This is a genomic window from uncultured Roseibium sp., from assembly GCF_963675095.2.
In the GTDB taxonomy this organism is placed as follows: Bacteria; Pseudomonadota; Alphaproteobacteria; order Rhizobiales; family Stappiaceae; genus Roseibium.
In genome coordinates this window covers 1-56,011 of the sequence record NZ_CAXXSJ010000002.1, presented here as the reverse complement: position 1 = coordinate 56,011, position 56,011 = coordinate 1, and the positions used below count along the sequence as shown (strand labels likewise).

Sequence of the window (56,011 nt, the reverse complement as noted above, 5' to 3'; positions counted from 1 at the left end):
CTCTCGCCGCGTCCTGCGTTACGACAGTCGTAGGCTGGGCCGCGGCAGGGCAGTTGCCCTTTCCGCCGCAGCCCGAATTTTTGACGCTACTGCAATTCCACGGTCACTTGCTTGATCGTGCCTGTGAATGCAAATGGCGCCTGCTCCCTGTAGACAGGAGTAACCGTTGCACCGAGGTCCATTCCAATATCCAGCGTCTCGGTTGCCGAGTAGCGGGAAGGAACGACCTTCTCGACATCACCGCTTGCAACCTCGGTCCCGTCCACAAGGATCCTCGCCGTGCCGCCCGTAACCTCATTCCCGGGCTCGAAAGGAAGTTGTTCATAGACCATCGTCACCGTATGCTCACCTGGCCCCACCGGTGTCTCGCCCGCGACCCGGTAGAGGTCCTTGCCGAAGAAGTTGAACTCATACACCGGAACCCCGTTCTCGAGATACAACGTGTATCCGGACGACGACCCGCCGTTCGCGATGAGTACACCACTTGCGCCTCCTTGAGGCACCTCGATCTCGGCAATGATCGTATGAGAGCGTTGATAGGCCGGAGCCGCGCTGCCTTCCGGTATGCGTGTCGTCCCCGGCGCGTAGGTGAACACGGTTCGGCCGCGGGTCACTGACGGACGTTCGGGGTTCCTGGCACGCTCGGAGAAGCGGTCGTCTAGCGGGTAGACTTGGAACTTTTTGGCCTCTTCGTCGAACATCGCCTGAAGCTCGGCGAGCTTCTCGGGGTTCTCGGCGGCGACGTCGTGTGCCTGCGAGAAATCTTCCTCGATGTTGTAGAGCTCCCAGGTGCTGTCGTCGAAACCGACCGAGCCGGTCAGCACCCAGGGCGCACCGTGGAACGACGCGGCGACCCAGCCGTCATGATAGAGCGCGCGATGCCCTCCGGTCTCGAAATACTGCGTGTGCCGTGTCCCGGGGGCCTCGGCATCAGCAAAGCTGTACCCCATGCTCACGCCTGCCATGGGCGTCTGCTTGGTGCCGTTGACCACTTCGGGCTCGGGAATGCCGGCGGCTTCGAGGATCGTCGGGGCAATGTCCACGACGTGATGGAATTGTGTCCGGATGCCCCCGCTGTCGGTGATCTTCGCCGGCCAGCTGATGACCATACCATTTCGGGTTCCACCGAAATGCGAGGGCACGCGCTTCATCCACTGGAACGGCGACGAACCCGCCCACGCCCAGCCGACAGGGTAGTGATTTTCATGCAGCGGGCCGCCGATCTCGTCAATCACGGGCAGCTGCGCCCTCGACCGTGTCCGGAATGCCGTTCTGGGTCATCATGTTGTTCAGCGTACCGGCGACGCTGCCCTCGGCGCTGGGGCCGTTGTCGCCTGCCACCAGGATGATCAGCGTATTGTCGGCCCCGGGCAACGCTTGGACCTTGTCGACAAGGCGTCCGATTTCATGATCTGTCTGGCCCAGGAATCCGGCAAACACTTCCTGGTGTCTACTGAAGAGCCGTTGCGCGTCTGCGTCGAGCGTGTCCCAGGCCTCGATTTCTTCCGGTCGCGACGTGAGGTCGGTGTTTTCGGGAACGACCCCGAGCTCCTTCTGCCGGGCGAGCGTCTCTTCGCGGACCTTGTCCCAGCCCTGATCGAACTGGCCCGAGAATTTGTCGATCCATTCTTCGCTGACGTGCAGCGGAGCATGAACTGCGCCCGGTGCGAAATACATGAAATAGGGCTTGTCCGGCGCAATGGATTGCTGGCGATCAAGCCATGCGATCGCGTCATCCACCAGATCGACGTTGAGGTTGTAGCCTTCCTTCGGGCCGATCTCCGGTTCCACTGGGATCGTGTTCCGAAAGAGCTGCGGGTCCCATTGGCTGGTCTCGCCGCCCTGGAAGCCGTACCAGTATTCAAACCCCAGCCCGGTCGGCCAGCGATCGAAGGGCCCCATCGGAGAGGTTTCCCAATCGGGCGTGTTATGCCATTTTCCGAACGCGGCGGTCGAGTAACCATGATCCTTGAGGATCTCTGCGATTGTGGCTGTCGAGCGAGGCCAGATGCTGTTGTAGCCCGGATAACCGGTGGACAGCTCGGTAATCGTACCAAAGCCACTTTGGTGGTGGTTGCGCCCGGTCAGCAGAGCCGCCCGCGTCGGCGAGCAAATTGCGGTGGTGTGAAACCGCGTGAAACGCAGGCCATCTTCTGCGAGGGCATCCATGGCCGGGGTCGGAACCGGCCCACCGAATGTGCCGGGCTGCCCGAAGCCGAGGTCGTCGATTAGGATGACCGAAACGTTGGGTGCCCCTTCAGGCGGCGTTACGGGCTGCGGGTAATCCTGTGTCGAGCCTTCAAAGGTTTCCGTAATGACCCCTTCGAAAGGTGCTGGTGGCAGTGGCAACACAGTGCCGTCCCGCGGAGTATCTTGTGCGCTGGCCGCTGATGCTGAAGTGATGAACAGGAGGACAGCACCTCCTTGAATTGCACGCCTGACATGAAATGGCTGGGTCATAGTCGTCCCTCAGCAATCATCAGAACCAAATTCTGACGCTAGGGTAACATACAATCCATGCGTGCGAAATTGCGTTTTTAGTCAGCACTCCTTGGAGCAGAACTGTGCTCGTCGGACTGGGCAGTATTGTGGGAGACTACCAGAAAAGAGGCACACTGGCTCAATTCCGCGCGCCGTCCGTCGCTGTGGTGCAGTTGCAGCGAACGGCAGAAAGGTCCGCATTGCCGCCATACGCGGCGAATGGGTCACCTCAAAAGCTCCGCCGCAAGCGGTCATTGGCATTCGTCCATTTATGAATACACACCCTAGTTTCCGTATTTAGCCGCGATATTTCTACTATTGCGATCGCGCTCGGCTCTGGCCTGCTTGAAGAAGCTGTGGTTGGTCAGGCGACGAAGCTCCCGCCGGTCGAAGGCGCGCTGCTTGTCTTCGCATGTCTTCTTCCCTTCGCGGACGATCCGGCCAATCTCCCGATTGAGGAACTGGCAGACCTTCGGCCGGACCTTTTTCACCTCGCGTTCCATCTGCCGCGCGCAGGACAGGTAGATTTTCCGGTGCACGCCTTCATGGCGTCGGATGAATTGCTGCAGGCTTTTCCAGCGGCGTTTCGTCTTCCGGTCGAAGGAACTTTCCTGCGTTGCACGCGGCAGGGTCAGGGTGAAACCCACCCTCATCCGAAAGCGGTCGACCCGACAGGAGTTCTGATCCTTTTTCGTCTTGAAATCATAAGAATATCTTGCCCGGATATTGGCAATCGCCGGGCCATTGTCGCCCCGGAAGGGGCGATCGCGCATATAGGCGGCAACGTCCCGGGCACTTTTGCCGTGGACCCGATACTCACGTTCAATCGTTTTGTAAATGATTTCGGCGCGAGCGATATTAACAGTGCCGACAACAAGCACCGCAGCAGCCGTAATCGGAGCTGTTATACGCCACCCCATCTGAAAGCCTGAAGCCGATATCAACGTGCGGTGGTCATCCTCGCACGGAATTCCGGCTTTCGCAAAAAATTGCCGTTATGGCAACTCAGGCAGCCAGCGGATAGGCTTCCTCAACCAGATAGGGTCCACCACCGACGCTCGCCTTGGCGGAAAACAAAACGAACCGTCCGGCGACAAAGGGTGGCGCCTGGAAGTTCCCCCGTTCAGACAGCCACTTGGCGACGTCCTCGTTGGACGAGGTTCGGCAGCGGGCAATGGTGACGTGAGGCATGTATTTACGCCGCTCCGGCGGCAGGTTGAGCCGCTGGATGATGCGTTCCTGTTCGGCCTGAAGCTCGTTGAGCTCCGGCGTCGGCTCCACCCGGGCCCAAACCGCATGCGGCTTGCCGTTGCCGAAGGATCCGAGGCCGGTCAGCCGGATCTCCACCGGCTTTCGCCGGACACGGTCGAGCGCATCGGCAATCTCGTCGGCGGTCCGGTCGTCGATATCGCCGATAAATCTCAAGGTGATGTGATAGTTTTCAGGATCAATCCAGCGCGCGCCCCGAAGACCGCCCCGGAGCATGGAAAGCATGAGACCTGTCTGTGACGGGATCTCGAGACCTGTAAACAATCGCGGCATGGGGCACCCCTCCGCTGACGCTGATGGGTCCATGAGGAATCAACTTTGCCGCCAGTGCAAGGAGAAATCGTAAGCCCTTGGAATATAGGAACGGTTCACTTCTAGGTGGCAACCGGCATCAGCCTATATCGGTCACGAACCGGCGCAAAACGGCAAAGTGATTCTATGTCGCAAAACTGTCAAAAACCAACAGAAACAAGGGCTTGACACAGACGACCGGAACCGTGATACGGCCGCCGGAAGCACAAGGTTCCGGCGGCCCGGCGCTCAGGGCGCCGTGTTGCCGCGCACCTGGTGGATCGCATTGATCCGCGCTTCCAGGTCTTCCGTGATCTTGATGTCCACCGCAGCAATATCGGTCTCCAGCTGATCCATGCGGGTCGCGCCGATGATCACCGAAGTCATGAAGCTGCGGCTGAGCGCAAAGGCGATCGCCATCTGGGCGACATCCAGTTCGGCTTCTTTCGCCAGGGCCAGATAATCTTCAATCGCCTCTGCCGTTCCAGGCTTTTCATAGCGCTGCAAGCGGTTGAAAAGGGTCTTGCGCGTACCGTGCGGCAGGGCGCCATTCTGGTATTTCCCGGTCAGATACCCTTGCGCCAGGGCCGAATAGGCAAGCAGACCCACATTCTCGCGCAGAGCGATTTCGGCCAGATTGATCTCGAAGGTCCGATTGACGAGCGAATAGGCGTTCTGGATCGAAACGACCCGCGGCAGCCCCATGGCTTCGGCCGCCTTCACGAAACTCATTGTGCCCCAGGCACTTTCATTCGACAGGCCGATGTGGCGCACCTTGCCTGCCTTCACGAGACCGTCGAGCGCTTCCAGCGTGACCTCGATCGGCGTCTCGTCCTCCACCGGGGCCGGGTCGACCCACTGGGTCGGGTTGGAACCGAAGCCCGACACTTCCCGGTCCGGCCAGTGCAGCTGATAAAGGTCGATGTAGTCGGTCTGCAGGTTGCGCAAGCTCTGGTCGACAGCCTCCTCGATCTGGACCTTGGTCAGCCGGCCTTCGGACCCGTCCTTGCGGAACCAGGTGTTGGCCGTCCGTCCGACCACCTTCGACGCGACGATGATCTTGTCCCGGTTGCCTCGGCTTTTGAGCCATGTGCCGATGATCCGTTCGGTCCGGCCCTGGGTCTCCTTGATCGGCGCGATCGGATAGAGCTCCGCGGTGTCGAAGAAATTGATACCGCGATCGACGGCGAAATCCATCTGCGCGTGGCCTTCGGCTTCGGTGTTCTGTTCGCCGAAGGTCATGGTTCCCAGGCAAATGGAGCTGACATTCAAATCGGTGCGGCCAAGACGGCGGTAATCCATCTGAGAAATCCTCAAACTGTTCGTTTGAATTTTGGTTTGGAAGAAACGCCGGCGGTCAGGAGGAACCGGCCCTTTCGATCAGGTCTTCGACCGCAGGTAACATATTCTGGACGATGATGGAAACGCCCTCGCCGGTCGGATGCATACCGTCGGCCAGATTGAGCTCCGGCTTCATGGCAACCCCCTCCAGAAAGAACGGATAGTGCAGCGCCCCGTGGATGCGCGACACGTCGGCGAAGATCGGATCGAAGCTGGACGCGTAATCGTCTCCCAGATTTCGGGGTGCCAGCATGCCCGCGACAAGGACTTCAACGTTCCGGTCAGTCAGCCGGCTGACGATCTCGCTCAGGTTTTCGCGGGTCTTTTCCGGCGGCAAACCACGCAGGGCGTCATTGGCCCCGAGTTCGACGATCACGGCCTTCGCATCCGGCCCGACCGACCAGTCGAGCCTTGCCAGCCCGTCGGCGGTCGTATCCCCGGAAACCCCGGCATTGACCACTTCGACGTCGTGCCCCCGCTTCTCAAGGGCCGCCTGCAGCTGCGAGGGAAAGGCCTCGTTGGAGGGCAGAAGATAACCGGCCGACAGGCTATCGCCCAGGACGACCAGCTTCAGCGGCTCGGCCGAAACCGCGGTACCGCAACCAAGTACCAGAACCGCTGCGGCGATAAATTGATACATTTTTGACCACATAAGAAGGCTAGCCTACTCCATGCTTGCGCCCCATATGAGCAGACGTCGCGTCCGTAGGGGCGTCGTGAAACCAGTGTGGGCCGAGGCTCGGTCCGAACCCTTATATAGGACTGAAGATGACGAACGGACCAGTGATCGCCCTGAAAGATGTTCATCTTGCCCTCGGCGAAGGCGCTGGCCGGGTTCATATCCTGAAAGGGATCGATCTGGATATTCAGGCGGGAACCTCCGTCGGGCTGGTCGGCCCGTCCGGATCCGGAAAATCCACTTTGCTGATGGTCATGGCCGGGCTGGAACGGGCCGATACGGGCTCGGTGAAGGTGGCCGGCTCCGAGCTCGGCCCCCTGTCGGAAGACCAGCTGGCGCAGTTTCGCGGACGCAATGTCGGCATCATCTTCCAGTCGTTTCACCTCGTACCGAACATGACGGCACTGGAAAACGTCGCCGTCCCGCTGGAGCTTGCCGGCGACGGGCAGGCCTTCGACAAGGCCCGCCAGGAACTCGACGCGGTCGGCCTCGGCCATCGCCTTCATCATTATCCCGCTCAGATGTCCGGTGGTGAGCAGCAAAGGGTGGCCGTCGCCCGCGCCCTCGTCGTCCGGCCGGAAATCCTGATTGCGGACGAGCCGACGGGGAATCTGGACGATGCGACCGGAGCCCAGATCGTCGACCTGATGTTTTCCGCCCAGAAGGAACGGAAAACGACGCTCGTTCTCGTGACTCACGACCCCGCACTGGCGGAACGGTGTGACCGCGTCATCCGGGTGCGCTCGGGAGAGGTTGACGAAACCGCGCGCCAATCGGTTTCAGCCGGCATCGGGGCCGGCGCATGAGCGGCTTCGTGGCCAGTCCGTCGGGAAGCGGTTTGCGTCTGGCGATCCGCTTCGCCCTGCGCGAACTGCGCGGCGGATTGAGAGGATTTCATATCTTCATCGCCTGTATCGCGCTCGGCGTCGCGGCCATCGCAGGGGTGACCTCAGTCTCCCGCGCGCTGACGGAGGGTATTTCCGCTGAAGGCCAGTCCATTCTCGGCGGCGACCTTTCTTTCTCGCTCATTCACCGCCAGGCGGATGAAGCAGAGCGCTCCTATCTGGATGCCCTCGGCAAGGTGTCGAGCGTCGCCACCCTGCGCGCCATGACACGGCTTCCCGACGGCAGCGATCAGGCGCTTGTCGAACTGAAAGCGGTCGACGGCAGTTATCCGCTCTATGGCCGGATGCAGCTGCAGGACGGCCAGGAGCTTGGCGAGGCCCTGTCGCGCAAGAACGGTATCTGGGGAGCGGTCGCCGATCTTTCCCTGCTTGCCCGGCTGAACATCTCGGTCGGAGACGTCCTCGACCTGGGCCGGACCAGGATCAAGATCAATGCCGTAATCGACAACGAGCCGGACAAGCTGGCGGGCGGCCTGGAATTCGGGCCCCGGCTGATGATTTCCGAGGCGGCGATTGCCGACACGAAATTGGTGCAGCCGGGAAGCCTGGTCCGCTGGCACTACCGTGTCCGGCTGCCGAGCGATCCCTCCGATGCGACCCTGGAACGTGTGATCGCGTCCGCCGAAGCCGACATGCCCAAATCCGGCTGGCGGATCCGTTCGCGGGCCAATGCGGCGCCGGGCCTTCAACGCAACATCGACCAGTTCGCCCAGTTCCTGACCTTGGTCGGATTGACGGCACTTGTCGTCGGCGGGGTCGGGGTCGCCAATGCCATCCGTGCCTATCTGGAAACCAAACGCAACGTGATCGCCAGCTTCAAGTGCCTGGGCGCAACCGGCGGCTTCGCCTTCCAGGTCTATCTGGTGCAGATGCTCATTCTCGCGATGATCGGGATCGCGATCGGTCTCGTCATCGGCGCGATCATCCCGTTCGCGGCAGGCGCGGCGCTTGCCGGCGTCCTGCCCGTCGAGCTGGTGACATCGATCTACCCCATGGAACTGGGCCTCGGCCTCGTCTACGGGCTCCTGACCGCACTCGCCTTCGCGCTCTGGCCGCTCGGGCGCGCCCATGACGTGCCGCCCAGAGCCCTCTTCCGCGACATCGTCTCGGGCAAGGCCCGGCTACCGCGCAAGCGCTATCTGTTTGCGACCGCCGCAACCGTCCTGCTGCTGGCGGTGATCGCCATCGCCCTTGCCCATGACAAGCGGATCGCGACCATCTACATCAGCGCCTCCGCTGGTGCCTTCATTCTGCTGGTACTCGTAGCCAGGGGCATCATGGCCATCGCCAAACGCCTGCCGTCGGTCCGCTCCACCGAACTCAGGCTGGCGATTGCCAACATCCACCGGCCCGGCGCCCTGACGCCGTCGGTGGTCCTGTCCCTCGGCCTGGGTCTCAGCCTGCTGGTTGCCCTTGCCCTGATCGACGGCAACCTGCGCAGGGAACTGACCGCGACCATCGCCGACCAGGCGCCGAGTTTCTTCTTTATCGACATCCAGGGTTCCGAGCGCGACGCCTTCCAGGCCCTGCTGGAACGCGAAACAAAGGACGCCGACTTGCAGAGCGTTCCCATGTTGCGCGGCAGGCTGGTCGCCCTGAAGGGCGTTCCGGTCGACCAGATCGAGGCCCCGCCCTCGGCTGCATGGATCCTGCGCGGCGACCGTGGCATCACTTATGAAGCCCAGCCGCCGAATAATTCAAAACTCGTCGAAGGCGATTGGTGGCCGGAGAATTATTCCGGAAAGCCACTCGTCTCCTTCGAGGCCCAGGCCGCCCGTGACCTCGGCATGACCATTGGCGACGAGGTCACCGTCAATGTGCTCGGCCGGGAAATCACCGCCGAGATCGCCAATCTTCGAGAAGTCGAATGGCAGTCGCTTGCCATCAATTTCGTCATGGTGTTCTCCCCCAACACCTTTGCCGGCGCGCCCCACGCCTTCCTCATGACCCTCGGCTGGGACAAGGAAGTAGGCACGGATGAAGAACTCGGGCTGCTGCATTCCGTGGCCAATGCCTTCCCGACCGTGACCGCCATCCGGGTCAAGGACGCCATTTCCCAGGTCAACGACCTCGTCGCTCAACTCGCCTGGGCCATTCGCGGCGCTTCCTCCGTCACCCTGATCGCCAGCGTTCTCGTGCTTGCCGGCGCACTGGCCGCCGGGCACCGCAACCGGATCTACGACGCCGTCATCCTCAAAACGCTGGGCGCCACGCGAACCCGGCTGATGATCGCCTACGGCCTGGAATACGCCCTGCTCGGCCTTGCCACCGCCGTCTTTGCTCTGATCGCCGGCGGGCTGGCCGCCTGGTTCGTGATATCGGAGATCATGAACGGCAGTTTCACGCTTCTGCCCGTCACCGCAGTAAGCGCAGCCCTGATCGCCCTGGCCCTGACCGTGGGCTTCGGCCTGATCGGCACATGGAAAGTGCTCGGGGAAAAACCGGCTCCGGTTTTGCGTAATCTGTAATCAGCTTGAGACAAGCTGCGGAGTACAGTTATCCTGTCGTCTCGAAAAACGACGATCAAACGGGATGGAAGCTGGACACCGATGTTTAAAAAGACCTTGAGCACAATCGCCGCCGGGGCGGCTATTATTGCCGCCACCGCAATCACAACGCCGGTTTACGCGGAATCCCCGTTCCATACCGGCGTCTGGCAGCTGAACACACCGGAAGGCTCGAAGGGACTGGTCGTCAGCGACTGGCTGGTGTTCGAAGACGGCCTGCCCAAGCGCTGGCTTTACCGCAGGGCTGGCACCAACGATGCCAACCAGTTCGATTTCTTCACCCGGACCATGGGTACCTCCGAATACGCGCCCTATGGCATCCGGGTCTATCGCACCGGCGAAAACGAGATGAAATACACCATCGCGGAAAAGGACAAGGAACCGATCGAGGTGAGCGCCGTCCGCCTTTCGATCCCGAATTTCAAGAATTCCTGCCTGTCCGTCGAGAACAAGGGCGAGCGCCTGTTCGGCACCTGGAACGGCACGTCTGCCTCTAACCTGAAAAAACTGCGCCTGACGAAGACCGGCCTGACCATCGACGGCAAAACCATGAAGGTGACCATCGAGCCGGTTCGCACCGGCCGCCTGGGCATCGTCCAGGATGGAAAAGCATTGGCGTTTCTGACCGACGCGGGCGGTGATTACGCGGTTCTGCAATGGTTCAACGACGGCATCACGCCGGACCACATGCGCGACCCGAAACGGGAAATTCTGGCCTTCAAGGGAGAGGAAGTCGTCCGGACCCCGGGCGGCACGTGCGACGGTCAGATCAAATCTCGCCTCGGGGCCATGAAGAAATAATCGGGATTATGAAAAAATAAGACATCAGGAAACCGGAAATTAAGGCAAACATTGCCAAAATTTCATAATTGCTGTCTTGTCCTGACATCAGGCTTTTCCCATATAGGAAGGGAAAACCGCCGACGGGCCGAAATCCGCGGTAAACTGTAATTGAGAGGATTTTCGAATGTCGACCTTCGACCGGAACACTCAGGCTTCTTATTCGGTGGCCGGCGCTCGTGCCGAAGCTGGCATCGATGAAGGCCTGCGCGCCTACATGCTGGGCGTCTACAACTACATGACCTTCGGCCTGGCCCTGACCGGGCTTTTCGCCCTTGGGACTGTTTACTTCGCTGTTGACCAGAGCGGCGGCGGTCTGGCTCTGACCCAGTTCGGCATGGCCCTTTACGGCAGCCCGCTGAAATGGCTCGTCATGCTTGCGCCGCTCGGCTTCGTCATGTTCCTGTCCTTCCGCATCCAGTCGATGAGCGCATCGACGGCACGGACGACTTTCCTGGTCTACGCTGCGATCATGGGCATTTCCCTGTCCTCGATCTTCCTGGTTTACACCGGCGGGTCGATCGCTCGCGTGTTCTTCATCACGGCTGCTGCCTTCGGTGCGCTGAGCCTCTTCGGCTACACCACCAAGAAGGACCTGTCGGGCTGGGGTTCGTTCCTGTTCATGGGCCTGATCGGCATCGTGATCGCGTCTCTGGTGAACATCTTCCTGGCCTCCAGCGCCCTGCAGTTCGCCGTTTCCGTGATCGGCGTTCTGGTCTTCGCCGGCCTGACCGCCTACGACACCCAGCAGATCAAGGAAATGTACTACGAAGGCGACGGCCACGAGGTCGCCACCAAGAAGTCGGTCATGGGCGCCCTTCGCCTCTACCTCGACTTCATCAACATGTTCCTGATGCTGCTGCAGCTGTTCGGCAACCGCAACTAAGCGGCCCGCATCCAGACAAACGAAAGCCCGGCCATCGTGCCGGGCTTTTTTGTATCGTTGCTCATCAATGGCGGCAGGGCTGCATACGAAGCCCTGTCTACCGACGTCAGGCGTCGACCAGCCTCAGGTGCTTTTTCTTTTCCAGAACCTTCAGAACCTGTGCAAGGTCATGGCCGCGTTTCAGGATCATGCCGCCGGTGGCAATCACGGAATAAGCGCCCTGCTTGCGAGCGAGCTTCGGATCCTTTTCGATCCGGTAAAGCGGCATTTCAGAGCTGCGGCGAAAAACGGAGAAGACGGCACGGTCTTTCAGAAGATCCATCGCATAGTCGCGCCATTCGCCATCCGCGACCATACGGCCGTAGAGCCGCAGGATCGTATCGAGTTCCCGCCGATTGAAGGAGACGACCGGCTTGGCCGGAGCCTGGGAGGTCTGAGCATTCGGGGAATGCGCGGCAACCGGCCCCTGACCGGATCCGCGCAACGACGCGCTGTCTTCGGTTTCGTTCATTCCGCCTCCTGTTCTCCACCAAGGACACCGGCATCGGCCTTGAGGCAAGGATGAGGCCGGCGCGCCTTCGATCCAACGTCATGCATTTGTCATGATGCCCCCCCCGTCAAAGGCTTGGCAAGCCCGCTATTTCCGCAAGTTTGCCCGCGACATTCTGTCAAGGGTTTCAAATTCGAACATATCCAGTTCAAAAATCACGTTTTTGCCGCATTCCAGCCCTTGGCAAGCCATTTTGGCCCACCATATTTCCTTCATACCCTGATGGGTCGAACGACTTGGGTCTCGGAACGCATTAGCCCCCCAGCCCCCCGATATCCGGGTTTGTTCGAACCAGAGTTTCAGTATCAAACATCAGGGCAACTGAAGGGCCGGCCATCAGCCGGCCCTTTTCATATTCGGGTCCGCGCACTTCATAACCGGCCCGCAACAGGGCATTTTCAGACTTCCCCAAACTGCCCTGTATAGTATCCTGTCTTCATGACAACCGCGCTCATAGACCTGCGTCCGGCGACGCCGGAGGATTCTGACGCTCTGGCCGAGATACACAGCACGGCCTGGCTCGGGGCCTATCGCGGCCTGCTGAACGGTGTCGAACTCCAAAGGCTCGTCTCCCGGCGGACCGCGCCCTGGTGGCGCGCGGCCCTGTCCCGCGGCGTGCAGATCAAACTGCTGCAGGTCGCAGACGAGCCCGCGGGATATGCCACCTTCGGCACCTGCCGCATCCGGGACCTCGCCAGCGAAGGCGAGATCTACGAACTCTATCTGAAACCGGAATACCAGGGCCTCGGCTTCGGCCGCAGCCTGTTCAGTTCGGTCAGGGCGGAGTTGGCCGCCCGCAACCTGTCCGGCCTTGCCGTGCAGGTCCTCAGCGACAACGACCCGGCCTGCACCTTCTACAAGGCCATGGGCGGCCGGCTCACCGCCAAGTCGTGGTACCGCAGCGCCGGCAAACGCATGGGCTTGTCGGTCTATACCTGGCCGGCGCTGACATAAGCCCGCTTGGTCCGGAGCTTCAGTTGAAGTTTCCCGGCCGACCGATGATCACCGGCGCCTGGCTGCAGTCGAAACCGTTGGCGAGTTCGTCGGCAGCCTGCCGCGCCAGGACGTTGGCATTCGCGTTAACCTGCGCATCGACCCGCGCCACCTGACAGGTGGCACCCGGCGCGATCTGGGTAACGACCAGGATATTGCCCTTTTTGCCCCCGCTGCCCTCGTCCGGGAACCAGCGCAGGATGGTGGCAAAAGGCCGGCCGCCGCGCAGGCGCCATTCGAGCGTGTCGTTGATCGTGTTGAAATTGGGCAGGGTCTGATGGGCGGCCGTTTCGTTTTCCGCATCCGCTCCGAAAGAGACGAACATGCGCAGATCGCCTTCGCTGACATAGACCGGAATACCGGCATAGCCCGGACAGTCCGCGGTGCCGCCATCGATACCCTCCTGCTCCTCGCCCGTCGGCTGCCGCCACTGGCAGGCGTCCAGATCGAGCTTGGTATAGGCGCTGGTGATGTCGGCGGCGCCTGAAACGGCGGGTAAAGCCAGAAAAAGCGCAGCAGCGAGAACCAGTCTGGAAAAAATCATGTCCACCTCATCGCGGCAAATCCGCCTGAAATCGAAAGCCCGGGCGCCATCCGGGATTCATCATATCGTTGCAATGCAACAAATAGGGGCTTGCGCTTGCCCGGTCAGACTGCAATAGACCCATCAACAGCGAACAGGAGTCAAGCAGCATGCGTATCGATGCGGTGCCGATCGGCAAGAACCCGCCCGAAGACATCAACGTGATCGTAGAGGTCTCCGTCGGCGGCGAGCCGATCAAATACGAAATGGACAAGGAAGCCGGCGCCATGTACGTCGACCGTTTCCTCTACACCCCCATGCGCTATCCCGGAAACTACGGCTTCGTGCCGCACACCCTGTGCGGCGACGGCGATCCGATCGACGTCGTGGTGGTCAACCAGCGCCCGGTCGTTCCGGGCGCCATCATGAACTGCCGGCCGATCGGCGTTCTGATCATGGAAGACGAATCCGGCCAGGACGAAAAGATCATTGCCGTTCCGAGCCACAAGCTGACCAAGCGCTATGACAAGGTTCACAGCGTTGATGATCTGCCGGAAATCACGATCAGCCAGGTCAAACATTTCTTCGAGCACTACAAGGATCTGGAACCGGGCAAGTGGGTCAAGGTCAAGACCGTCGAGAGCGCCGAAACGGCAAAGCGCATGATCGTGGAATCGATCGAGCGCGCCAACAAGCAGGCTGCCGAATAACAGGCAGCGGCCCTTCGCAGGTCTAGGAAAATTATCGGGGCCGCGGCAGATCCTCAGCGATCGGCCGCGGCCTCGATGCGTTCCATATCCTCATCCGACAGGCCGAAATGATGGCCGATCTCATGGACGAGGACATGTGAAATGATATCGCCAAGGCTGTCGTCGCCGCCGGCCCAATAATCGAGGATCGGCCGGCGGAACAGCCAGATCCGGTTCGGCCGCTGCCCGGTCCGCAAGTCGCCGCCGCCCTGGGCGAGGCCAATGCCCTCGAACAATCCGAGAAGTCCGTAGAAATCGTCCACGCCGACGCTGTCCAGCATGTCCTCGCTGGCCCAGTCCTCGACAGTGATGACCAGATCCTGGCACCGCTCACGGAATTCATCCGGGAGCGCTTCGAACGCGTCTGCCGCGATCTGCTGAAAAACCTTCAGGCCGGGAGGCTGACGGAGATACCAGTTGTCCGGGCTCTTCATCGTCCGGGCATTTTCCAGGCCTTCCTTCACCCAGTCCTCCATAAGCCTCTCCTGATACCGGCCCGCACCGGATCCGGCATCGGGCGCCTATAGGAGATAGGTCGTGACCAGGTGAATGACGAGGCCTATGGCAAACAGAAGTCCCGCCGTTCGGCCGATCCGCTTGCCCCAGACCTCGATCCGGTCGTTCTCGTCGGCATCGGCACCGGCCATGTGGTCCTGCGCCCGCTTCGCCATGCGGGCGAGCGTGGAGCCGGTGATCGTCTCGCTCTCGGCCTCCGCGCGGTCGATAGCCCTGAGCGCCTCTTCCCGCTTCGCTTCCTGCCGGTCCCGATGACTGGTCACGCTTGGCTCTCCCTGACGACCCCTTTCAGCGAGATTGCCCCGATCAGCGCCAGAAGCGCAAGACCGGCGGATGCCACGGCATTCCAACCGGCAAAGGAGAGCCCCAGGATGCGCAACGCCGCCTCGGTGCAGCTGACCAGCCGGTATCCGTCCAGATCCCCCAGCAGCGACGCCGCCGATGTGGGCGCGCCGCCGGTGCCCCCGCAATCGGTCGGCCCGATCCAGAAGTCCCACTCGGCCCCGGCCTGATAGACCCCGAGGCCGGAGCCATAGGCAAAGACCATGACGGTCAGAAGCATGACAAGAGCGGCCAGTCTATGACGCCCCGCGGACCCGAGAACCAGGGCCAGTGCCGTCAGTGGCAGCCCCACATAATAAGGCACGCGCTGCTCAAGACAGAGCTCGCACGGATCATAGCCGCCGATGAGCTGGAACCCCCAGGCCGTTGCAATCACGGCCAGTCCGCCCAGAAGAAGCACGATCATGGCGGCTTTGGCGGTCGTCTTACTCGTCATTATCCTATTCACCCATCCTGAAGCAGCTCGCCTGAAGCAATTTGCCTAAAGCAGTTTAATTGCCGCGAAACCGCCGACCAGCAACACAACAAATACGGTGAACATGAGGCCGAGCCGCTTTTCGATGAAATCTCGGATCGGCGGCCCGAAGAAGTAAAGCAGCGCGGAGACGACGAAAAATCGGATCCCGCGCGACACCACGCTCGCCAGCATGAAGATCGGCAGGCTCAATCCGGTGACACCGCTCGCGATGGTAATCACCTTGTAAGGAAACGGCGTCAGGCCCGCGAAAAAGACGAACCACCAGCCCCACTCGTTAAAGAGCCTTTTGAACTCGTCGAACTTGTCGAGATACCCATAGAAGGACAGGATCGGCTCCGCAATCTCGTGAAACAGGACCGAGCCGATGAAATAGCCGAGCAGGCCGCCGACCACCGAGGTAACGGTGCACAGAAAGGCCAGATACCAGGCCTTTTCCCGCTTTGCGATCACCATCGGGATCAGCAGGATGTCCGGCGGAAGCGGAAAAACCGAGCTTTCTATGAAGGAAACGGTTCCAAGTGCGACATTCGCTCGCGGACCCGCCGCAAGGGACAGGGTCCAGTCGTAAAGGCGTCTCAACATTCCCATTACCTCAGCCCGCAATTCCCGCAATCGCTACGCCCTGCGTCGGTTGCTGGCGGGCCGGATGCGCATGGAAAACGCCTAGAGCCAGATAAGGTCCCGGTCAAGCTGCTTTCGGCTCAGCGGAATACCCGGCCTCATGGCGCTTCGCGGATTCAATCGCGGGCCGACCGATTTCAGCTGCCTGACATTACCAGTAATGCGTGAAACCGACACCGGACATTCATGACACATCGACTACATTTGTGGGATGCCATAGGCTGGCGTGATCAGACCTACACGTGAATGACTATCCGGCAATCAAAAGCGGGCAAGCGCTATCGGCGCGCCGGACCGTGAAGCGCCGGGAACTGCGGAAACGATGCAAGACCTTGTCGTCAACAACCTCGTCCTGCTGTCAGCGGCGGCCATTATCGTGCTTGGCATCCTGTCGAGCATTGCCGCCGTGCGTTTTGGCGCACCCCTGCTTCTGGTCTTTCTCGGCATCGGTATGCTGCTCGGCGAGGACGGACCGGTCGGACTGAGTTTCGACAGTTACATTATCGCCTATCTGATCGGTTCCGCCGCACTGGCGGTCATCCTGTTCGACGGCGGCATGCGCACCCGCCTGTCCACGATCCGGTCCGTTGCCGCACCCGCCCTGGCGCTTTCCACGGTCGGCGTGCTCGTCACGGCCTTTCTCACCGGCGTGTTTGCCCACTATGTCATCGGCTTCGGCTGGATCGTCAGTTTCCTGCTCGGCTCCATTGTCGCCTCCACCGATGCCGCCGCCGTATTCTTCCTCCTGAAGGCCGGAGGACTCAAACTCCGGGGCAGGGTCGGGCCGGTGCTGGAAACGGAATCCGCCACCAACGACCCCATGGCCCTGTTCCTCACGCTGGCCCTGCTGGAATTCGCCCTGGTGAGCGCGGCCCCCAATGCGGCCAATCCCCTTGCCGGAACCCTGGTTCTGTTTTTCCAGCAGTTTGCGCTCGGGGCCCTGATCGGAACCGCCGGAGGATTCACTCTGGTCTGGATCCTGTCCCGAATGCCGTTGGCGGGAGGGCTGCTACCCCTCTTCGTTCTTGCGGCCGCCATCGTGATCTTCACCGTTTCCGCGTTGCTCAACGCCAGCGGGTTCCTGGCCGTCTACCTGGCAGGCCTCGTCCTCGGCAACCGGCCGGTCCGGGCCTTTCCTTCATTGCTGAGCTTCATGGACAGTTCCACATGGATGGCCCAGCTGGTCATGTTCGTTATGCTCGGATTGCTGGTGACGCCCAGCAAGATGGCCGACTACGCCTTCACCGCGATCCTGGTCGCCGTGTTTCTGATGCTGGTGGCCCGGCCGCTTGGCGTGTTGGCCTCGCTGGCGCCGTTCCGCTTCACAAAAGCGGAAACCATTTACGTGTCATGGGTCGGCTTGCGCGGCGCGGTATCCATTTTTCTGGCGACCCTGCCGGTGCTGGCACATCTGCCGGGCGCCCAGCTGTTTTTCAACCTGGCGTTCGTCGTTGTCCTGGTTTCACTGATTGCACAGGGAGCGTCCCTGGGCTGGACCGCGCGGCTCCTGAAACTGGCCTTGCCGGATACGGCACCCGCCGTGAAGCGGTTCGAGATCGATCTGCCGGGGCAGCAGCAACTGGAACTGGTCGCCTATCCGGTCGAGGAAGGGTGTTCCTTTTTGTCGGCATCGTATACGCCCGTCTGGCTCAAGCCGGTCTTCGTCGTCAGGGGCGATGAGGTTGTGTCGACGGAACAGGCCGGCCCTCTGACACCCGGGGACTACGGCTACTTCCTGGTCCCGCCCAAAGAAATCGCACGCCTCGATGCGCTGTTCGACGCATCCGCCGCACCCATGAAGACCGCCGACTTCCAGGGCTTCGCGTTCGACAGCACCATCACCCTCGGCCTGCTTGCGGAAGAGTACAAGTTCGACCTGCCCGACCGATACCGGGAAATGACCATAGGTCAGGCCTTCGCGGAGAGATTCGGCGATGTCCTTCGTGTCGGCGATCGGCTTGAACTGGACAGCCTCGATCTGGTCGCGGTGGACCTCGACGGCGACACCGTTTCCCGGGCCATTCTCGAATTGCCGGAAGAACCGGAATGGCCGGATCGTGCCAAGGTTCACCTGGCCAGAATTGCCGCCTTGCTTCGGATGAATAAAGCGCTCAAGCAGCCCGAAGGGCGGTAGCGCATAAATCCCGCGCTCAAGCAGGCCAAAGGCCGTTAGCGCAAGAAATTATAAAGATGGTGCCCCCCGCCGGAATCGAACCGGCACTTCCGAAGAAACGGGATTTTGAATCCCGCGCGTCTACCAGTTCCGCCAGAGGGGCAACTGACACCGAGTTGCGTCTCTATCATGCCCTTGAGGTTTTGCGCAAGAACGACGGCACCGGTTCGCACGGTGTTTCTTGGCCCGACATCGCGCCCCGACCGGGCGGCCTCACAGCTGCCGGAACGCCTCTTGGTGAGGATCTGTTTACCCCGTCTGCCGAATGTCGCCGGCGAAAGCGGAAAAACACCCCGTCCGAACTGGTCGTAAGGTCGCCTTCAACCATTGCGTGCCAGGTTCGCGCGATTGATCACGACCGAATTTTTCAGGGGGAAATACGATGGGAACTGTGCATTCGGGAGGCCCCGACCTTAAGGCGGTCGCCAAGAACCTGGGTTTTACGGCCCCGGTCCAGGATGTCGATCAGAGCGACGCGCCGGGACTTTTCACCCAGTCCGTCCTCGACGTGACGAAGCTGAAACCGCGCCCGATCCGGCCGGAATGGATTCTGGAAGGCCAGCCGGAAGCACGGTGCGCCAGCCTGTCCATGAGCACGCGCGGCTGGGGCAGCACCGACCACTGGTCCTGCACAGCGGGCAAGTTCCGCTGGCATTATGGCTGGGACGAGGCGGTGTTGTTTCTGGAAGGGGAAGTCAAGATCACCGACGAGAGCGGCAAGGTCTATCTGGGCCAGCCCGGCGTCAGCCTGTTCTTTCCGGCGGGCACATCGGCGGTCTGGGAAGTGCCCAGCTATATCCGGAAAATCGCCTTCAACCAGCGTCCGGTGCCTCTTCTCCCCCATCTGGCCTGCCGCGTCGTCGACAAGCTAAGGGGCATCACCGGACGGTTCGCCGCAAAAGCAAACGGCCTCTGATAGCGGCCCTGCGACAAAGGCGCAAATTGTGCGCTTCATCTGGACAGCGAATTTGCGCTTGAGTAAGTAGATCTCATGAGCAAATCGCCCAAGGAAATCGAGCTGAAGCTCGAAGTGTCACCGGACGTTCTCGATCAGTTGAAAAGCGGCGGAGCCTTGCAGCGCTTCGCCGGCAGCCGAGCCGTGACCAAACCATTGCTGTCGATCTATTTCGACACCCCCGACCAGGCGCTGCGCAAGGCGAAGATCTCGCTGCGCGTGCGCAAGGTCGGGCGGTCCTGGGTGCAGACCGCGAAGCTTGGAACCGGCGTCATCGGCGGCCTTTCCAGTGCCGTGGAAGCGGAACACCCGGTGAAGGGTCGGGAGATCGATTTTTCCGTGATCGAAGACGCAGGCGTTCTGAAGACCCTCACCGATATCATCGGTGACAAGCCGCTCGGCGAGTGCTTTGAAACCGATATCCGCCGCACCACCCGCCTGCTGACCTCCAGGGAAGACGGCAGCGAGATCGAGGTTGCCTTCGACCTGGGCGAGGTCAAGGCCGGCGGCCGGACCCAAACCCTGGCCGAGGTCGAATTCGAACTGAAAACCGGTTCCAGCGTCCGCCTTCTGGAAGCAGCGCGCGAAGTTGTCGGCGCGGCGCCGTTCCGCCTGTCGCCTTATTCCAAGGCCGAGCGCGGCTTTCGTCTTGCAGACGGCACCGAGGAAACCGGCATCCGGCCGAAAGGTGCTAAGGATGTTGCCTTGCCACCGGAAGAGACCGTCGAGCTGGCCTTCCGGGAAATCCTGCGCTCCTGCCTGACGCAGATCGCCGACAACCGGGTTGCGATCCTTCAAAGCGACGATCCGGAAGGCCCGCACCAGTTCCGCATCGGCCTGCGCCGGCTGCGCAGCGCCTTCCGCCTGTTCAAGCCGGTCCTCAATCCGCTGACCTTCAAGAACCTCGACGCCCAGGCCCGCATCCTGGCAACGGAAGCCGGCAAGGTCCGCGATCTCGATGTGCTGACGGACGAAATCGTGTCGCCGCTGGCAAAGGTCACCCCGGAAGGCATCGGCCTCGAACCGCTGCTGGCGCATCTGGGCACCATCCGCGAGGAAAGCCGCACCGCCCTGCATACCCACCTGAGAGAACCGGACGTCAACGGCTTCCTGTTCGATCTGGCCGCCTATACGGAAGGCCGAGGCTGGCTCGACATCGACAATTTCGATCAGACGGCCCGGCTTGCCCAGACGATCCGCGTCTATTCGCGCAAAGCGCTCGACAAGCAATGGAAGAAGGTGTCCAGCTACGGCTCCAGGATCGACGAGCTGACGATCCCCGAACGCCATGAAATGCGCAAGGCGCTGAAAAAGCTGCGCTATGGCGTCGAATTCTTCGGCAGCCTTTATCCGAAGTCGGATCTGAAACCCTTCCTGAAGCGCATGAAGCGGCTGCAGGACATTTTCGGCTACCTGAACGACGTCGCCATGGCGGAAAAGCTCACCGCCCTGCCCGATATCAACGGCAAGTCCTCACGGCAGGTTCTGCTCGCGATCGGCTTCGTCATCGGCTGGCACGAGGCGCAATCTTCCGGCACCTGGCCCCACGCCAAGGGCTACTGGCAGGACACGAAAAAGGTGCCGAAGTTCTGGCTCTGAAACCAATCGGGATTCAGCTTTCGACGACAAGCTGAATCCGGTCCGCCGCCATGCGGGTTCGTGTGTATTGCATGGGCTTTCCGTCCGCATCGAGGTTCAGGCTTTCCACGACCAGGACCGGCTGGCCGGAGGCAACGCCCAGGACGGCGACGTCCTGCGGGTCGACCAGTTCCGCCGTAACCCGGCTTTCCTTGCGCCGGTAGTCCGAAACGCCCGCCTTGGCCAGCGCCTTGGTGACCGATCCGGATTCCGCATAGTCGGCGACGAGGTTCGGAAACCGGCTCTGCTCGAACCAGCTGGTGCCGACCATCACCGGTATTCCGTCGGCCACCCGCAGGGTTTCGATCCGGATGAGCAAGGTCCCCACCGAAACCTTCAGCCAGTTCGCCAGAAGCGCATCGGCTTCCTCCGTTCCGGAGCCGATCAGACGCCCGCTCGGCGCCTTGTCCTGGCCGGACACGATTTCCGAAAACCGCGTGCGTGACGTGATCGGATAGCTGATCGGAGCGGCGGCCACAAACGTGCCCCGGCCCTGGTCGGCGCGCAGCACGCCTTCCGCCGTCAGGGCGGCAATGGCCCGGCGCACCGTATGGCGATTGACGCCGAAGCGGGCGGCAATCTCCGATTCCGGCGGCAAGCGGCTGCCTTTTTCGAAGGCGCCGCTGGCGATTTCAGCCTTCAGCCATTCCATGATCTGGCGCCAGATGGCGATGCCCGCGCCCCGATCAAGTGTCGTCCGTATTGTCATCTGTCCGTCATCAAAGGTCTGTACTTCAGAATCAATCGAAAAATTCGTCTATACAAATAGACAAATTCGTTCTAACAAACAACCCGAATGATACAGGCGCCCCTCCTTGAACAAAGGCGACCCCATGGCCGACACACCCGCTTCCCCCTCCGCATCCAATCAGCCGCCCGGTCTCGACCGCAAGGCGGTCATGTCCGTCCTCGCTTCAGCCTCGGCGGAAGATCTCGAGACGGTCTATGCCAGCCTCGGCACGCCGCCCGCCTTCGAGATGGTCCGCCAGCCGGAAACCGGTCTCGTCATGGTCCGAGGCCGCATGGGCGGCACCGGCAGCCCGTTCAACCTCGGCGAAGTCACGGTCACGCGCTGCGTGGTCCGGCTTGAGAGCGGCGAGGCCGGCAGCTCCTATTGCCTCGGCCGGCACAAGCAGAAGGCGTTGCAGGCAGCCGTCATCGACGCCCTGTGGCAGCGCCCGGACGACCGGGAACGGATCGAGACGGAGATCGTCGCCCCGCTGGCTGAAATCCGCACAAAGGCCGATGAGGACCTGAAGGCGGAGACCGCGGCCACCAAAGTCGACTTTTTCACCATGGTGCGGGGAGACAACTGATGACCGCTCTCAATCGGGCCCCCGATCCGCAGAAGACCGCAGCACCCCTGGCTGCCGGCTTCGCCGATCCGGTTCACGATGCCCAGCGCTGTTTCCGGACGATCATGAACGCCATGGCCCGTCCGGGCACCCTCCAGGCACTTCAAACCGGCGGCCTGAAACCGCCCGCGCCGCTCTCACCCGTCGCTGCCGCCATCGCCCTGACCCTGTTCGACTACGACACGCCGGTCTGGCTCGATACACCGTTCGTCCGTTCCGACGCGGTGAAGACCTTCCTGCGCTTCCACACCGGCGCGCCCATCGTGAGCGAGCCGGTCGAGGCCGGTTTCGCGCTGATCGCGGACCCGGCCCATCTGAGCAGCCTGGGCAAGTTCAATCAGGGCACGCTGGAATACCCGGACCGTTCGACCACCCTCATCCTGACCGGTCAGACCCTCACCAACGAAGGTCCCGTCCATCTTTCCGGCCCGGGCATCGAAACGGAAACGGCGTTTTCCGCAGGCCCCGTTTCCCCCGCCTTCTGGGATCAGGTGAAGACCAACAACACCCAGTTCCCGCGCGGGGTCGACCTGATTTTCGCCGGATCGGCGGACATCGCGGCCCTGCCCCGGTCTACCACCATCACCATTCGGGAGGCCTGAGCCATGTATGTTGCAGTCAAGGGCGGTGAGAAGGCGATCCGCAACGCGCACCAGCTTCTGGCCAATCGCCGCCGGGGCGACACCAGCGTTCCCGCCCTCACCCTGGACCAGATCGCCGAACAGCTGGCGATTTCCGTCGCCCGGGTCATGGGCGAAGGCTCGCTTTATGACGAGCAGCTCGCAGCCCTTGCCATCAAGCAGGCGCGCGGCGATCTGATCGAGGCAGCCTTCCTGATCCGCGCCTACCGCACCACCCTGCCCCGCTTCGGCTACAGCCAGCCGATCGACACCGGCAAAATGCTGGTCGAGCGCCGCATCTCGGCAACCTACAAGGATCTGCCGGGCGGCCAGCTTCTGGGCCCCACCTTCGATTACAGCCATCGTCTGCTGGACTTCGCCCTTGCAGCGGAGGCCGAGGGCGAGATCGAAGCGCCCGTGCGCCGGGAACCGGCAGACGAAGCCATGCCGCGCGTGACCGATCTTCTGGACGAGGAAGGCCTGATGGAGGCCGATCCGGTTTCCAGCGAAGGCTCACCGGTCGGCGACCTCACCCGCGAACCGCTGTCCTTCCCGGCCGACCGGGACCTGCGCCTGCAGAACCTGGCCCGCGGCGACGAGGGTTTCCTCCTCAGCCTCGCCTATTCCTCCCAACGCGGCTACGGCCGCACCCACCCCTTTACCGGCGAGATCCGCTACGGCGCCGTCGAAGTGGAGTTTTTCGCCGAAGAACTGGGCTTCGCCGTCAGCCTCGGCACCATCAAGGTGACCGAGTGCCAGATGGTCAACCAGTTTCAGGGAACGGCCAAATCCTCGCCGAAATTCACCCGTGGCTACGGCCTCGTCTTCGGTCAGGTGGAACGCAAGGCCATGGCCATGTCGATGGTCGACCGGGCCCTGCGCTGGGAAGAGCTCGGCGAGGAGCAGGTCGCGCCCGTCCAGGACACGGAATTCGTCATGTCCCACTCCGACAACATTCAGGCGACCGGCTTCGTGGAGCACCTGAAGCTTCCCCACTATGTCGATTTCCAGGCCGAACTCGAGCTCGTCCGCCGCATGCGGGACGAGTGGTTCGCCGCCCGCGAGGCAGAGGAAAAATCCTCCCGGACCCAGAAGGAGGCCGCGGAATGACCGCCCAGCCGAAACCCCTCGACGAAGGCGAATACAACTTCGCCTATCTCGACGAACAGACCAAGCGCATGATCCGCCGGGCCATCCTGAAGGGCATTGCCGTGCCCGGCTATCAGGTGCCGTTTGCCTCCCGCGAAATGCCCATGCCCTACGGCTGGGGCACCGGTGGGGTTCAGGTGACCGCCGCGATTCTCGGTGCCGACGACTGCCTGAAGGTGATCGACCAGGGCTCCGACGACACCACCAACGCGGTCGCCATCCGCGGCTTCTTCGAAAAGACGGCAAGGGTCGAGACGACCTTCGAGACCTCGAAGGCGTCGATCATCCAGACCCGCCACCGGATCCCGGAAAAGGACCTGCGCGAGGACCAGGTCATCGTCTTCCAGGTGCCGATTCCGGAACCTTTGCGCTTTCTGGAGCCCCGGGAGACGGAAACCCGGAAGATGCATGCGCTGGAGGAATACGGCCTCATGCATGTGAAACTTTACGAGGACATCGCCAAGAACGGCCACATCGCCACCACCTACGCCTATCCGGTGCTGGTCAATGGCCGCTATGTGATGGACCCCTCGCCGACGCCGAAATTCGACAATCCGAAGATCGACAGGATGGCCGCCCTCCAGCTCTACGGCGCCGGACGCGAGAAGCGGATCTACGCGATCCCGCCCTACACCGACGTCAAGAGCCTCGATTTCGAAGACTATCCCTTCGAGGTCCAGAAGTTCGACAAGCCCTGCGGGCTGTGCGGCGCGGAGAACGTCTATCTCGACGAGGTCATCCTCGACGACAAGGGTGGGCGCATGTTCGTCTGCTCCGACAGCGACTATTGCGAGGAACGCCGGGAGGCCGGACATCTGGGGCCCATGGCGGCCGATCCGAACGCCATGACCCTTGCCGGCGGCGCGTCCGCCGACCACACCGAGGAGCCGGCCCGATGACCGATTTTTTCAATGACGACCCGCTCCTTCAGGTCAATGGCGTCACCCGCTACTACGGCGACCGCATCGGCTGCCGGAACGTGTCCTTCCAGCTCTGGCCCGGCGAAGTTCTCGCCATCGTCGGCGAGAGCGGATCCGGTAAGACAACCCTGCTCAACTGCCTGTCGACCCGCCTTGCCCCGACCGCCGGCGCCATCGAGTACCGCATGCGCGACGGCGCCATGCGCAATCTCTATCAGCTCGGCGAGGCCGAACGCCGCCTGCTGATGCGCACCGACTGGGGCTTCGTTCATCAGAACGCCGCCGACGGCCTGCGCATGACGGTCTCCGCCGGCGCCAATGTCGGCGAACGGCTGATGGCGGTCGGCGACCGTCACTACGGCCATATCCGCGAAACCGCGACCGACTGGCTCGGCCGGGTGGAAATCGAATCCGACCGGATCGACGACGACCCCCGGTCCTTCTCCGGCGGTATGCGCCAGAGGCTGCAGATCGCGCGCAACCTGGTCACCCATCCCCGCCTGGTGTTCATGGACGAACCGACCGGCGGCCTCGATGTCTCCGTCCAGGCCCGGCTTCTGGATCTGCTCAGGCGTCTTGTGGCCGATCTGGGCCTCTCCGTGATCATCGTCACCCACGACCTGGCCGTCGCCCGGTTGCTGTCGCACCGGATCATGGTCATGCGCCACGGCGAAGTCATCGAAACCGGGCTGACCGACCAGGTGCTCGACGACCCGCGCGAGCCGTATACCCAGCTACTCGTTTCCTCCATTCTCCAGGTCTGAGGCCGAACCATGCCAGTGCGTCTTTATCTCAGCAATGTCGGCAAGTCCTTCACCATGCACCTGCAGGGCGGCACGACCATTCCGGTCGTCTCCGGCGTCGACTTCTCCGTCGATGCGGGCGAATGCGTGGTCCTCGGCGGCCCGTCGGGGGCCGGCAAGAGTTCGATCCTGAAGATGATCTACGGCAATTACCGTTGCGACCAGGGCCAGATCCTGGTCACCGTGGCCGATGAGATCGTCAACGTGGCGGATGCCGAACCGCGCAAGGTTCTGCAGTTGCGCAAGGACGTAATCGGCTACGTCAGCCAATTCCTGCGGGTGATCCCGCGCGTTCCCGCAGTCGAGGTCGTTGCCGAACCGCTGATCCTGCAGGGCGCGGACGAGGGAAAGGCGCTTGCCAAGGCACGCGATCTCCTGACCCGTCTCAATGTGCCGGAACGGCTCTGGGGTCTGCCGCCGGCAACCTTCTCCGGCGGCGAACAGCAGCGCGTCAACATCGCCCGGGGGTTCATCGCCCATTATCCGCTGCTGCTGCTCGATGAGCCGACCGCCTCACTCGATGCGGCCAATCGGGCCGTGGTCGTCGAGCTGGTGGCGGAGAAAAAGCAGGACGGCGTTGCCATGGTCGGCATCCTGCACGACCAGGACGTGCGCGATAAGATTTCCGACCGGATCGTCGACGTCACCAGCTTCCGGGCGGAGGCGGCCTGATCCTACAAATGAACTCAGGGGATAGCGTCACAGGATCGACATACAATAAAACTACGCGAAGAGTTCGCTCGCGGTCCTGCGACCCATCCCCACCCGGTGACCTGAAGATCTGACATGCGCTATGCGGTTTACTACGCGGCTCCGGCCGACGACCTACTGATGGACCTGGGCGGTACCTGGCTCGGACGCGATCCGTTTTCGGGCAAGGACCTGACCCAGCCGGCCGTCGGCGGTCTTGAGGCCGAGGTCGTCCATTCCCTGACCACCGACCCGCGCCGTTACGGATTTCACGGCACGCTGAAAGCTCCGTTTTCGCTGAAAGCCGATGCCGGTGAAGCGGAGCTCGTTGAGGCTTGCGAGAAGTTCGCCGCGCAAGTCGCTCCCTTTGCCCTGAAGGAACTGTCGGTCAACCGGCTGGGCAAGTTCCTGGCGCTGACGCCAACCGTGCCGGAACCGGAACTCACCGCCTTCGCCGGCCTGTGCGTCCGGGCGTTCGAACCTTTGCGCGCGCCTTTGTCCGACGCCGACATCGAGCGCCGCCGCAAGAGCGGCCTGACGCCGAAGCAGGACGGTTATCTGACCGGTTGGGGCTATCCTTACATCTTCGACGAATTCCGCTTCCACATGACCTTGAGCAACAAGCTCGAAGACGAAACGCAAGCAGCAACCCTGAAAAGTGCCGCCGAAGCGTGGTTCAAGGACGTCACCGGCACGCCTCGGCAGATTGCCACGTTCGGTCTCTTTACCGAGGCCGAGCGCGGCGTGCCCTTCACCATCAAGAAAATCTTTCATCTGACCGGCGACGCACTCCCCACGGCAGCGTCTGCCCTTGAGGAAATCCAATGAGCGCCGAGCCGACCGTTTTCAAGAACGCCCGTCTGATCCTGCCCGACAGCGTGATCGACGGCAGCCTGACCTGTGCCGGCGGCAGGATCGCCGATATCGACGGCGCGACATCCGTCGCCGGACATGATTGCGAAGGCGACTACCTTCTGCCGGGTCTGATCGAACTGCACACCGATCACCTGGAGGTTCACTACGCGCCGCGTCCGAAGGTGCGCTGGAACCCGGTCTCCGCCGTCCAGGCCCATGACGCCCAGATCGCCTGCGCCGGCATCACCACCGTGTTCGATGCACTCCGCGTCGGCATGGATGAGGATGCGGACCTACGCGCGCCCGACATGCGCCAGCTCGCAGACGCCATCGAGCAGGGCCAGGACGAAAACCGCCTGCGCGCGGATCACTTCATCCACCTGCGCTGCGAGGTCTCCGCTCCCGACGTTCTCGAAGCCTACGGGTTCTTCGAAACCGACAGCCGCGTGCGCCTGATTTCGCTGATGGATCATACCCCGGGTCAGCGCCAGTTCGTGTCGCTGGATGCCTACAAGATCTACTATCAGGGCAAGAAGGGCTTTTCCGACGCGGAAATGGAGGCCTTTATCAAGTCCCGTCAGGCACGCGCCGGAGACATTGCCCCGAACAACCGCAAGGCCATTGCGGCCGACGCGCATGCGCGCGGCATTTCCATCGCCAGCCACGACGATGCGACCGCCGAACATGTCGATGAGGCCGTCGACCTGGGCACCCGCATTGCCGAATTCCCGACCACGATCGAAGCGGCACGCGCGTCCCGGCAGGCAGGCATGAGCGTGCTGATGGGGGCACCGAACGTGGTGCGTGGCGGCTCGCACTCGGGCAACATCTCTGCCCGGGAACTGGCCGAGGCCGGCTGCCTCGACGTGCTGTCCTCCGACTATGTGCCCGTCTCTCTGATCCAGGCCGCGTTCCAGCTGGCGGATGAGGTCGACAGCATCAGCCTACCTGAGGCGGTTGCGACCGTGACCTCGACCCCGGCCAAGGCAATCGGCCTCGATGATCGAGGCACCCTGGAAACGGCTAAGCGCGCCGATCTGGTTCAGGTCAAGCTCGTCGGCAATGTCCCGATCGTGCGCGGTGTCTGGCGCGAAGGCCGCCGGGTTGCGTAATCAGAGAAAACGGGACTTTGGACGGGAATGACCGGAACAGCAGCACAAACCGATAGCGACAGGAAGCTCGGACCAGGGCAGATGGTTCTGGTCGTCGGGCCAAGCGGTGCCGGCAAAGACACGCTTCTGAATGCGCTTAAGGAGCGTCTGGCCGATGATCCCCGCTTCCGCTTCGCCACGCGGCAGATCACCCGTCCGGCGGACGGCGCCACCGAAACCCATATTCCGATCTCCGAGGCCGACTACGACGAAGCCGTGGCCGCTGGCCGTTTCGCGCTCGCCTGGCGCGCCCATGGCCTCGGCTACATCCTGCCGCCGGAACTGGACGACGTTATCAAGGCAGGCGGCACGGTCATCGCCAACGGCTCCCGCCACGCGCTTCCTGACGCGCTTGAGAAATACCAAAATCCTCTGGTCCTGCTGATCACCGCGCCGAAGGCCGTTCTGGCCGATAGGCTTGCGGCCCGCGGCCGCGAAAGCCGCGAGGAGATCGAACGGCGCCTAGACCGGACGCAATTCGAGATGCCGGAGATTCCGAACCTGGTCTCCATCGAAAACACGGGCACGATCGAAGAAGCGCTGGACAAAATACTCAAAAAATTAACGTAAGTTCGCAACGCTTTACAAACCAAGTTGCTTAATCCGAAATTGAACAGACTGTGCCAAAGTCCCTCAGAATACATTTGTATTTGGGGGCAATTACGATGTTTCAGGCAGCCGATACTGTTCTTTCGAATTACTTCACATTCTCGGGTCGAGCGAACCGGGCCGAATACTGGTGGTGGATGCTTTTTGTTTTTCTCACCTCCCTTGTCATGGTCTTTGTCGATGCTTTGCTGATCGCCCCGTTCTTCGGACAAAGCGCATTGACGCTGAAAGGCCCAAGCCCGGCCAGCCTGGTCACCAGCCTTCTGCTGTTCTTCCCGAACATCACGGTCTCCGTGCGCCGGCTGCATGACATCGACAAATCGGGCTGGTGGTCCTTTATCGTGCTCATACCGTTGATCGGTTCGCTGATTTACCTTTACTGGACGCTGAAAGGCGGAACGCAAGGCACGAATTCCTACGGCCCGGCGCCCTATTGAGGGCTGGGCCTATTCCTTCTTTTTCTTGCCGAAGGACCCCAGCAGACCGGAGGGCAGCCCGAAGCCTTCCTCGACCGCCTTCAGCACGTCCTGATCGTTGACGTCGCCTTCGATGACTTTCTGAATGTCGATCTGGGTCTTGCCCCCGGTCGCCCGCTTGATCGCCTCGTTGGCGACGTCCGCCAGCGCTTCATCGGGTTTCTTGTCCTTCAGCGCGTTAAACAGATCGCCGCCCATGCTCTGTAGCTGTTTGTAGGCGGCCTCCGGGTTTTCCAGGATTCCGGCGATATCCGGATAGATCCGGGGATTGTCCCAAGGACCTTTGGCAATCACAGGCACACCCAGACCGGCCAGTTTCTTGTCCGCGCCCTTTGCGCGCGGCGCCGGCGCCTGGCCTTCCAGGGTCGGCACGATCTTCGGTTCCACGCGCCAGTCGAGGGTACGTTCCGGCATGTTTGTCGATCCGCCACCGCTCACCCGGACCAGCGGCCCGATGAGCGAGAAATCATCCGTGACGGCAACGCCGTTTGTGATCCTGAAATTCGCCGACATGGAGCTGAAATCGGTCTTTTCTTCCGAACCTTCCGCCCAGCCGAGTAGTGTTTTGACAGAAAGACCGCGCACGATCTGCGGAATGTTGATGCCTCGAAGGGAGCCGTCGGCGAATTCGACCCGCGCCGTACCGTTGAGATTTTCCACCAGCTGGCGCTCGGAGCCTCCGACGGCCGCAAGGTCCATGTCCATGAAGGCCCGTCCATGCAGCCAGCGTGTATCCGCCGCGTCGCGCAGGAACGGATGAGCATCGAGATTTTCAAGGTGGAACGAAGCCTTGACGCCTGCCGCCGTTCCGGCACCGTTCAGGGTTAGATTGCCGGACGCACTGCCTCCATAAAGGCTGAGCTTCTGCAGATCCGCCGTGAGAACACCGTCCTGGATCTTCGTCTTGAGCACGCTGTTTCCGATCTGGAGCGCGTCCCAGACGATTTCATTGCTCGTCACCGAAAAATCGGCGTTGACTGCCTTGAGACCGGAAAAATCGATCGGAGCCGTACTCCAGCCTCCCCCGGTGCCGGACGATCCGCCATTGCCGCCACCATTTCCGCCAGTATTACCGGAAGCGTTCCCGCCGCCAGAATGCGATGATCCGCCCCCGCCTCCGGAACTGCCGCCCAGATAGGGATCAAGAACCAGCGTACCGAGATTGAGGTTCGCGGTGACCGTTGGCGTCTTACCGAAAGTCACGCGCCCGTTCGCCTTGCCGGAGGTCTTGTCCAGAACGAAGCTCGTTTCCTCGAAACCGATCGCATTTTCCTGAGCCGAGAACAGTCCGGAGACCTTGAACGTCTTTAGTCCGCTGCCCGCCGAAACCGGCTGACCGACCCAGGCGAGCAGGGAACGCAGGTCCGCGGTTTCCAGGGACAATGCCCCTTCCAGACCGCCCCTGCTCTGGATTCGGCCGTCGAAACCGGCGGAAAAGCGCTGTCCCTTGATCTGCGCGGTAACCGGCGCGGCAATGCCGGCCAGAAGCGGCGCGGGCGTCGCCTTGCCGGTGACCGTAAAGCCTTCGCCGCGCCAGGACATGCCGCCGTTCAGGGCGAGCGGGCCGTCCAGCCCGTCGATGTTGAGGGACAGGGAAATGTCCTTGATCGTATCCGCCGACGGGTCGCCGCCGGCGACCGAGGCGAGACCGAGACCGGACACCTCGCCAGACTCGAGATTGGCATTCCCCTTGAGGTTCAAGGTGGCGAGCAATTCGGGCGCCTCCCCTCCGCTCGCGGTAAACGCCAGATCCGCCTTCAGATTGCCGGAAGCGGCCAGATCCTGGCCGGCAAGGGCGAGCAGATCCGCAAGCGACCCCTTGTCGAGCATCACGCGTCCGGAAAGCGCCGGGACTTGGCCCGCCAGATCCGCATCGAAGGATCCGCCGAGGCCGAAACTGCCCACCGTCGCCTTAAGATCGTTCAGGGCGACCGTCGTCTCGTTGCCCGCAAGATGTCCCTCCACGGAAAAACTGCCCGGGTCCTTGGGAAGCGGGTTTCCGAACAGGGCGGCCAACTGGCTGACCGACGGCCCTGACGCCGAAATCGTTACATCTGCCTGTGCAGGGTTGAGGCCTGCCTTGCCGGTGACCGCGAAAGACGCATCGCCGCTGGAAACCGTCAGGGAAACCGGCACTTCCTCGCCGCCGACAAACGACAGCGGCGCGGAAATGGAACCGGCGACGGCCACCGGATTGTCCTGCCAGTCAAACCGGCCTTCCAGATCGACATCGCCTTCAAGATCCGGGGCGGAAACAGTCAGGTCGAGCGCCTTGAGTTCCACCTTTTCGCCGGTCTGACGGTTCGAATAGACCACATTGCCCTGGGTGATCGCGAACCGGTCGACCCCGATCTTGCGGATGAAACCGGCTTCGCGGGCAGCGGCCGGTTCATTACTTTCAGGAGCGGACGGTGCAGGCGTTTCAGCCGTTTGTCCGGAGGACGTATCTGGACTTTCCGTTTCCTCGAACCGGCGGCGCGGCTGCCAGCTGGTCGTGCCGGAGGGACCGATTTCCAGGAAGATGTCGGGTTTCGTGAGCTCAATCCCGGTCAACCGGATCTCTCCGCCGAACAGGCCTTCCCAAGCCAGGCCGAAATTGACGGCTTCAGCCTTGGCGAATTCGATCCCGTCCGCGCCCGCCTCGCCGGACAGGCCGACGTTTTCCGCCGTCAGCGAAAACCCGGGCAGCAGCGACAGGCTGACCGGGCCGTCGAGCCTGAGACGCCAGCCGAGCTGATCTTCCACCACCGAGACGACCTGCTGCTTGATCGCGTCCTTGGGCAGGAAGAAAGGCACTGCCAGCACGATCGTTACCAGCAGGAAGAAGAATGCTCCAAGTCCGATCAGTAGCCGCCGCATGCCGCCTTTCCCCATCACGATTCGAGGCTAATGTGGTGAATTTGAAATGCGCCTCATTTCAACGACAGAGGCCGAAGCGTATTTCAGATTCTAAAACCACAATAGAAACAAATATTTGCCAGTCACCCTTTGAATCTGATGTTCGTACAGACCAGACTGAGAAATGAGACGAACGCCAGATTCGGGTGCCTACCTTATGACAAGCCCGCAATAAGTGTGAGGCCTCATTTTGGCAAGAACGCGACGGGAAGCTTGCCCGGGCCTGTTCAGCCCCGGGCTGAAGTCCTTAAAGAGCCACCATGTGATTGTCCCAGGAAATGCCCGGCGGCCGAGCGAGAACTTCCGGAAGCGATTGCGGATCCTCGACACAACGCAGCCCGCCCGTGCCGTCGGAAATGAGGAAACCGGAGGCATCCAGCGGCGCCAGACCGCATCCGTCGACGACCTGGTCGGCCCCGAGAAAGGCGCCTGTATCCGCCGCCCAGAACAAGACCTGCCCGCCGCGTGGCGCGGATGTCGCAATCACATCACCGGACGCATTGGCGACGACGGAACCGATGTAGCTCTGCAGGCCTGAGGCAAGGGTCGGCGGGATCTCGGACAGTTTCGGACCCGCATCCCGGGTCATATGCGCCACCAGAGGCGGCGTCAGGCTCTTGTCACCCTCGAACTGGCCGCCGACCCAGACCTTGCCCTGCGCGTCCATGGCCATGTGGCGCAGGGACAGCTGATGCAGGTCCTGGGCCAGGCTGTGCTTGGCGAGCACGTCTCCGCTTTCCCGGTCCAGAAAGACGACCGACGGCTGCATCGTGTCGATGTTGAGCTTCTCGCGCGGGCGCGACGGATGGGTTTCGATCCCGCCGTTGGCGACGACAAGAACCTTGCCACCTTCCGCAAGCAGAACATCGTGCGGGCCGATCCCGCCCGTCTCGATCTCGCCGATCCGCCGGACTTCCCGTCCGCTGACGTCATAAACGCCCAGGACACCGCGCACGGCGTCGTAGTCGTTCTCCACCGCATAGACCAGCCGGCCATCCGGAGAAAAACAACCGTGGCCGTAGAAATGCCGGCCCTCGATGGAGGTGAGCACCTGCGGCTCTGTCCGCTCGAACGGATCGATCAGCAGGGCAAAGGTGCCCGGACGCCGGGCAAAGGCTATGAAACGGCGTCCGTCCGGAGAAACCGCGATCCCGTGGCCGCGGCCCGGCAGGGCAACGCGCGCAAGCTCCTGGCCGGCATCGTCGATGATGGCAATGCCGTAGCTGCCATCGGCTTCCCGTCGCGCACTGGCAAAGAGCGGATAGTCGAGCGCATTTTCCTCGATCAATCCCGCGCCGCCGGCAAAGGCGGAAAAATTGCCGGCGCAGAGCGCCGCGATCCCGCCAAGGCCCGCCAGCAGTGCACGCCGGCTGATTGCGGTGCGATTAGTCGCCATCCAGCGCATTGAAACCTCCTGATAAGGAAAGGGCACCGGCAAGCTCTCCCGCCATCGTATCCCGCAGGCTGTTGATGGTCAGGGTCAGGACCTTGAGCCGGTCGTAGTTGCCGCCGTCCTGAAGGGATTGGCGGATTGGCGGGGTGATATCCGCCAGAAGGGTCTGGGCATTGGCGAACTCGAAATAGATCGAATCCGGGATCCAGGCAAAATCCTCGCTCAAGAGCGGTTCGAACTCCGCCGCCCGCAAGGCATCTTCAATTCCCTTGAGTTCCGATGCCAAATAGACAAGTCCGTTTCCGGAGCGGGAAAAGGGAACCCGGTGCGCTTTCGCGCTTTCCGGTCCCTTGCCGAGCGCCGGCAGAACATCCTGGTCCTTGACTATGATCAGACCCGTGACAAGCGCATTGAAGATCACCTCGATCGCATCCTTGCTGGTCCGCACGTGATCGTTCTTTTCACCCGGCATCAGCAGTTCCGAGCTGTAACCGTCCGGATCGTCCCAAGCCGCGGCCACTTCATCCGCGACCTGTGCCGCATTGACGGCAATCGCCCTTGTGTAACCACAGATGAAATCGCGCATCTCGCCCGGATCGCCGAGAACCACCTGACCATCCTCGTCGAACGCGATCAACTGCAGGGCCGTTAGCCCCTGGACCGCAACGCTCTTGTCCTTGAGGGTCGAGGCGTCGATAGCCGTACTGTCCGTGTCGGCAAGGATCTTGCGGATCTGCCTTTGGGCGATCCCCCGCGGATCGGGCATGAACGCCAGACGGTTCAGCCGATCATCCTCGAGCAGAGGACCGTAGCGGAGAAAGGAGATCTTCGCGAAAGTGGTGACCACGTCACCATAGTGCTGCGCGAATGCCGCCTTGGTCTCGGCCGTCGTTTCCCTGCAGACCGCATCGATGGCAGGCGCAAGATCATCGGCTGCCCGGGCAAACCCGTCGGCTGCCGGGCGGATATAGCCTTCGATGCTTTTCTTGATGTTGACGGAAAAGTCCTGCGCCGCCGCCGGTCCGGCCATGAGGCACACACAGGCGGCGTAGATCAGATAACGCATTAAAGCGACTCCAGGAAACGAATGAGGGCTGCCCGGTCGTCCGGATCAAGCTCGACGACCTGATCGCGGGCCGGCTGGGCCTCGCCACCATGCCATAACACGGCTTCAAGCAAATTGCGCGCGCGCCCGTCATGCAGGAAACGCGTGTGATCGTTGACGGTTTCCGTCAGGCCGATCCCCCACAAGGGCGGTGTCCGCCATTCGCTGCCGGAGGCATCGCCGACGGGACGATGGTCGGAAAGGCCTTCACCCATATCGTGCAGCAGCATGTCGGAATAGGGCCAGATCAGCTGGAACCTGTGCGCCTTGTTCTCCGACTTGCGGCTGGTGACGAATTTCGGATTGTGGCACGAGATACAGCCGATCTCGTGAAACAGCTCCTTGCCACGCAAGACAACCGGATCGTCGAAGTCCCGCCGGGCGGGAACCGCGAGATTTTCCGAATAGAAGGTAACCAGGTCCAGGACCGGGTCGGGCGCTTCGGTATCGCCGAGCTGCGCCTGCTCGCCGGTCGGCATGGTCCGGCAGGCCGTCTGCGCCTCGGTGCAGTCCCCGTAAGGGTCGGGCCGGTCCGGCGTGCTGATCCCGATATCGCCGGAAAAGGCGTCGCCCGCCTGTTCCCGCACGGTCGGATTGGATGCTTTCCAGCCGAAGCGTCCAATCGTCATTTCGCCGGTCCGGGCATCCCTGACCCGGCTGACCTTGCCGGAAATACCGTCGCCGTCCGCGTCGTCCGGATCGGCCAGGGCTTCGATATCCCCCGGATGAATGGCCTGCAGGAGACCCATCCCGATCATCGGCGGGGCCACGCGCGGCGAAATCAATGTGTCCGGGTGCATCGGGCCGAAGCCGAGATCCCGGATCTTGTAGGTCGGTTTCTGCAGAACCGCGACCTCACCGCCATTAAGCGGCACCTCGATCTCTTCCAGTTCGATATCGAACCGGCCCTCGCCGGGCAGTCCGGTCACCGCAAAGGTCTGGAACTGGCCGCCGTAGGTCGGTTCCGGAATCCGCAGTTCCGCCTTCGAGGCAAGCGCCGCTTCCTGTTCGCCATTTTGCGGCGGAATCGACAGGCGCAGGAACAACGAGACGGCATCCTCTCCATCGCGCGGCGGCCGGCCGCGGCCGTCTTTCAGGTGGCAACCCTGACAGGAGCGGGCGTTATAGAGCGGACCGAGACCGTCTGATGCCTGCGTCGAAGACGGAGACGAGGTCCACATCTTCTTGAACAGACCGTTGCCGATCTTGAAGGTCTGTTCTTCCTCGAACGTGATGTTCGCGGAAGAGTGGGAAAAAGCATCCCGGTTGATCAGTTTGGTGGAGGTGGCCGCCCCGCCGGACATGGGCTCGAACATTTCCGGTTTGGAAAAATCCGTTGCCGGGTGAACGACGCGCGAAACGCGCTTGCGGTCCTTGGGAGTCAGGTCGTCACGATGAGCTAAGACATCCGTTGCGCTCGCCGGGCCGATAGTCGCACCGAGGGCGACTACGGCGGCAAGAACGGGTGCACACCATTTATTCGAGGTCATTTTCGAGGCCAATCTTTTCGCGTCACTTTCCAGCACCGTGCGCCCCAATAAAGGGTCAGGACCTATTCATTTTACGCATTCTGCGGGAGTGGCTTTGTCTGCTGACAAGGAAGAGAGCCGCAGGAAACCATTCGGTTTTCAAGGGTCTCTGACGCTGTCAGCAGGCAAAGACGCCCCGCCCTTCGGGTTTAACAGGGAAGGCCGACCTGACCGCAAAATCGAGCTTGGATAGGAATACCTGTCCTGCGCTCGCTCTTACGTTCATCCCAACCTTCCCTGTCAAACAGAATGTGCAAAATGAATAGGACCTGACCCTAACACGATGCCACAGGGTGATCGGCGGGACATAATGCCCCGCCGATCAAGGTATTTTACTGGAACACAGCGTTCGGATTGTCGAGGCTGTCGGACCCTTCGAAGGCGATTTCTTCAAGATCCAGAGCCTTGACGACCCGTTCGATCGATTTCGTCTGATCGACCAGCGCATCGACGGCAGCCTGGACAACGGCGTTGCCCTCGTCATTGCCTTCGCCGATCATCTGGTCATAGGCTTCGCCACCCTCGGCACGCGCCTTCATGGCTTCGAATGCTGCCAGCGAAGCGTCGAGCTTGGCTTTCATTTCCTCAGCCAGCGCCGGATCCTTGGCGGCAACCATTTCCGCAAGCGAAGCGCCGGCGATATCGTTCTTGCCGTCGAGGCTCTTGTAGGTGCCGAAATAGACGTTCCGGATGCCGACGACATCGTTGTAGTGCGACATGTGGGTATTGTCGGAGAAGCAGTCATGCTCTTCTTCCGGATCGTGCAGCATCAGGCCGAGCTTGATGCGCTCACCAGCCAATTCGCCGTAGGAGAGCGACCCCATGCCGGTCAGGATTGTTGCCAGACCGCCGGCTTCGCCCTTGCCGGCAAGGTCTGCGCGGGCTGCCCCGTCCGGTGCCCACGCTGCAACCATTTCTTCCAGATCGGTGATCAGGAGCGCCGTGGCCGCCTTCAGGTACTGAACGCGGCGTTCGCAGTTGCCGCCGGTGCAGTTCGCCGGATCGAAATCGGTCGCCGGACGATTGCCCGCGCCCGCATCGGTGCCGTTCAGGTCCTGACCCCAAAGCAGGAATTCGATCGCATGGTAGCCGGTGGCCACATTGGCTTCGACTTCACCAGCTTCCTGGAGCTGGTCGGCCAGAAGCGCCGGTGTGATCTCGTTCGCGTCGATCGTCGCGCCGCCGACTTTCAGGGACGGGTTGGCGATCACGTTGGCGACATAGAAGGCGTTTTCTTCGGAGCTGTCGCCATAGGAGACATCCACGTAGTCGATCAGGCCCTCATCGAGCGGCCAGGCATTTACCTTGCCTTCCCAGTCGTCGACCAGGGCATTGCCGAACCGGAAAGCTTCGGTCTGCTGATAGGGATTGCGCGCCTTGAGCCATGCGGCCCGGGCAGCGGCAAGCGTTTCGTCGCTCGGGCTCGCAACCAGGGCGTCGATTGCGGCCTGCAGTTCTTTCGCCGATGCCAGGGAATCGCTGTAGGCGGCTTCGGCGACATCGCCGTAGGTCTTCAGGACATCCTCAGGCGTGGCGGCCAGCGCCGGCAGCGTGATGAAGGCGGCCGCAGCCATCAGGCCGTACTTCAGAGATTTCATCAGGTGTTTCCTCTCGGTTTTCAACAACAGTGGATCGGTTCAAGGCTTCGCCCCGTCCGGCGCACGCTGGGTCAGTGCACCCTGGCAGGGCTCAATCGTTTCAAGGGACATTCCTCAAGCGGCAGACGCGACAGGTCCACCGGCTTGAGCACAAGGCCGCAGTCTTTCAGGGCGTCGGCGAATTCGCCGGCGGCAAACAGGGTTTCCCCGATACCCTCGTCAAGAACGAGGGCGGACCCCACAGCCTCAAGCACTGCGCGGTCACATTCCTGCGCAGCGGCGACAAGCGAGGCGATCAGGCACTCGTCCTGGCAAAGCCTTGGGCAGTCGTATGGGAACAGACACAGGGACCGCTTCCCATACGTCTTGAGCGCCCGGGCATAGTGGGCAAGTTCGGAACTGGGCTTTCTGGCTTGCTCCATTCCAAGCTCGCTCGCGTAGAGCTTCCAGGCCATTTCCCAGCAGCCCACATCTCCGGTCGCATATCCGGCCATCAAACGGCGGACACCTTCCACAACAAGCCTTTCGGCCTTTCTGGACATATCGATGGACGTGGGCGTTCCGGGCATTCCGGCGTTCCTGGTTCAACGGCGATTGGTATATGGCGGCAGGAATCAATTTATGAGGATGAAAGTCAAGTAAAAAAATAAACAAAATCAATAGTTTAGAATAATTCAAAACTGGAGGATCAGGCGCATATTTTGATCTTTTCCAAGTTTTTCCAACATGTGAAGAAAAGATCAAGTGTTTGATGATACGAGAGGATTGTCGTCAGATGGTCGAGCCATTAGGTTGATGTCGAAGAACAGGTCCGGACTTCACGCATGCTGAAATCATTCAAGCAGTTCATTCGCGAAATCACTCTCGGTGACAGCGGCAAGAAAACCTTTGCCGAGGACGACCACCGGCTCGCGGCAGCGGCGCTGTTGTTTCATCTCACCGACGTTGACGGTGTCATCGAGGACAGCGAGATCCGGAAGTTGCGGGAAATCCTGCAGAATCACTATCAGCTGACCGACGAAGAGACGAAGGAACTCATCGACATCGCAAAGATCCGCGACAGCGAAGCCGTCGACCTTTATGGCTTTACCTCCGTGTTGAAGCGACGGACGGATGAAACGGAACGCCTCGCGATCGTAGAGATGATGTGGGAAGTCGTTTACGCGGACGGCCATGTCCATGAATTCGAGGACAACACCATCTGGCGGGTTGCCGAACTGCTGGGCATTTCAACCCGCGATCGGATGAACCTGCGGCGCAAGGTGGCCAAATCCGCCGAGGTTCCGGACGAAGACTGACGGATCTTTCGCGATATTGCGCCGCAAAAGGGCTCGACCGCGTGCGCGAAGTACTTCATATTTGGTTCCATGAGATTGGAAACCTTCGCTGACTCGCCTCGTCCGAAAGTTCTGGTGATCCTGCACCAGGAGAATTCGTCGCCCGGCCGCGTCGGGCAGGAACTGATCAAGCGTGGCTTTGCTCTCGACATCCGCAAACCCCGCTTCGGCGACACGCTTCCCGAGACCATGGCCGGCCATGCCGGTGCCGTGATTTTCGGCGGTCCGATGAGCGCCAACGATCCCGATGCCTTTGTCCATCGCGAAATCGACTGGATCAAGGTACCCCTGCGCGAGGAAGTCCCGTTTCTCGGGATCTGTCTCGGAGCGCAAATGATGGTCAAACAGCTCGGCGGTACCGTTGCGGGCCATCGCGATGAGCTGGTCGAGATCGGCTACTATCCGCTGACCCCCACCGAGCAGGGCAAGGCCCTGATGAAGTGGCCGGAAAAGGCCTATCAGTGGCATCGCGAAGGCTTCGACCGGCCCGCAGGCTGCGAACTTCTCGCCACCAATCCCACCTATCCGAACCAGGCGATCCGCTACGGCCGCAATGCCTATGGCATCCAGTTTCACCCGGAACTGACCCACTCCATGCTGGTCCGCTGGACGACCCGGGGCGCTCCGCGCATGTCCCTGCCCGGCGCTCAACAGCGTCGGGATCACTTCGCCGGCCGCTATGTTTACGACCAGGCGGTCCGCCGCTGGCTCGATGCGTTTCTCGATCTGTGGATCGGACGGGCTGACGGAAATCAGGTCCACCGCATCGCAGCCGAATGATGTTTGCCGTTCCGGACACGTCCGAATCGCATTAAAAGGACAGTCTGGTTTCGTCCGAACCTCCCCCCTCCATCCGGGAAAGCATCATGAATGCAGGACGGCTTCATCTTTGAACCCGCTCTGCGGATATCCGGCATAAGGAGGGATTGCGGAACACGTCCGTGGCAGGAGGTTCGTCCATGAAACTCTCAGCACCCATCTATGTCCTGAAACGCAAGGCGCGGCTTTTGTCGCGCGAGGCGCAAATACCGCTGCATGAAGCGCTCGACCGGATCGCAGTCAGCGAAGGCGCCAAAAGCTGGAGCCTGCTTTCCGCAAGGCTTGCTACCGTATCTCCGGCCGTGAAGCTCTATCCTCAACTTTCCCCGGGAGACCTCGTCCTCATCGGCGCCCGCCCGGGTCAGGGCAAGACGCTGTTGAGCCTGGAACTTGCCGTGGAGGCGATGAAGGCGGGAAACCAAAGCACCTTCTTCACCCTCGAATACACGCAGATCCATGTCCTGGACCGGTTCCGGGCGATCGGCGTGGACCCCAACCGGTTCGAGGGCCAGTTCGAACTGGACATGTCCGATGCCATCAACGCAGACCACATCATCGAAAAGATGGACGACGCGCCCTCGGGCAGCCTCGCAGTCGTGGATTATCTGCAGTTGCTCGACCAGAAGCGGGAGCATCCGGACCTGATGGAACAGGTACGCGCCCTGAGGGCCTTCGCGGAAAGGAGCGGAATAATCTTTGCGATTATCTCGCAGATCGACCGTGCTTACGAGTTGTCGGAAAAAGACTTTCCGGACCTCGAAGATGTCCGCTTGCCCAATCCCCTTGATCTTTCGCTTTTCTCCAAGACCTGTTTCCTGCGGGAAGGCGAAGTGCAATTCAGAGCCACTTGCTGAGGGTTCGCCGCGTATGATTCCGGCCGCTGGGCGACAGCGGCCGGTTTTCCTGGCTGAGCCGGATCAGCCCGAATAGACGACCAGCAGGTCCTTGGCGTCGATCTGCGATCCGGGCGAGACCAGCACTTCTCCGATGGTTCCGTCACGCTCCGCATGAAGCGCCGTTTCCATTTTCATGGCCTCGATCGACAGGAGAACATCGCCGGCCGAGACGGTCTGGCCCGGCTGGACGGCGACCGTGGAAATGACGCCCGGCATCGGCGCGCCGACATGGGCCTCGTTGCCGGCGTCCGCCTTGCGCATGGCAGCAGACCCTGCCGCTCCGTGTGCCCGGTCCGGCACCTTGATGATCCGCGGCTGGCCGTTGAGTTCGAAAAAGACCTTCTGCTCACCCTTCTCGTTCGTTTCGCCGAAAGCCTGGCACCGCAGAACCAGGGTCTTGCCCGGCTCCAGATCGACCAGGATCTCGTCGCCGGCTTCCAGCCCGTAGAAATAGACCGGCGTCGGCAGGACAGAGGTCGGACCGTATTGCTGCCGGGCCTTTTCGAAGTCGGTAAAGACCTTCGGGTACATGAGATAGGCGGCAAGATCCGCGTCATCCATGTCCCGGCCGGTTGCTTTTGCAGCTTTCGCCCGCTCCGCACCAAGATCAGCTTCTTTCAGCAGGGAACCCGGACGCACAGTGATCGGCTTTTCGCCTTTCAGAACCTTGTCCTGGATTGTCTTCGGCCAGCCTCCGGGCGGCTGACCGAGGTCCCCATGCAGCATTTTCACAGCGGAATCCGGGAAGGCCACGTCCTTATCCGGGTCCTCGACATCGGCCACGGTCAATCCCTGGCTCACCATCATCAGCGCCATGTCGCCGACGACCTTGGACGACGGCGTCACCTTTACGATGTCACCGAACATCATGTTCGCATCCGCATAGGCCTGGGCAACCTCGTGCCAGCGGGTTTCAAGCCCGAGCGAACGCGCCTGTTCCTTCAGGTTGGTGAACTGGCCGCCCGGCATTTCATGGAGGTAAACCTCCGATGCACCGGAACGAAGATCGCTTTCAAACGCCCGATACTGGTTGCGCACAGCTTCCCAGTAGAAGGAAATCTCGCGAATGGTCTGGGGATCCAGGCCCGTATCCCGCTCACCGCCGCGCAGGGCTTCCACGATCGAGCCGAGGCACGGCTGCGAGGTCAAGCCGGACAGCGCGTCCATCGCCGCATCCACCGCGTCGACACCGGCTTCGACGGCAGCCAGAACACTCGCAGCCGAAATTCCCGACGTGTCATGGGTGTGGAAGTGGATCGGCAGGCTGACCTCTTCCTTCAGCGCCTTCACCAGGATGCGGGCCGCTTCCGGCTTCAGCAGGCCGGCCATGTCCTTGATGCCGAGGATATGCGCTCCGGCCGCCTCGAGCTCCTTGGCCAGACCGACGTAATACTTCAGATCGTATTTCGGCCGGGTGCTGTCGAGCATGTCGCCTGTATAGCAGAGCACGCCCTCACAGAGCTTGTTCGCCTCCTGGACCGCATCCATGGACACGCGCATGTTCTCCACCCAGTTCAGGCAGTCGAACACGCGGAACAGATCCACGCCGTTTTCCGCCGCCTGGGCAACGAAGAACTTTACCACATTGTCCGGGTAATTGGTGTAGCCGACGCCGTTGGAACCGCGCAGCAGCATCTGCAGCAGGATGTTCGGTGCCTTTTCCCGGATCAGCCGCAGCCGCTCCCACGGGCTTTCGGTCAGGAACCGCATGGCGACGTCGAAGGTCGCGCCGCCCCAGCATTCCAGCGAGAACAGCTGTGGCAGCCCGGATGCGTAGGCATCGGCGATCCGCACGATGTCATGGGTGCGCATGCGGGTGGCAAGCAGCGACTGATGGCCATCCCGCATGGTGGTGTCGGTCACCAGCGTCCGCGTCTCGGCCTTCATCCAGTCGGCAAAGCCCTTGGGGCCGAGCCGGTCGAGAAGCTGCCGGGTACCCTCCGGCTTGTCGTCGCCGTAGACCGGTACGATCGGCAGGGCCGCGTCCTTCGGCGGACGGACCCGCGAGCGGGTTTCCGGATGACCGTTCACCGAGACATCGGCAATATAGGTCAGAAGCTTGGTTGCCCGGTCCTTGCGGCGGGTCTGTTCGAACAGCGCCGGCGTATCGTCGATGAACCGGGTCGTATAGGAATTCGCCCGGAAATTCGGGTGGTCGATGATGTTTTCCAGAAACACCAGATTGGTCGCGACCCCGCGGATGCGGAATTCGCGCAGCGCCCGATCCATGCGCTTGCAGGCTTCCTCGGCCGTCGGCGCCCAGGCCGTCACCTTTTCCAGAAGCGGGTCGTAGTAGCGGGTAATCACCGCCCCGGAATAGGCCGTGCCACCGTCGAGCCGGATACCGAACCCGGTCGCGCCGCGATAGGCGGTGATCCGGCCGTAATCGGGAATGAAGTTCTGCTCCGGATCTTCCGTGGTGATCCGGCACTGCAGCGCATGGCCGTTCAGGCGGATGTTCTCCTGAGCCGGCACGCCGCTTTCCGGCGTTCCGATCTTCGCCCCGCCGGCAATCTGGATCTGGGCCTTGACGATATCGATGCCGGTAACTTCCTCCGTCACCGTGTGTTCGACCTGAACCCGCGGGTTGACCTCGATGAAGTAGACGGACCCGGTATCCGCATCCATCAGGAATTCGATGGTCCCGGCGCCGCGGTAGTTCACTTGCCCACCGATCTTCAGGCCATAGCCGCAAAGCTCCCGGCGCTTCGCCTCGTCCAGATAAGGTGCCGGCGCCCGCTCGACCACCTTCTGGTGCCGACGCTGAATGGAACAATCGCGTTCAAACAGATGCACCAGCCCGCCCTGACCGTCGCCGAGGATCTGCACCTCCACGTGACGGGCCCGCTGAACCAGCTTTTCCAGATAGATCTCGTCCTTGCCGAAGGCGGCCCGCGCCTCACGCTTGGCAGCGACCACGTCGCGCATCAGCGTGGCTTCGTCGGGAATGACGCGCATGCCGCGGCCACCACCGCCCCACGACGCCTTGAGCATCACCGGATAACCGATTTCGGCCGCAAGCCGCTTCACCTCATCCATATCGTCGGGCAGCGGATCGGTTGCGGGCATGACCGGAACACCGGCATCGATCGCGAGATTGCGCGCGGCAACCTTGTTGCCGAGACGGCGCATGGTTTCCGGCTTCGGGCCGATGAAGATGATGCCCGCTTCCTCGCAGGCTTCCGCGAATTCCGGGCTTTCCGAAAGGAACCCGTAACCCGGGTGGATCGCGTCCACCTTCGCGGTTTTGGCAACGCGGATAATCTCGTCGATAGCCAGATAGGCCTCAATGGGTCCTAAACCCTGACCGACCTGGTAGGCCTCGTCCGCCTTGAAGCGGTGAAGGGCCAGCTTGTCCTGTTCGGCAAAGATGGCGACGGTCTTCAGACCAAGTTCATTTGCGGCCCGGAACACCCGGATCGCGATTTCGGAGCGGTTTGCGACGAGAATTTTGCTGATTGCCAAACACAGTCCTCCCACGACGGTTTACATTGCAGTGCGGCAAGAAGCCTAACCTGTTTTTTACTGCTATTTTTATCGATTTAGAAGGGCACATCCTGCCACGCCTGTTCCCGCAATGCGGCAGTCCGCGCAGAAGGCCTTTAAAGTCAGAACTTTACCCGATAATCCCGTGCCTGAAGGCGAGTGCGACCGCATGGGGTCGATTGGCCGCGCCGAGCTTGCGGGATGCCTCTTTCAGATACCAGTCCGCGGTGTGACGCGAAATGCCCAGCTTGTCGGCAATTCCGCCGCTGGTCAGGCCCGCGGCGGACCACTTCAGACATTCCGCTTCCCGCGCGGTGAGACCGATCTGCGCATGGTCTTGCGGCAATTGCGGTTTCGCTAGATCCAGAACATGGGAATAGGCGCACATGCCGGCCAGATGCAGCCCCCGCAGATCTTCCGCGATCAGGTCCGCCCTCTCTCCCCCGAACATCAGGGAGCCGATCAGACCCTGCGGACCGTGGATCGGCATCAGCACGCCGTCGTTCAGTTTGAAGGTGCGGGCCTCATCGAGGATCCGCAGGCCTTCGGGGGTGACATCATGATCGTTGCGTGTATCGGCCCAGAGGAACGGTTCGGCACTCCGAAGTGCGCGCACAATCACCGGATCATGCAGGACATAGTTTTTCCGCAGATAGCGGTTCTCCCATTCCGGATCCCATCCCGATGACAGAATGTAGGGAGCAGTCATCGAGCCCGGTCCGGTGAAGGTTGCCAGCACATAGGACGAAAAACCGTAATGTCCGGCCAACTCGGACAGGTCCGCCGCCGCGGCTTCGGCATTGCTGCGGCTGGACACCTTCTCCGCGAACGCAAACACCTCGTTTAAATGTCCATCCTGCATTCAGCGCTCCGAAAACTCCGCCAGGTCGTCACCGGAGACACGCACCGCTGACCCATAAGGAAACAATTGCCTTAACCGTCGCATTCCTGCGCTCATTGCCAGGATCTTTCCGGATCAAGATGTTGATCGCAAATATTCGGAAACACCATATTTGGCAGGAACAAATCAAAAACCCTGCAAAACAAGTGATTCGTCGCGGTTCTGTTCCCAGTTCGTCCAGTCGTTAAATCACAATGCATTCATTATTGTATTTCCATTTACGAAATATCCATGATTGACAGAATTATCAAGTTCGGCGGCAAATCCGCTCCGATTCTGCTAACACCTTGGGCGGATTCAGCATTTTGTAGCCTCCCCACGCCTCAAACCCAGATGTCGTATAGAACGAATCCTGAATCCGCGAGAGTCGCCGATTCGGTCGAGTTTTGTTCTGGAGTCGTTCTTTTCCGCCGATTCTGGCGGCCCAAAGCCCGGATTTTCCGGCGCACGGTCCGGAAAAAGACGCGGGACAGGGGACCGATGCCGTGCTAGACCGCGCAGGCCAATCCGTTCGGGCCATAGCGGCCCGCGATACAGACACAACCCATCTCTCGCCAAATGCCTCGTCCTCACAACCTGCCGCTCCCGCCAGCTGCCCGTTCGAAAACCGTTACTGCGGTGCTCGGGCCGACCAATACCGGCAAGACCCATCTGGCCATTGAGCGCATGCTGGCGCAGAAGTCCGGTCTGATCGGCCTGCCGCTACGCCTGCTGGCGAGGGAAGTCTACGGCCGGATAGCGGAGCGTGCCGGCACGGACGCGGTCGCACTGATCACCGGTGAAGAGAAGATCCTGCCCAAGAGCGCCCGATTCTTCGTCTCCACGGTCGAAGCCATGCCGCTCGATCTGGACACGGAGTTCGTCGCCATCGACGAAGTCCAGCTTGCCGGCGATCTGGACCGGGGCCACGTCTTTACCGACCGCATCCTGAACCTGCGCGGGCGCTCCGAAACACTCCTCCTGGGGGCGGCAACCGTCCGCCCGCTTCTGGAAAAGCTGATCCCGGGACTGAACGTGGTCACCCGGCCGCGCATGTCTATCCTGGCCTATGCCGGCCAGAAGAAGGTCTCGCGCCTGCCGCCCCGGTCCGCTATCGTCGCCTTTTCTTCCGACGAGGTTTACGGCATTGCCGAGCTGATCCGCCGTCAGCGCGGCGGCGCCGCTGTCGTGCTCGGCTCGCTCAGCCCGCGGACCCGCAATGCCCAGGTAGACCTGTTCCAGAACGGCGACGTCGAGCACCTGGTCGCGACCGATGCCATCGGCATGGGGCTCAATCTGGACGTCGACCACATCGCCTTTGCCGGCAACCGCAAATACGACGGCTATCAGTACCGCCAGCTGACCGCAGCCGAGATGGGCCAGATCGCCGGACGCGCCGGACGCCACACCCGCGATGGCACCTTCGGCGTCACCGGCCGGGTCGATCCGCTGGACGACGATCTGGTGGAACAGATCGAAAATCACCATTTCGGTGCCCTGAAAGTGCTGCAATGGCGCAACAGTCATCTGGATTTTTCATCCACGGCGGCCTTGCGCCGGACACTCGACATGCCCCCGAACGAGGAGGGTCTGGCCCGCGCCCCCACCAGTGAGGACATCACCGCGCTCGAGAACCTGTTGCGCGATTCCCTCATTCAGGACATGGCAAAAGGCCAAAAAGCGGTCGAATTGCTCTGGGATGTGTGCCAGGTGCCGGATTACCGCAAGATTGCGCCAGCCAATCATGCGGAACTGCTGAACACGATTTACACCCATCTGATGCAGGACGGCGCGATTGCCGATGACTGGTTCAGCCGTCAATTGGCCTTCGCAGATCGCACCGATGGTGATATCGACACGTTGGCAAACCGGATTGCTCATATCCGGACCTGGACATTTGTCGCGAACCGCCCCGACTGGCTGGCCGATCCGGCCCATTGGCAGGGCGTGACGCGCGATATAGAAGACAGGCTGTCCGATGCCCTCCACGATCGCCTGACACAAAGGTTCGTGGATCGGCGCACAAGTGTATTGATGCGACGTTTGAGAGAGAACGCCATGCTGGAAGCGGAAATTACATCGAGCGGTGATGTGCTCGTGGAAGGTCAGCACATCGGGAATCTGCTTGGCTTCCGGTTTGCACCCGACTCATCGGCCGAAGGCCAGGATGAAAAGGCGGTTCGCGCCGCCGCTCAAAAAGCCTTGACGACGGAAATCGAAAGCCGTGCCGACAGGCTGTCGCGGTCTGAGAACGGTGACTTCATTCTGGCGGCCGACGGATCGATCCGCTGGCGCGGCGAGGCCGTCGCCAAGCTGACCGCCGGCGAGGAAGTCCTCAGCCCCACTGTTCTCCTGCTCGCGGACGAACATCTGACCGGCCCGGCCCGGGACAAGGTCCAGGAACGGATCAACCTTTGGGTCCGCTCCCAGGTCGAAACCCTGTTGAAGCCGCTGACCGACCTGAAAGCCGCCGAAGGTCTTGAAGGTCTGGCCCGTGGCATCGCCTTCCGCATCGTCGAAGGTCTCGGCGTCCTGGAGCGCCAGGAAGCGTCCGACGAAATCCGCCAGCTCGATCAGGACATGCGCGCCTCCCTGCGCAAGCTCGGCGTCCGTTTCGGCGCCTACAACATCTATGTCCCCGCACTGCTGAAGCCCGCGCCGAGCCAGCTTCTCGCCCAGCTCTGGGCGCTCAAGCACGGGTCGCTCGACATGGACGGCCTGTCGGAGCTGCCGCAGCTTTCCGCATCCGGACGCACCTCCATTCCCGTCGACCAAACCATCGACAAGGCGCTCTACAAGGTCGTCGGTTTCCGCGTCTGCGGACCGCGCGCCGTGCGCATCGACATTCTGGAACGCCTCGCCGACCTGATCCGGCCGCTGATTGCCTGGAAGCCCCTGGATGCGGAAGTCTCGCCGCCCGACGGCGCCATTGCCGAAGGCGGCGGCTTCACCGTCACCGTTTCCATGACGTCCCTGCTCGGCTGCGCCGGTGAGGATTTCTCCGCCGTGCTCAAATCCCTCGGCTATCGCCTGGAGACCCGGGACGTACAGCGTCCGGCAGCTCCCAAGCCTGCCGAAACGGACGTCCCGGCGGAAGCTACACCTGAAACCGCCGAAGTTGCCGAAGCCGCCGGCGAAAGCAGCGAGGCACCGGTCGCAGACGCCGCGCCGTCCGAGACGGCTCCGGCTGTTGGTGAAGCACCGGCGGAAACCGAAGCACCGGAAGAACCTGCTGCGGTGGTGGAAGCCGAGGCTCCTGCTGTCGAAGAAGCGGCAGCCGAAGAAACCGTGACGTCTCAAGAAAGCGAAGCCGCATCGGCCGAGGCCCCGGCCGAAACCGGTGAAATGGAAACCGTTACCATCGAGATCTGGCGCCCGGGCCGTTCCGACCGTCGCCCGCGCGGCCGCGGCCAGGACAACCGGCGTGGCGCCGAGGGCCGAAAGGGCGCCGGGCAGAAACGCCCCGGCGGGCCCAAGGCCAAGGGCGGCAAGCCGCAGCGCGGCGGAAAACCGTTCGAAGGCGGACAGGCCCGACGGGACAAGGCGCCGCAGCGCGACAAGCCGATCGATCCCAATTCCCCGTTTGCGGCCCTCATGGCGCTGAAAAACGACATGGACAACAAGGGAAAGAAGTAGATTCCGGGCGACGAAGCCATTCCTGCCGGCACAGCGGGGCTGAGGGTCGACAAGTGGCTCTGGTATGCCAGGGTCGCGAAATCCCGGACGCTTGCCCAGAAAATGGCGACCTCCGGACATATCCGGATCAACAAGGACAAAATCTCTTCCGCCAGCAAGACCGTGCGGATCGGCGACGTCCTGACCATCGCGCTGGAGCGTCGCGTGCTTGTCTTGAAGGTCGCAGCGCTGGGAACACGACGCGGGCCGTTTGCCGAGGCACAGGAAACTCCTACGAGGATCTGTCGCCTCCGCCACCGCCGCGCGAAGCCCCGCCACCGCCTCCTCCCGGTCAGCGAGAAGCAGGCGCCGGGCGGCCAACGAAAACGGGATCGCAGGCAGATCGACTCCCTCCGGGAGCCCGATTGAAACAAAAAACCCGGCATTACGGGATTTGCGGGTAAGGGTTTTCGCACAGTGACTTTTTGCGCGGCGCGCAACGCTTGCGCTTGAAACATAAAAGGGCTACCCCAAATCCACCGAGATCGTTGCGGCACTCCGTGCAGCCGCGACACACTGGTAATGCGCGGTCCCGGACCGCCCAAGCCGAGCATGACAGAGGATTGAGATGACATACGTCGTCACTGATAATTGCATCAAGTGCAAGTACACCGAATTGCGTGGAAGTCTGCCCCGTTGATTGTTTCTACGAGGGCGAGAACATGCTGGTGATCAATCCGGACGAATGTATCGACCTGCGGCGTTTGCGAGCCGGAATGCCCCGCCCGAAGCCATTCTTCCGGACACGGAGCCGGGCCTGGAAAAATGGATCGAGCTGAACGCCGAATATTCGGAAAAAATGGCCGAATATCACGGAAAGAATGAAGGATCAGCTCCCGGAAGCGGAAGAGGTTCGACGGCAAACAAAACAAGCTGGAAGAATACTTCTCGCCCAATCCTCCGGCCTGAGCCGATCGGAACATTTACCGATGCCGATTGTTTCCGATCATGTCCGGAATGTCCTGGCTGAACAATAAAGGCCGGGAGCGGATAATTTGTTCCGGCTCGACTTTTATTGATTTGGGGCAAAGGAACGGCCGGAAAATCGGCGTTTTCTGCTGACTTGCATTTTGTGCATGGCAGCGCGGCGCTATTGCGCACCGCGATAACACTTTAATTTTTTCATCCGACTGTGTTATATATGCAAAACTGTCGTTCAAAAACCCGTTAACTCCCCCAGCGGAGATAACCAGCCGCACAGTCCGAGGCCACACAGTCCGGGGCAGGATTGTGAACAGGATCACATGCTTCGTATGACTGAGCAGGCTTTTATAGTGAATTTGGGACGACTGACTACCCAGACACGCCACTCATCAACAGGCGTTCCATCAAAGGATCGCCAGGTCGGTTTGCCGTGTCGCTATCACATCAAGGAGCCGGACGTCCGGCTCGTCTACGGTCGAAACGACCGGCAACTGCGCAGGAGAACATACCGGAATGGCAACAAGCACGAAAAAGGCGCCGCGCAGCGTCAGGGATTCAAAACGGGCGAACATATTGTCTATCCGGCACACGGCGTTGGTCAGATCACTGCCATTGAAGAACAGAACGTCGCAGGGCATACGCTGGAACTGCTGGTCATCGTCCTTCGAAAAGGACAAGATGACCCTTCGTGTACCGGTCGCCAAGATCGCTTCCGTCGGCATGCGCAAGCTCGGCGACCCGGCCGTCGTCAAGAAGGCCATGGAAACCGTTCGCGGCCGCCCGCGCATCAAGCGCACCATGTGGAGCCGCCGTGCCCAGGAATACGAAGCCAAGATCAATTCCGGCGATCTGATCGCGATCTCGGAAGTGGTCCGCGATCTGTTCCGCTCGGAAAATCAGCCGAACAGTCCTATTCCGAACGCCAGCTCTACGAAGCTGCGATCGATCGGATGGCGGCGCGAAATCGCGGCGGTCAACAAATGCTCCGAACCGAAGCGACCAAGCAGAATCGAGCAGAATCTCGCAAAGTCGCCGAGCCGGTTGAAGGCCGCTGCGGCCGCCGAGGCATCGGAAGACGACGACGAAGACCAGGAAGCGGCCCGCTTAAATCAGCGCGCGAAACGCCTCGATCAAACGAACCATCAAGACCCGGCTTCGGCCGGGTCTTTTTGTTTTTGTCCGTTTCTGCGCCGACCGGCGCTGGTCATCACATCTTTGTGCACATGGCGGCACTGCTTAATTGCGTCAAACTGATCTAATATACGTGATTAGACGTAATAGCTCCCATACGTAACCTCGGAGCAGCAGGCCAATGTCCATTACATCGAGCGGACCGGCGTCAGATGGTCCGGGCGGCCATGAAAGCGCCCTATCTCTCCCGCGAGGAAGAACACGAACTTGCCCTGCGCTGGCGTAATGATCGCGATGAAAAGGCGCTGGAAAGACTGTCGATTGCCCACATGCGACTGGTGATTGCCGTCGCATCCGCTTTCGGAATTTCGGATTGCCCCTCGGAGACCTGATCCAGGAAGGCCATGTCGGGCCTGCTGGAAGCCGCCGCCCGGTTCGAGCCGGAACGGGAAGTCCAGGTTCTCGACCTACGCCACCTGGTGGATCCGGGCCTCGATCCAGGACTACATTTTGAGAAACTGGTCGATCGTTCGCGGCGGCACGTCGTCCTCGCAAAAATCCCTGTTTTTCAACCTGCGTCGCCTGCGGGCGAAACTGAACGGCAGCCGGCAGACCATGTCCGATTCCGAGCTGCATCAGAAGATTGCCGACGCCATTGGCGTCAAGCAATCCGATGTCGCCCTGATGAACGCGCGCCTGTCCGGCCCGGATACGTCCCTGAACCAGCCGATGATCGACAATGAAGGCGCCAGCGCCAGACGGCAGGATTTCCTCGTTTCCGAAGCCCCGCTTCCTGATGAAATCGTCACCGACACCATCGACACGGAACGCCGCCGCCGCTGGCTGTTTTCCGCCCTTGGCGTGCTGTCGGAGCGGGAACTGAAAATCGTCCGGGAACGACCGGCTGACGGAAAACGGGGGCGACGCTGGAATCACTCGGGGCGAAAAGCTCGGCATTTCCAAGGAGCGCGTTCGTCAGATCGAAAGCCGCGCCATGGAGAAGCTGAAAGCAGCGCTCTTGAAGTCCAGACCGGACCGGATGGCCTTTTCCGGCTGAAAGCCTTCGGTAGCGCTGTCTCTAATCGGTCACCAGCTTGATCGACGTGCCCGTCGGGATCGTCTCGTCCTCTTCCAGCCCGTTCAGGATGGAGAAGAAGTCCAGACGCCGCGAAGGCCTCGATGCCGCTCATGCCGATCGCAAGCCTGCGCGGCGTATCCCCCGGCTTCGACTTGACCACCTTGATCCGCAGCGAGCGCAAACGGGGCACGCTCCGTCGGTGTCAGCTGGCGGAAACTTTCAATAGTTTCGTGGAACTGGCACCGAAACTGTCGGTCGGGGTGCGGCTTGCGAAAATGAACCGGTAGCCGGTCCGGCCGATCCTGAGAACCGCAATGCGGAACGACCAGCCTTGCGTGATCGCGGCACCCGTGACGCCCGGAATGCCGCCGATCGTCGTCTCCCGCACGCTTTGCGGCAAAAGGCCGTTGATCCAGCCGGCGTTCATGTAGTCGGTCAGGGAATCATAGCCGCTCAGATCCGCTCCGTCGAAACGCATGGCGGTTCCATCACCGTTGCTGGCAAGCACCGCTTCGGGCGAATTCTCCATGATATAGCCCTTGGGCACGGTGAAACCGATGCCCAGCGCCTTGTGCAGGAAGGAGCGCCCGCGCACGAAGCCTTCCAGCGGATCGTCGCCGAAGAGCATACCGTCGATGCGGGCGAGATAGGCGTCCCGGTCCCTCTCGCCGAAGCCGGGCGCGCCGATCTGGCGGGCGGCCCTGATCGCAAGGGAGACCCGCTCCGGCGTGGACGGATGCGACGACAGGAAGTCCGGCGCGCCCGACTTGGCCTCGTACGCCGTCTGGTAATCGGAATAAAGTTTCATCGACCGCAGGAACCGGGCCGCCGCATAAGGATCGAAGCCGGCCCTTTGCCAGGGTCTTCACGCCGATCGCATCCGCCTGCAGTTCCTGTGTCTGGGAGAACCGGGCAAAGGACAGTTGGGACGAAATGATCGCCTCACGCGCCTTCTCGCTGTCCTGGACCACATTGGTCAGGATCTTGTCGGCCAGTTCACGCGCTTCGGCCCGCTGCTGACGCTGGAATCGCGTGGTTGGAGGTCACATGGGCCATTTCATGGGCAAGGACCGCGGCCAGTTCGGACGTGTCGTTGGCAAGCGCCAGCAGACCGCGCGTCACGTAAAGATAGCCGCCCGGCAGAGCAAAGGCGTTGATGGCCGGGGAATTCAAGATAGTGATCTTGTAGGACTGGGCTGGATCTTCCGAGGCCCTCGACCAGACGTCCCGACGACGCTTGCCACCGCACGCTCCCGCGCCCAGGGTCCTTGTAGACGCCGCCATAGGTGGCAACCACGCGCGGGTGTTCCCGGGCACCGATATCGGCGGCCAGGTTCGGCCGGAGCGTTCCAGGCGCGAGGGTTGCCGACCGACGAACCGTCGCCAAGAAGCTGGCAGCCCGCGACCGCAAGCATGAGCGCACCGGCAAAGCCGGAGCGGAAAACGCCCTGCCTTCTTCTCCTGTCCTGCCATGCCCGGAAGATGCGCGTCACTCTTCACCCTTCTTGAAATCGATCACGTCGAGCTGGCCCGGATGTTCCAGCTCCATATAAGGTCCGTCCCGGACCTGAACCACACCGCGCACCAGGACCGCCGCGCCTTCAAGATCGGCGACGCGCACGTTTCTTTTCGCAAGAACAGCATCGAAAGCCTCTTCTTCCGACACTTTCAAGGTAACGGTAAAATCACTTTTCCAGCGGAACCCGAAATTGAGATAGCGAGTACGCGCCGTTTTTTCCAAGCGAAACGATGCGCCCGGCCGCCACGACATAATGTCCCGCCCGTTCCAGGAGGGCTGAAGGCGTGCGCGTGCTCAAGATCTTGCCGTCCTGCCAAAGGCCCCGGCCGTCGCGCCGGGCAACGGCTTCCGACCATTTCAACGCCGAAGTGCAGTCCGAAGTTCCATGGTTCGGGGCAACCAGGGCCATTCCGGAACTCACCAGCGCCTGTTGAACAAGGACCCGAACGTTTCCCTGTTCCGAAACCACCCAGGCAGGCGCCAGCCCCCAGCGGTTTTCCGGACCGGAACGATAGGCCAGATACCGGGAGCCGACAGCCTCAAAGGCCGTCGGGGCCGTTCCATCGCGAACCACCACATCCGCCAGAACAAAGCCTTCACCGGCTGCGCTTCGGAAGACGATACCGTCTTCCCCACCGGTCACGGGCACGGGTTCGGAAGTCTCGCCCGCATCGCCAAGGCAAAGACGCAGCGCCCGATCGGGATTTTCCTGCGCATGGCTTTGAAGGGGAAGAAAGATAAAACACAGGGGCAAACGGAATGAGACGGCCGTATCCCGCCTTCTTTTCCGCTGTCATCGTTTCTTTTCCTAGAAAGAAGCCCCGTCGGACATCCGATGAGGTTTTTCTGTGTAGACCCTTCAAGTTTTTCCCGCCGCCCGGATCACCGATCAACAGCATCCCGATAGCTGTCAAATAAGGCAAGGCAAAGATGAGGACGGCAAAGCCTCGAAAAAGCTTCACTGGAAAGCGGCCGGAGTTTTCCATCAGGGCTCGCAACCGGCCGGGGTTTCATGGTAATCGGACCTTCAATGGCCCCGTAGCTCAGCAGGATAGAGCATCAGATTCCTAATCTGAGGGTCACGCGTTCGAATCGCGTCGGGGTCACCATTTTTTCCTCAAGACAGACTAGGCCCGGTGCGGAGTCCATTGCCGCTCTGACATGCCGATTCCAGGAAAACCCACGCGTTGGCTCTATCCGGACAGCCGAACGCCTTCCTTGCTTGACAGGCGTTGAGGCAAACCACAGGCTGGCGTCGCTTTTCAGACCGTTTTTCAGGCGCCATTGCATGGGTTCTTTCCTCCGTTCCGAACTGGCCTTTTTCGCCGCGGCCGCGACCGCCCTTGTCCTCTACACGGTCGGCGCGCACTGGGAGGAGCATCTGACCAATCCGCTCGTCATGTTCGGGATGTTCATCTGGATCTTCAGCGTGATGGTCTGGGCATCCTTTGCCGCCGTCCATCATGCCGACAGTCTCGCCGAACTCCTGGGCGAGCCCTACGGAACCCTGATCCTGACATTCTCGGTGACCTGCATCGAAGTCTCGGTCGTTTCGGCGGTGATGCTCAGCGGGCCGGTCGACCCGACCGTTCCGCGCGACACCATGCTTGCGGTCATGATGCTCGTCCTCAACGGCATGGTCGGCATTTGCCTGCTGATCGGGGGCCTGCGTTACGGGGAGCAGGATTTCAATCTTCAAGGCGCCCGAACGTTCCATGCCGTGCTGCTGACACTGGCAACCATCACGCTCATCCTGCCGCGCTTTACCACCTCCACGTCGGATCCAAGCCTGACATCGCAGCAGGCCCTTTTGTTCAGCGCGGGCGACCATCGCGCTCTACGCGGCCTTCCTGACCATCCAGACGGTCCGGCACCGGGGGTTCTTCATGGAGCCGGAACTGGAGGGGCACCTCCATCGCCGAGCAACACGGCAAGCATCCGGAAGGACTGCCGACGCGCTCGCTCCCCTACCATGCGGTCATGCTGGTGCTGCTGCTGGTTGCGGTCGTTCTGCTGGCAGAGAAGCTCGGAACGCTCGTTGAAGGGCTGATTGCGGCGCTCGATGCGCCCCGCGCCCTGGGAGGCGTTCTGATCGCCTTGCTTGTGCTTGCGCCAGAAGGCCTGGCCGCATTCCGCGCCGCTGCGTCGAACCACCTTCAGCGGGCGGTCAACATCTGTCTCGGGTCGGCTCTGGCGACGATCAGCCTGACCGTTCCGGCCGTCGTTGGCGTCGGGCTCTTCAGCGGCGCCCATCTTGTGCTCGGCCTGGACGGAACGGAAATGGTGCTGCTCATTCTGACGCTGATGCTCAGCATCATGACCTTCGGCGGCCCGCGCACGAACATGCTCCAGGGCATTACCCATCTTGTGGTGCTCTT

49 protein-coding genes, 2 tRNA genes and 5 pseudogenes are annotated in these 56,011 nt (G+C 61.5%); 30 read left to right on the top strand and 26 right to left on the bottom strand.

Annotated features, from left to right (window positions below):
• Positions 1-86: 86 nt before the first annotated feature.
• The 6 genes from ABIN98_RS00480 to ABIN98_RS00455 form a co-directional block, all read right to left on the bottom strand.
• Positions 87-1,235, bottom strand: a complete 1,149-nt coding sequence (locus ABIN98_RS00480; protein WP_346906426.1) for a sulfatase/phosphatase domain-containing protein — start codon at positions 1,233-1,235, stop codon at positions 87-89.
• A complete protein-coding gene (locus tag ABIN98_RS00475; RefSeq protein ID WP_346906425.1) occupies positions 1,228-2,460 on the bottom strand; it encodes a sulfatase-like hydrolase/transferase in 1,233 nt (410 codons plus the stop codon). Before ABIN98_RS00475 ends, ABIN98_RS00480 begins: the two co-directional genes overlap by 8 nt.
• 305 nt (positions 2,461-2,765) lie before the next feature.
• Positions 2,766-3,254 carry a DUF922 domain-containing protein gene (locus tag ABIN98_RS00470; protein WP_394701388.1) on the bottom strand — a complete coding sequence of 163 codons (489 nt, stop codon included), beginning with the start codon at positions 3,252-3,254 and terminating at the stop codon, positions 2,766-2,768.
• A gap of 232 nt (positions 3,255-3,486) precedes the next feature.
• A complete protein-coding gene (gene thpR, locus ABIN98_RS00465) occupies positions 3,487-4,023 on the bottom strand; it encodes an RNA 2',3'-cyclic phosphodiesterase (RefSeq protein ID WP_346906421.1) in 537 nt (178 codons plus the stop codon).
• 267 nt (positions 4,024-4,290) lie between these two features.
• Positions 4,291-5,343, bottom strand: coding sequence for an aldo/keto reductase (locus ABIN98_RS00460; RefSeq protein ID WP_346906419.1), 1,053 nt, complete (start codon positions 5,341-5,343; stop codon positions 4,291-4,293).
• Between the two features lie 55 nt (positions 5,344-5,398).
• Complete coding sequence (locus ABIN98_RS00455; RefSeq protein WP_346906417.1) at positions 5,399-6,022, bottom strand: arylesterase; 624 nt, start codon at positions 6,020-6,022, stop codon at positions 5,399-5,401.
• A 128-nt stretch (positions 6,023-6,150) separates the two neighbouring features.
• Between ABIN98_RS00455 and ABIN98_RS00450 the strand changes: the two genes are divergently transcribed.
• From ABIN98_RS00450 to ABIN98_RS00435, 4 genes are all read left to right on the top strand, one after another.
• Entirely contained in the window at positions 6,151-6,867 is a 717-nt protein-coding gene (locus ABIN98_RS00450; protein WP_346906415.1) for an ABC transporter ATP-binding protein, read from the top strand.
• On the top strand, positions 6,864-9,434 hold the full coding sequence (locus ABIN98_RS00445; RefSeq protein WP_346906413.1) for an ABC transporter permease: 2,571 nt from the start codon (positions 6,864-6,866) through the stop codon (positions 9,432-9,434). Before ABIN98_RS00450 ends, ABIN98_RS00445 begins: the two co-directional genes overlap by 4 nt.
• A gap of 81 nt (positions 9,435-9,515) precedes the next feature.
• Complete coding sequence (locus ABIN98_RS00440) at positions 9,516-10,274, top strand: hypothetical protein (RefSeq protein ID WP_346906411.1); 759 nt, start codon at positions 9,516-9,518, stop codon at positions 10,272-10,274.
• Between the two features lie 166 nt (positions 10,275-10,440).
• Positions 10,441-11,199, top strand: a complete 759-nt coding sequence (locus ABIN98_RS00435; RefSeq protein ID WP_346906409.1) for a Bax inhibitor-1/YccA family protein — start codon at positions 10,441-10,443, stop codon at positions 11,197-11,199.
• Between the two features lie 106 nt (positions 11,200-11,305).
• Here ABIN98_RS00435 and ABIN98_RS00430 read toward each other — a convergent pair whose 3' ends face one another.
• The gene (locus ABIN98_RS00430; protein WP_346906407.1) at positions 11,306-11,710 is read right to left on the bottom strand and encodes a DUF2794 domain-containing protein; all 405 of its coding nucleotides are present in this window, start codon (positions 11,708-11,710) and stop codon (positions 11,306-11,308) included.
• Positions 11,711-12,187: 477 nt separating this feature from the next.
• On the opposite strand from ABIN98_RS00430, the gene ABIN98_RS00425 reads away from it, so the two are divergent.
• Positions 12,188-12,703 carry a GNAT family N-acetyltransferase gene (locus tag ABIN98_RS00425; protein ID WP_346906405.1) on the top strand — a complete coding sequence of 172 codons (516 nt, stop codon included), beginning with the start codon at positions 12,188-12,190 and terminating at the stop codon, positions 12,701-12,703.
• Positions 12,704-12,722: 19 nt separating this feature from the next.
• Here ABIN98_RS00425 and ABIN98_RS00420 read toward each other — a convergent pair whose 3' ends face one another.
• Positions 12,723-13,286 carry a hypothetical protein gene (locus ABIN98_RS00420; protein ID WP_346906403.1) on the bottom strand — a complete coding sequence of 188 codons (564 nt, stop codon included), beginning with the start codon at positions 13,284-13,286 and terminating at the stop codon, positions 12,723-12,725.
• A gap of 149 nt (positions 13,287-13,435) precedes the next feature.
• On the opposite strand from ABIN98_RS00420, the gene ppa reads away from it, so the two are divergent.
• A complete protein-coding gene (gene ppa, locus ABIN98_RS00415) occupies positions 13,436-13,975 on the top strand; it encodes an inorganic diphosphatase (RefSeq protein WP_346906401.1) in 540 nt (179 codons plus the stop codon).
• A gap of 53 nt (positions 13,976-14,028) precedes the next feature.
• On the opposite strand, the gene ABIN98_RS00410 is transcribed toward ppa, so the two are convergent.
• Genes ABIN98_RS00410 through ABIN98_RS00395 form a run of 4 tightly spaced genes read right to left on the bottom strand, consistent with a single transcriptional unit; the run spans position 14,029 to position 15,932 of the window.
• A complete protein-coding gene (locus ABIN98_RS00410) occupies positions 14,029-14,490 on the bottom strand; it encodes a metallopeptidase family protein (protein WP_346906399.1) in 462 nt (153 codons plus the stop codon).
• A gap of 45 nt (positions 14,491-14,535) precedes the next feature.
• A complete protein-coding gene (locus ABIN98_RS00405) occupies positions 14,536-14,793 on the bottom strand; it encodes a hypothetical protein (RefSeq protein ID WP_346906397.1) in 258 nt (85 codons plus the stop codon).
• Positions 14,790-15,308 carry a disulfide bond formation protein B gene (locus tag ABIN98_RS00400; protein ID WP_346906396.1) on the bottom strand — a complete coding sequence of 173 codons (519 nt, stop codon included), beginning with the start codon at positions 15,306-15,308 and terminating at the stop codon, positions 14,790-14,792. Before ABIN98_RS00400 ends, ABIN98_RS00405 begins: the two co-directional genes overlap by 4 nt.
• 45 nt (positions 15,309-15,353) lie before the next feature.
• Positions 15,354-15,932 carry a YqaA family protein gene (locus ABIN98_RS00395; RefSeq protein ID WP_346906394.1) on the bottom strand — a complete coding sequence of 193 codons (579 nt, stop codon included), beginning with the start codon at positions 15,930-15,932 and terminating at the stop codon, positions 15,354-15,356.
• A gap of 361 nt (positions 15,933-16,293) precedes the next feature.
• On the opposite strand from ABIN98_RS00395, the gene ABIN98_RS00390 reads away from it, so the two are divergent.
• The gene (locus ABIN98_RS00390) at positions 16,294-18,105 is read left to right on the top strand and encodes a potassium/proton antiporter (RefSeq protein ID WP_346906392.1); all 1,812 of its coding nucleotides are present in this window, start codon (positions 16,294-16,296) and stop codon (positions 18,103-18,105) included.
• Between the two features lie 57 nt (positions 18,106-18,162).
• Here the strand turns inward: ABIN98_RS00390 and ABIN98_RS00385 are convergent.
• Positions 18,163-18,247, bottom strand: a tRNA-Leu gene (locus ABIN98_RS00385).
• 279 nt (positions 18,248-18,526) lie between these two features.
• Between ABIN98_RS00385 and ABIN98_RS00380 the strand changes: the two genes are divergently transcribed.
• Together ABIN98_RS00380 and ABIN98_RS00375 are read left to right on the top strand one after the other, a co-directional pair.
• The gene (locus ABIN98_RS00380; RefSeq protein WP_346906390.1) at positions 18,527-19,060 is read left to right on the top strand and encodes a cupin domain-containing protein; all 534 of its coding nucleotides are present in this window, start codon (positions 18,527-18,529) and stop codon (positions 19,058-19,060) included.
• 75 nt (positions 19,061-19,135) lie between these two features.
• Positions 19,136-20,698, top strand: a complete 1,563-nt coding sequence (locus ABIN98_RS00375) for a CHAD domain-containing protein (protein WP_346906389.1) — start codon at positions 19,136-19,138, stop codon at positions 20,696-20,698.
• A 13-nt stretch (positions 20,699-20,711) separates the two neighbouring features.
• Here ABIN98_RS00375 and phnF read toward each other — a convergent pair whose 3' ends face one another.
• On the bottom strand, positions 20,712-21,446 hold the full coding sequence (phnF, locus tag ABIN98_RS00370; RefSeq protein ID WP_346906387.1) for a phosphonate metabolism transcriptional regulator PhnF: 735 nt from the start codon (positions 21,444-21,446) through the stop codon (positions 20,712-20,714).
• 124 nt (positions 21,447-21,570) lie between these two features.
• On the opposite strand from phnF, the gene phnG reads away from it, so the two are divergent.
• From phnG to ABIN98_RS00320, 10 genes are all read left to right on the top strand, one after another.
• Entirely contained in the window at positions 21,571-22,053 is a 483-nt protein-coding gene (gene phnG, locus ABIN98_RS00365; protein WP_346906385.1) for a phosphonate C-P lyase system protein PhnG, read from the top strand.
• Positions 22,053-22,694, top strand: coding sequence for a phosphonate C-P lyase system protein PhnH (gene phnH, locus ABIN98_RS00360; RefSeq protein WP_346906383.1), 642 nt, complete (start codon positions 22,053-22,055; stop codon positions 22,692-22,694). Before phnG ends, phnH begins: the two co-directional genes overlap by 1 nt.
• A 3-nt stretch (positions 22,695-22,697) precedes the next feature.
• Positions 22,698-23,822 carry a carbon-phosphorus lyase complex subunit PhnI gene (locus tag ABIN98_RS00355; RefSeq protein WP_346906381.1) on the top strand — a complete coding sequence of 375 codons (1,125 nt, stop codon included), beginning with the start codon at positions 22,698-22,700 and terminating at the stop codon, positions 23,820-23,822.
• The gene (locus ABIN98_RS00350; protein ID WP_346906379.1) at positions 23,819-24,760 is read left to right on the top strand and encodes an alpha-D-ribose 1-methylphosphonate 5-phosphate C-P-lyase PhnJ; all 942 of its coding nucleotides are present in this window, start codon (positions 23,819-23,821) and stop codon (positions 24,758-24,760) included. The genes ABIN98_RS00355 and ABIN98_RS00350 overlap by 4 nt, the downstream gene beginning before the upstream one ends.
• The gene (gene phnK, locus ABIN98_RS00345; protein WP_346906377.1) at positions 24,757-25,545 is read left to right on the top strand and encodes a phosphonate C-P lyase system protein PhnK; all 789 of its coding nucleotides are present in this window, start codon (positions 24,757-24,759) and stop codon (positions 25,543-25,545) included. The genes ABIN98_RS00350 and phnK overlap by 4 nt, the downstream gene beginning before the upstream one ends.
• A 9-nt stretch (positions 25,546-25,554) precedes the next feature.
• The gene (gene phnL, locus ABIN98_RS00340; RefSeq protein WP_346906375.1) at positions 25,555-26,256 is read left to right on the top strand and encodes a phosphonate C-P lyase system protein PhnL; all 702 of its coding nucleotides are present in this window, start codon (positions 25,555-25,557) and stop codon (positions 26,254-26,256) included.
• A gap of 114 nt (positions 26,257-26,370) precedes the next feature.
• The gene (locus tag ABIN98_RS00335) at positions 26,371-27,102 is read left to right on the top strand and encodes a DUF1045 domain-containing protein (RefSeq protein WP_346906373.1); all 732 of its coding nucleotides are present in this window, start codon (positions 26,371-26,373) and stop codon (positions 27,100-27,102) included.
• A complete protein-coding gene (locus ABIN98_RS00330; protein ID WP_346906371.1) occupies positions 27,099-28,241 on the top strand; it encodes an alpha-D-ribose 1-methylphosphonate 5-triphosphate diphosphatase in 1,143 nt (380 codons plus the stop codon). Before ABIN98_RS00335 ends, ABIN98_RS00330 begins: the two co-directional genes overlap by 4 nt.
• 27 nt (positions 28,242-28,268) lie before the next feature.
• The gene (phnN, locus tag ABIN98_RS00325) at positions 28,269-28,850 is read left to right on the top strand and encodes a phosphonate metabolism protein/1,5-bisphosphokinase (PRPP-forming) PhnN (RefSeq protein ID WP_346906369.1); all 582 of its coding nucleotides are present in this window, start codon (positions 28,269-28,271) and stop codon (positions 28,848-28,850) included.
• 95 nt (positions 28,851-28,945) lie between these two features.
• Positions 28,946-29,326 carry a DUF805 domain-containing protein gene (locus ABIN98_RS00320; RefSeq protein WP_346906367.1) on the top strand — a complete coding sequence of 127 codons (381 nt, stop codon included), beginning with the start codon at positions 28,946-28,948 and terminating at the stop codon, positions 29,324-29,326.
• Positions 29,327-29,335: 9 nt separating this feature from the next.
• On the opposite strand, the gene ABIN98_RS00315 is transcribed toward ABIN98_RS00320, so the two are convergent.
• From ABIN98_RS00315 to ABIN98_RS00290, 6 genes are all read right to left on the bottom strand, one after another.
• The gene (locus ABIN98_RS00315; RefSeq protein WP_346906365.1) at positions 29,336-32,224 is read right to left on the bottom strand and encodes an AsmA family protein; all 2,889 of its coding nucleotides are present in this window, start codon (positions 32,222-32,224) and stop codon (positions 29,336-29,338) included.
• A gap of 286 nt (positions 32,225-32,510) precedes the next feature.
• Entirely contained in the window at positions 32,511-33,659 is a 1,149-nt protein-coding gene (locus ABIN98_RS00310) for a DUF1513 domain-containing protein (protein ID WP_346906364.1), read from the bottom strand.
• Positions 33,649-34,722 carry an imelysin family protein gene (locus ABIN98_RS00305; protein ID WP_346906362.1) on the bottom strand — a complete coding sequence of 358 codons (1,074 nt, stop codon included), beginning with the start codon at positions 34,720-34,722 and terminating at the stop codon, positions 33,649-33,651. The genes ABIN98_RS00310 and ABIN98_RS00305 overlap by 11 nt, the downstream gene beginning before the upstream one ends.
• Positions 34,722-36,251 carry a di-heme oxidoredictase family protein gene (locus tag ABIN98_RS00300; protein WP_346906360.1) on the bottom strand — a complete coding sequence of 510 codons (1,530 nt, stop codon included), beginning with the start codon at positions 36,249-36,251 and terminating at the stop codon, positions 34,722-34,724. The genes ABIN98_RS00305 and ABIN98_RS00300 overlap by 1 nt, the downstream gene beginning before the upstream one ends.
• 371 nt (positions 36,252-36,622) lie before the next feature.
• On the bottom strand, positions 36,623-37,888 hold the full coding sequence (locus tag ABIN98_RS00295; RefSeq protein ID WP_346906358.1) for an imelysin family protein: 1,266 nt from the start codon (positions 37,886-37,888) through the stop codon (positions 36,623-36,625).
• A 71-nt stretch (positions 37,889-37,959) separates the two neighbouring features.
• Positions 37,960-38,457: a hypothetical protein gene (locus ABIN98_RS00290; protein WP_346906356.1), complete on the bottom strand. Its 498-nt coding sequence runs from the start codon at positions 38,455-38,457 to the stop codon at positions 37,960-37,962.
• Between the two features lie 255 nt (positions 38,458-38,712).
• Between ABIN98_RS00290 and ABIN98_RS00285 the strand changes: the two genes are divergently transcribed.
• From ABIN98_RS00285 to ABIN98_RS00275, 3 genes are all read left to right on the top strand, one after another.
• Positions 38,713-39,186 carry a TerB family tellurite resistance protein gene (locus ABIN98_RS00285; RefSeq protein WP_346906354.1) on the top strand — a complete coding sequence of 158 codons (474 nt, stop codon included), beginning with the start codon at positions 38,713-38,715 and terminating at the stop codon, positions 39,184-39,186.
• 69 nt (positions 39,187-39,255) lie between these two features.
• Positions 39,256-40,005, top strand: a complete 750-nt coding sequence (locus tag ABIN98_RS00280; protein WP_346906352.1) for a glutamine amidotransferase — start codon at positions 39,256-39,258, stop codon at positions 40,003-40,005.
• A gap of 179 nt (positions 40,006-40,184) precedes the next feature.
• Positions 40,185-40,898, top strand: coding sequence for a DNA helicase (locus tag ABIN98_RS00275; protein WP_346906350.1), 714 nt, complete (start codon positions 40,185-40,187; stop codon positions 40,896-40,898).
• Between the two features lie 63 nt (positions 40,899-40,961).
• Here ABIN98_RS00275 and pyc read toward each other — a convergent pair whose 3' ends face one another.
• Both pyc and ABIN98_RS00265 read right to left on the bottom strand, forming a co-directional pair.
• Positions 40,962-44,405, bottom strand: coding sequence for a pyruvate carboxylase (gene pyc / locus ABIN98_RS00270; protein ID WP_346906349.1), 3,444 nt, complete (start codon positions 44,403-44,405; stop codon positions 40,962-40,964).
• 151 nt (positions 44,406-44,556) lie between these two features.
• Positions 44,557-45,288 carry a LuxR family transcriptional regulator gene (locus ABIN98_RS00265; protein ID WP_346906347.1) on the bottom strand — a complete coding sequence of 244 codons (732 nt, stop codon included), beginning with the start codon at positions 45,286-45,288 and terminating at the stop codon, positions 44,557-44,559.
• Positions 45,289-45,885: 597 nt separating this feature from the next.
• Between ABIN98_RS00265 and ABIN98_RS00260 the strand changes: the two genes are divergently transcribed.
• The 5 genes and pseudogenes from ABIN98_RS00260 to ABIN98_RS00240 all read left to right on the top strand — a co-directional run bounded on the left by ABIN98_RS00260 (position 45,886) and on the right by ABIN98_RS00240 (position 52,093).
• Positions 45,886-48,942, top strand: a complete 3,057-nt coding sequence (locus ABIN98_RS00260) for a helicase-related protein (RefSeq protein WP_346906345.1) — start codon at positions 45,886-45,888, stop codon at positions 48,940-48,942.
• An 18-nt stretch (positions 48,943-48,960) separates the two neighbouring features.
• Positions 48,961-49,350: pseudogene (locus ABIN98_RS00255) on the top strand (RNA-binding S4 domain-containing protein).
• Positions 49,351-49,549: 199 nt separating this feature from the next.
• A pseudogene (fdxA, locus tag ABIN98_RS00250) lies at positions 49,550-49,890 on the top strand (ferredoxin FdxA).
• A gap of 506 nt (positions 49,891-50,396) precedes the next feature.
• Positions 50,397-51,006: pseudogene (locus tag ABIN98_RS00245) on the top strand (CarD family transcriptional regulator); the annotation flags it as partial.
• A gap of 242 nt (positions 51,007-51,248) precedes the next feature.
• Positions 51,249-52,093: pseudogene (locus tag ABIN98_RS00240) on the top strand (RNA polymerase factor sigma-32).
• 223 nt (positions 52,094-52,316) lie between these two features.
• Here the strand turns inward: ABIN98_RS00240 and ABIN98_RS00235 are convergent.
• From ABIN98_RS00235 to ABIN98_RS00220, 4 genes are all read right to left on the bottom strand, one after another.
• A complete protein-coding gene (locus tag ABIN98_RS00235) occupies positions 52,317-52,922 on the bottom strand; it encodes a hypothetical protein (protein WP_346906343.1) in 606 nt (201 codons plus the stop codon).
• 188 nt (positions 52,923-53,110) lie between these two features.
• Positions 53,111-53,398 carry a M48 family metalloprotease gene (locus ABIN98_RS00230; protein WP_346906341.1) on the bottom strand — a complete coding sequence of 96 codons (288 nt, stop codon included), beginning with the start codon at positions 53,396-53,398 and terminating at the stop codon, positions 53,111-53,113.
• Between the two features lie 205 nt (positions 53,399-53,603).
• The gene (locus ABIN98_RS00225) at positions 53,604-53,735 is read right to left on the bottom strand and encodes a hypothetical protein (protein ID WP_346906339.1); all 132 of its coding nucleotides are present in this window, start codon (positions 53,733-53,735) and stop codon (positions 53,604-53,606) included.
• Between the two features lie 64 nt (positions 53,736-53,799).
• Positions 53,800-54,282, bottom strand: coding sequence for a hypothetical protein (locus ABIN98_RS00220; protein ID WP_346906337.1), 483 nt, complete (start codon positions 54,280-54,282; stop codon positions 53,800-53,802).
• 383 nt (positions 54,283-54,665) lie between these two features.
• Here ABIN98_RS00220 and ABIN98_RS00215 point away from each other — a divergent pair.
• From ABIN98_RS00215 to ABIN98_RS00205, 3 genes and pseudogenes are all read left to right on the top strand, one after another.
• Positions 54,666-54,742 (top strand) — tRNA-Arg (locus tag ABIN98_RS00215).
• A gap of 179 nt (positions 54,743-54,921) precedes the next feature.
• The gene (locus tag ABIN98_RS00210) at positions 54,922-55,683 is read left to right on the top strand and encodes a hypothetical protein (RefSeq protein WP_346906335.1); all 762 of its coding nucleotides are present in this window, start codon (positions 54,922-54,924) and stop codon (positions 55,681-55,683) included.
• Positions 55,620-56,011 (top strand): annotated as a pseudogene (locus ABIN98_RS00205) (calcium:proton antiporter); the annotation flags it as partial. The gene ABIN98_RS00210 and the pseudogene ABIN98_RS00205, both read left to right, overlap by 64 nt.

Excerpts from the sequence above, each read along its gene's own strand:
- ABIN98_RS00475 (WP_346906425.1), bottom strand. The coding sequence starts at position 2,460 with ATGACCCAGCCATTTCATGTCAGGCGTGCAATTCAAGGAGGTGCTGTC.
- ABIN98_RS00470 (WP_394701388.1), bottom strand. The coding sequence starts at position 3,254 with ATGCGCGATCGCCCCTTCCGGGGCGACAATGGCCCGGCGATTGCCAAT.
- thpR (WP_346906421.1), bottom strand. The coding sequence starts at position 4,023 with ATGCCGCGATTGTTTACAGGTCTCGAGATCCCGTCACAGACAGGTCTC.
- ABIN98_RS00460 (WP_346906419.1), bottom strand. The coding sequence starts at position 5,343 with ATGGATTACCGCCGTCTTGGCCGCACCGATTTGAATGTCAGCTCCATT.
- ABIN98_RS00455 (WP_346906417.1), bottom strand. The coding sequence starts at position 6,022 with ATGTATCAATTTATCGCCGCAGCGGTTCTGGTACTTGGTTGCGGTACC.
- ABIN98_RS00450 (WP_346906415.1), top strand. The coding sequence starts at position 6,151 with ATGACGAACGGACCAGTGATCGCCCTGAAAGATGTTCATCTTGCCCTC.
- ABIN98_RS00445 (WP_346906413.1), top strand. The coding sequence starts at position 6,864 with ATGAGCGGCTTCGTGGCCAGTCCGTCGGGAAGCGGTTTGCGTCTGGCG.
- ABIN98_RS00440 (WP_346906411.1), top strand. The coding sequence starts at position 9,516 with ATGTTTAAAAAGACCTTGAGCACAATCGCCGCCGGGGCGGCTATTATT.
- ABIN98_RS00435 (WP_346906409.1), top strand. The coding sequence starts at position 10,441 with ATGTCGACCTTCGACCGGAACACTCAGGCTTCTTATTCGGTGGCCGGC.
- ABIN98_RS00430 (WP_346906407.1), bottom strand. The coding sequence starts at position 11,710 with ATGAACGAAACCGAAGACAGCGCGTCGTTGCGCGGATCCGGTCAGGGG.
- ABIN98_RS00425 (WP_346906405.1), top strand. The coding sequence starts at position 12,188 with ATGACAACCGCGCTCATAGACCTGCGTCCGGCGACGCCGGAGGATTCT.
- ABIN98_RS00420 (WP_346906403.1), bottom strand. The coding sequence starts at position 13,286 with ATGATTTTTTCCAGACTGGTTCTCGCTGCTGCGCTTTTTCTGGCTTTA.
- ppa (WP_346906401.1), top strand. The coding sequence starts at position 13,436 with ATGCGTATCGATGCGGTGCCGATCGGCAAGAACCCGCCCGAAGACATC.
- ABIN98_RS00410 (WP_346906399.1), bottom strand. The coding sequence starts at position 14,490 with ATGGAGGACTGGGTGAAGGAAGGCCTGGAAAATGCCCGGACGATGAAG.
- ABIN98_RS00400 (WP_346906396.1), bottom strand. The coding sequence starts at position 15,308 with ATGACGAGTAAGACGACCGCCAAAGCCGCCATGATCGTGCTTCTTCTG.
- ABIN98_RS00395 (WP_346906394.1), bottom strand. The coding sequence starts at position 15,932 with ATGTTGAGACGCCTTTACGACTGGACCCTGTCCCTTGCGGCGGGTCCG.
- ABIN98_RS00390 (WP_346906392.1), top strand. The coding sequence starts at position 16,294 with ATGCAAGACCTTGTCGTCAACAACCTCGTCCTGCTGTCAGCGGCGGCC.
- ABIN98_RS00380 (WP_346906390.1), top strand. The coding sequence starts at position 18,527 with ATGGGAACTGTGCATTCGGGAGGCCCCGACCTTAAGGCGGTCGCCAAG.
- ABIN98_RS00375 (WP_346906389.1), top strand. The coding sequence starts at position 19,136 with ATGAGCAAATCGCCCAAGGAAATCGAGCTGAAGCTCGAAGTGTCACCG.
- phnF (WP_346906387.1), bottom strand. The coding sequence starts at position 21,446 with ATGACAATACGGACGACACTTGATCGGGGCGCGGGCATCGCCATCTGG.
- phnG (WP_346906385.1), top strand. The coding sequence starts at position 21,571 with ATGGCCGACACACCCGCTTCCCCCTCCGCATCCAATCAGCCGCCCGGT.
- phnH (WP_346906383.1), top strand. The coding sequence starts at position 22,053 with ATGACCGCTCTCAATCGGGCCCCCGATCCGCAGAAGACCGCAGCACCC.
- ABIN98_RS00355 (WP_346906381.1), top strand. The coding sequence starts at position 22,698 with ATGTATGTTGCAGTCAAGGGCGGTGAGAAGGCGATCCGCAACGCGCAC.
- ABIN98_RS00350 (WP_346906379.1), top strand. The coding sequence starts at position 23,819 with ATGACCGCCCAGCCGAAACCCCTCGACGAAGGCGAATACAACTTCGCC.
- phnK (WP_346906377.1), top strand. The coding sequence starts at position 24,757 with ATGACCGATTTTTTCAATGACGACCCGCTCCTTCAGGTCAATGGCGTC.
- phnL (WP_346906375.1), top strand. The coding sequence starts at position 25,555 with ATGCCAGTGCGTCTTTATCTCAGCAATGTCGGCAAGTCCTTCACCATG.
- ABIN98_RS00335 (WP_346906373.1), top strand. The coding sequence starts at position 26,371 with ATGCGCTATGCGGTTTACTACGCGGCTCCGGCCGACGACCTACTGATG.
- ABIN98_RS00330 (WP_346906371.1), top strand. The coding sequence starts at position 27,099 with ATGAGCGCCGAGCCGACCGTTTTCAAGAACGCCCGTCTGATCCTGCCC.
- phnN (WP_346906369.1), top strand. The coding sequence starts at position 28,269 with ATGACCGGAACAGCAGCACAAACCGATAGCGACAGGAAGCTCGGACCA.
- ABIN98_RS00320 (WP_346906367.1), top strand. The coding sequence starts at position 28,946 with ATGTTTCAGGCAGCCGATACTGTTCTTTCGAATTACTTCACATTCTCG.
- ABIN98_RS00315 (WP_346906365.1), bottom strand. The coding sequence starts at position 32,224 with ATGCGGCGGCTACTGATCGGACTTGGAGCATTCTTCTTCCTGCTGGTA.
- ABIN98_RS00310 (WP_346906364.1), bottom strand. The coding sequence starts at position 33,659 with ATGGCGACTAATCGCACCGCAATCAGCCGGCGTGCACTGCTGGCGGGC.
- ABIN98_RS00305 (WP_346906362.1), bottom strand. The coding sequence starts at position 34,722 with ATGCGTTATCTGATCTACGCCGCCTGTGTGTGCCTCATGGCCGGACCG.
- ABIN98_RS00300 (WP_346906360.1), bottom strand. The coding sequence starts at position 36,251 with ATGACCTCGAATAAATGGTGTGCACCCGTTCTTGCCGCCGTAGTCGCC.
- ABIN98_RS00295 (WP_346906358.1), bottom strand. The coding sequence starts at position 37,888 with ATGAAATCTCTGAAGTACGGCCTGATGGCTGCGGCCGCCTTCATCACG.
- ABIN98_RS00290 (WP_346906356.1), bottom strand. The coding sequence starts at position 38,457 with ATGCCCGGAACGCCCACGTCCATCGATATGTCCAGAAAGGCCGAAAGG.
- ABIN98_RS00285 (WP_346906354.1), top strand. The coding sequence starts at position 38,713 with ATGCTGAAATCATTCAAGCAGTTCATTCGCGAAATCACTCTCGGTGAC.
- ABIN98_RS00280 (WP_346906352.1), top strand. The coding sequence starts at position 39,256 with ATGAGATTGGAAACCTTCGCTGACTCGCCTCGTCCGAAAGTTCTGGTG.
- ABIN98_RS00275 (WP_346906350.1), top strand. The coding sequence starts at position 40,185 with ATGAAACTCTCAGCACCCATCTATGTCCTGAAACGCAAGGCGCGGCTT.
- ABIN98_RS00265 (WP_346906347.1), bottom strand. The coding sequence starts at position 45,288 with ATGCAGGATGGACATTTAAACGAGGTGTTTGCGTTCGCGGAGAAGGTG.
- ABIN98_RS00260 (WP_346906345.1), top strand. The coding sequence starts at position 45,886 with ATGCCTCGTCCTCACAACCTGCCGCTCCCGCCAGCTGCCCGTTCGAAA.
- ABIN98_RS00235 (WP_346906343.1), bottom strand. The coding sequence starts at position 52,922 with ATGAAACTTTATTCCGATTACCAGACGGCGTACGAGGCCAAGTCGGGC.
- ABIN98_RS00230 (WP_346906341.1), bottom strand. The coding sequence starts at position 53,398 with ATGGCGGCGTCTACAAGGACCCTGGGCGCGGGAGCGTGCGGTGGCAAG.
- ABIN98_RS00210 (WP_346906335.1), top strand. The coding sequence starts at position 54,922 with ATGGGTTCTTTCCTCCGTTCCGAACTGGCCTTTTTCGCCGCGGCCGCG.